Here is a 56,180-nt window from a genome sequence, read left to right on the forward strand (position 1 = left end):
AGGAAATGATCCGCTCGACTTGCATGTATTAGGCACGCCGCCAGCGTTCGTCCTGAGCCAGGATCAAACTCTCCATTAAAGAAAAGCTGACTTGCTCATTTTGAAGCATGGCAGAAACTCATTGCTGAGCTTCTATATTTAACACTCACTCGATGTTCAGTTTTCAAAGGGCAATTTCGCGACTTATTCCATTTACATTCTTTTGAAATTTTGTCGTTTGTTGTCACCTCGTTCAGCGGCGACTTTTACAATGTACCACATTCGCTTATTCAATTGCAAGCTTTTTTTGTTTTTTTATTTTTGCTTGCTGCTTGTCCAAGTTAGGAAGGCAAGCCGTTTGAAGCGGCGAAAATTAATTTAACACACACCCTTTTTATATGTCAAGCTTTTGTAAATAAAAAAAGAAGAGCTCTATAGGATCCATCCTTTAGGCTCTTCTTGATTTATTATTCGCCTAATCCTATTCGATCATTCCGATCTCAGGACTGCTGGCTGAAGCATATCGCTTTTTGGGAATGCGTCCTGCCAAAAATCCTTTTCGTCCGGCTTCTACGGCCAGTCTGAAAGCCTCCGCCATTAACGCCGGATTTTGAGCACCCGCTACAGCCGTGTTCAAAAGCACGCCATCTGCGCCGAGTTCCATGGCAAGAGCCGCGTCCGCAGGTCCTCCGATGCCTGCATCGACAATCACAGGCACCTTGGCTTCTTCAATGATAAAGCGCAGGTAGTTCGGATTCGTTATCCCCTGTCCCGAACCGATAGGAGAAGCGCCCGGCATAACGGCAGCGGCCCCGGCCTCCTGAAGCTTGCGGGCCAGAATCGGATCGTCGGATGTATAAGGAAGGACAATGAACCCTTCATCCACTAAAATTTTAGTTGCTTCCAGTGTGCCTACAGGGTCCGGAAGAAGCGTTCTCGGATCGCCTATGACTTCCACCTTGATCATGTCGCATAGTCCTGTGGCTTTGGCAAGGCGCGCGATCCGGACTGCCTCCTCTACGGAGTAAGCTCCCGCCGTATTCGGCAGAAGGGTGAACTTCTTCAAATCCAGCGTCTCCAGAAAATTAGGCGCGTCCGGGTTATCTACAGGCAAACGACGAATGGCAAAAGTCAGGACTTCCGCCCCGGAAGCCTGTACCGATTTATTCTGAACATCCAGGTCATTAAATTTACCGGTGCCAAGAAGCAATCTCGAATGAAATTCATAAGGCCCAATGATTAACGTCTCGCTCATGGTTCACTTCTCCCCTATAGTTGGTTACCTGTCAGCCGCCGCCGACAAAATGCACAATCTCGATCCGGTCTCCGTCAGTCAGCTTCGTCTCTTCATAATGACTGCGGTCGATAATCTCACGGTTCAACTCCACGACGAGAATTTTGTGCTGGAGTTTGAAAACCGCCAATAATTCCGCTACCGTCCCAGCGCCCTCCACATCTCTTGCCTCACCGTTCACAATCAAATTCACAGCTTCACCTCCTTTGATTCATAGCCGTTATAACAAAAAAAGCCAGCCCCGAGCAGGGCTGACCGAATGTCAAAATGGCGTGAACCACATGAATTGCAAGCATTCGACCACTTCCCTACGCTGGCATAATCCAGTGACGCCCTTGATTCTACAGGCGGCCGTATCAGGTTCCGAGGGTCAAAGAATCCGCTTCTTTTTCTCAGCCCCGCATTACAGAGGCTCCCCTAGTGGCTATTTGGTTGTTGCTGACATTATATCACAGGATTCAACTTTTAACATCCTTATATCGCAGCTCAAGAAGCGTCAATTCCTCATCTACCGTATAGGCTACTTCCTTGGCCAGCGATTTCTTGACGAGTTTATTCATAAGCAGCGGAAGCTCGGCGCGAATGTCCGTTAGCTTGGGCTGCTGCTGCAGCTCCTGCAGGCTCCAAGCCTCTTCGCGGCCGGACAATACTTCCAGAAGAAGCTTACAGCAGCGCTCCATCTTGGACATGATCGAAAACTCGCAGGCGAGCAGTACCAATTGAACTCTCTGCTTCAGCGTTTCCTTGCTCAGCGTTAGTTCTTCATACAATTTGTATACACCCGGATTGATATTCTTAACCTGGCGCCACACCGTCACTTCGGGATGGCTGCCCGACTCGATGATCACGATATGCGCCCAATGATGCAGGGCTTCAAGTATATTATTATAGGCATCAAGCAAATGATCCTCGAGTATGTACTCCTTACTCTGCAGGTAGCTTCTTAAGAACTTGGAGAATTCGATCAGCAGTTTATGCTCCCTGAGATCGACGGGGAATTCAAGGACTTTGTGCCGTAAACTCTCCAGATACATATCCCGATCCAATAGTATCTCCCCTTTTAGAATCCAGTAAATAATGTTCCGGTGTTCTCCATGAAGAATCAAATCGGCAAGCGTATCCGGACTGACCCACCGTTCTTGTATACGGAGGTCGTCTCTTATATAATGAATTTGTTGATGGCTGCGTTCGTTGTCACGGCAGACGATCAACAGCAGCATATCAAATCCGTCGGTGACGGCGGAAAACGAAGAAGGGTTGTCCACCGCTGATACACTGATCACCGTTTGATCTTGCCGGAATCGATGCACCCAATCTTTTTTTAGGGTTTCCATGAACGAGAAAGCCTCCTGACAATGGACACATAGTTCGATACTGAATTAGTTCTACATCAGTGCGCCGTTTCCTGCCATCGCCATATGACAATCCTTATAATCTTCTATAAATCTTGCATGAAGGTAGTGACTATACATGAGATTAAGATCAAGCAAAGTGAACGAGTTCCGCCTGTGGGGACTACTGATGACCATGGGTGGTATGGCATTGATGATTGTCGGCTTGGCCGGCATCGTGTTCGATTGGGGCATTGCGGGCCGCTGGATCGCTGCTATCAGTATGGTTGTCGGCGCCCTGGCGATGCTGGTCTCCATGGGCATCTATTTCGCGGCAGGCATGATGTCGACCAGCGCCACAGTAGTGGAATGTCCCGAATGCGGCCGTCCAACCAAAATCCTCGGTAAAACTGACCGCTGCATGTACTGCAAAACGATCCTGTCGATGGATCCGAAGCATGATCCGGCAAGCAGCAGCGGCAGCGCTCTCTAATATCATATGGCACCAAAAAGGCTTGCCATCGCGGCAAGCCTTTTTGGTGCACGTTCCTTCGTCTCCCCACGCTTCAGGGCTTTAAGGTGGATTGAATCCATTCCCATGCGGCAGGGTTCTCATACCCTCTGCGCCAGGAGGCCACTCCGGCCAGTTTGTATTTGTTCGCAAGCGCCGTCCGGGCTTTGACGGACGTTTCGTCCTCTATCCAAATGCGGTTGCGCTTGCCATCTTCCTTATACTCGATGTAGTTCTGTCCCGTCTCCTTCGAGAAGGACTGCGTCAGCTTCTTCTCCTTGATCATCCGCTGCGGCATATCCATAAAGACCGATCTGGCATCCACTTCGGTCTTGCCGTTCTTCACCGTCTCCGTCCACACCCGTGTATAGAACGGAATACCAAGAAGCAGCTTCGAGGGCGGTACCTCATCTTCCTCCAAAAGTCCCAGCAGCGACTTCTCCACCCAAGGCAGGGAAGCTACGGAGCCGGCCACAGGACTGCCGTCCCAGTGCTCGTCGTAGGCCATCAGCATCATAAAATCGAGGGTCTGTGCGAGTGCCTTCCGGTCCAAAAATTGCGACCAGTTCGCGCTGCCGGAACGGGGGGTAACGTCTATGGAAACGACAAGGCCCTGCTCATGCAGCAGAGGGGTCATTTCACGGACGAACTGGACCAGATTCTGCTTGTCCTCCACATTCACATTCTCAAAGTCTATATTGATCCCCTGAAGCTTATAGAGAGCAGCGAAGGAAACCAACTGCTTGATCATCTTCATGCGCTTGTCGTACGTAGAGAGCGCCGCGGTAGTACGCTTGGGGTCGAATCCATTGCTGAAGAGCCCCCAGATATGATATCCCCTCTCATGCGCCCAGTTGGCATACGAGGCGTCTCCCATATTCTTCAGGTTTCCTTCCCCGTCCTGGATATGAAACCAGGTCGGAGAAATTATATCAAGGCCCGGCATCGGGCCGATGGCCGAGGTATCCGGATTCTTCGTAAGCACATGCTCCCAGGTCACATGGATCGGAAGCTTCAGTGGCTTTTGCGGCTCGAACTTGGAAGCAGGCTGGGGACTCGGCAGAACTTCTGTCCCGTCCTCCTGCAGTGTCTCCTTCGGTACGTATCCTGTGAATCCGTTAGTCAACTGGATACGATACCATTCCCCTTCCTCCCCCCACACCATGACCCGCTCCCCCTGGCTGAGGTCTTTATAAATCGCCCCTTTGATCGTGGGTGTGCTCCGCATCGCAACCGTACGTTCGGGTTCCTCGGGCCGGGACACCGTCTTATACCAGCGGATTTCATCTCTTGGCTTGACCAGAATTACCGCTCCCGTTTCCTCCGACTCCCTGAGTTCGATCCCGTACAAATCCTTAAGCGGATCCATCGGCAGATATACTACTTCATCTATCTTCTCCATAGGGAAGCGGAGCTGGAACGGTTTCTCGTTGATTTTGGCCGTCAGTTGGCTCGTCCGCAGCCGGACTACTTTGTCTTCCGTCGTAATAATAGCGGAGTCGCTGGAGGATTCGTAGATTAGTAGGGCATCTATCTTTTCTTTCACCGTATCGAGTCCAAGCTTCAAGCTCTCCTTCTGTCCAGCTGCTCCCTGGTCCAATTGAACCCCTCGATAAAATACAGGCTTGTTCACACCTTGAAAATCAGGCTTCTCATGGAAAAAATTCGGCACATATTGTGTCCATGCATATACTCCCAGCACGGACCCGCACACTAATGCAAGCAGCACCAGCTTCCACGGAGTCCTGCCGCGTCTTCGTCTTGGTATATCCGCCATTCCCACCCCGGGGGTCACCCTTTCTTCACTGCATTCTCAAGTAGTAGACGATTCCACAAAAGAAAAGGACGCATACGGACCGCCCAAAAGCGGAAAACCGAATACGTCCTTGCGGTAATTGTAGAATCTTCTCTTTGCTATGCCCGACTAAGCGTTCACACCGCTGCCTGTTTGCACACAATCCGCACAAACGCCGTACAACTCGACCCGGTGGCTTTTGACATGAAAACCCGTCATCTCTCCAGCCGCCTGCTCCAATTCGTCGAGCGGTTTGTAAGCGAAATCGACCAATTTGCCGCACTTCTCGCACAGACAGTGGTAATGATCGGATAAATCGGCGTCAAACCGGCTGGATTGATCACCGTAGGTCATCTCACGGACGAGCTTCGCTTCTATAAACACTTTAAGATTATTATAAACTGTAGCCACGCTCATACTGGGAAACCGGGGAGACAAAGCCTTGTAAATCTCGTCCGCCGTAGGGTGCCCCATCGTGCTGAGCAGGAAGGAAAGAATGGCGTGTCTCTGCGGAGTCATTCGGACGCCCATGGATTTCAGGGTATTCAGCGCTTCTTCCAATCGATGGTTCATGGTGTTCACCGCCATATTTCAAGAAGGTATATCTTCTGATTGTACCCGGATGACCGCCGAATTGTCAATGAGCCTCTTCAAGAGTGAGCGATCCGTTCGTTTGAGCACGAAGCAGATACTTACCAGATCCAATCGTACCGCTGACCGTCTTGTCCCTCACGGTCAGCGGAAGAGCCGATTCGACCTTCCCCAGTTTCCCGACGCCTTCAATTCGGTAATCCCCCTGGGAAGGAAGCTTCAGACCGATTTTCCCGTTGCTGGTCTGGATGTTCCAATCCCCTCCAACCTCCGCTGTGGCGATCTGGATCGTCCCATTCGTCGTACGGGCTTTGACTCCTTGCCTAACACCGTTCGCTTCAATGGTGCCGTTGGTCGTTTCGGCCTCCAGCTCGCCCTGCACGGTATCGGCACTAAGCTTGCCGTTGGTAGTGCGAAGCACCGCATTCCCCTCATGCGCCTTAATATCTATCCGGCCGTTGGTGCTCTCCAGCGTCAGTGCGCCTACCGTCTTCTCGGCTTGAATCCGCCCGTTGGTCGTGCGCAGCTGCAGCTCCCCCTTCAATTCACTTAACGTAACGGAACCGTTAGTCGTCTCCCCCCGCATCCATTCCTTGAGGAGCAGCTGCCCGGCTTCGATGCTGCCATTCTCCAGATTCAGTTCATAATTCAACGCATGCTGTGCCGGCACAGTAAGGGTCAAGTCCATCCGGGGCTTGTTCCCGAGCCAAACCAGCCCCCCATCTTCCCCCATGCCGGCCGTCTTCAACACGAGCTCCCCGGAAGCTGCGCTGTATTTCAGTTTGGAAGCATCCGCAATACGCTGGGATTCTTCCTCGTCCTCATCCTTCACATGAACGGTGAGAAGAGCTATGACTTCATCCCCCTCGCCCGGCTGCAGTTTCACGCTGCCCAGCCTGTTATCGACCGTCAGCTTCTGGATATCCGCTGACAATGGAATCCGAACCGGTTCCTGATCGATCCGCCGCGCATCCGAATCCTCGCCGAACGACCCGCCGAGCTGAATATGATCCCAATTCCGAAAAAACTCGAACGACTGCGTTCCGGCCACGACCACTGCGGAGATCAGAATCGAAAAGATTAATCCCCCTACATCCAGGCGGATCGGTTGTTCCCCGCCCTTGCGGTTGTACACAATATATTCCATGCCGAGCAGGATAAACAAGACCGGCCACCATTCCATCAACCTCGAGGTCCAAGACCCCCCCGTCATTTTGTCGGCAATGACTGCCGTCCCCACCGAAATGAGCAGCAGTGCCGCCGTATACCGGCCGGCCTTATGCATAAGGTTCTCCCCTTACTTTCTCATGGTTTCTCTAACAAGCATATATAGGCCTGCTCCGATCAGAATCAGCGCACCGGCCGAAGAACCCAGCAATTCCATCATCCGGTTCAACCATTCCGGCTTGCCGGCCGTGAGGAATAATACCGCACCGGCCGCAATCAGCAAGAATCCGAAGCCTCTGCCTCCGGCTAAGGAGCGGCCGAACGGCGAAGGAACCGAAGCGTCTCCTGTCCCCTCCAACCCGCGGCCGCCGTAAGACAACGGTCCACCGTATCCGTTCACCCGATCCGTCTGCTGCAAGGCGTCGAATATATTGTAAAAATAGATCACCGGCACAAGGAGCGAGAACAGCACCACAAGCGGGATGTTCATCTCGGCGTTGACAGCAAAGAATACGATCGCGAAGATATTCATGATAAACAGCAGCATCATGCCCATTCCTCGCTGCATCAGACCCAGATACAGCTGCCCCGTGCCCGGTACCATGAAAGAGAGCAGTCCTGCAATCCACTTGCGCTTGACGGGCCGGGGAGGAAAAAAGGGATCGAACGGTTCTTGCCGCGGCCGGCTCTCCTCCTTGCTTGCGCTCCATCGCTCGATACGTTCTTTCAAAAAAACGTCCTCTTCGTCTTCCCTCCGCTGCTGCGGGTCTCCTGGTTGTTCTTCGAGCATACCCTGGTCTCCTCCTTAGGACAGCAATTGGTGCGAAACCGTTTGGACGGTCTGAAGCCATACGGCGGCGCCGTACCGGACGCCCTCTTGGAGCTGATCGGAATCCAGCGCCACCAGCCGGCGGACAAGCCCCGAAGAAATGAACATCAGCGTGGCCGCCATGGCGATCATCCCGTGCAGCAGCTCTTTCCTCCAATAGGTTTTCTCGGGTGGCGCGGCACGGAAGTCTCTCGTTGCGTTCGGCAAGCTCGGGACATCGCCGCGGTCTTCTCTTTTCAGCTCGGTGAGGACGCGGTCGGAGAGATCGGGCGGAGCCACCAGCATCTCCAGGCCGTCCAGCTGCTCTTCGATCTCCAGCAGGGCCCCTAGCTTTCTCCGGCATGGGGGGCAGCTTCGCAGATGGCGCCGGATGCGGCGGCTCTCCAGTTCAGGGGTTCTCTTATTTAGGTAGCGTTGCAGTTCTTGTTCGTTCGGATGCATGATGTTCATGACCCCGCACCTCCAGCCATTTTTCCTTCAGCAGCGATTTGCCGCGGTACAGCCGGGTCTCCACCGTCTTCAGACCCAGACCTGTCACTTCCGAAATTTCCTGATATGACAGCTGCTTATAGTGATACAAATACAGAATCAGCTTATACTTGTCTGGCAGTCCTGCAAGCAGGCCCTGCATCGTCTCCTGATCCTCCCGCCGAAGCAGGCGGGCCTCCGGTTCTTCCCTACGGTCGCCGAACCAGCCTTTGACTTTATCCAGCAGGGCCTCGACGGGCCGCCGCTGCCTGGATCTCCGGTAATCCGTCACCAGGTTGACCGTAAGGCGGTACAGCCAGGTCTTCAGCTGCGCGTCCCCGCGGAACCGGTCCAAATTCCGATACAGCTTGATGAACACTTCCTGTGTCAAATCCTCGGCGGTTTCCCGATGTTCGACCATACGGTAAATCAGCGTATAGATGTAATCCTTATGGCGTTCCATGAGCAATCTGTACGCATCCTCATCGTGTTGACGGACCAGGTCGACCAGCTGTTCATCCGTCATGTCATCCATCGTTTCACCGCCTTGCCTTTTCGTTATACATCTAGTTAGACGCAGTAACGTAAAAAATCCCTTCACCCGGCGCAAAAAAGTTTTGCGCTTCAACAGGCAAGGGAGATCCGGTCCATCAATCGCACGAAACCGAACGTACGCCGGACAAATGCTTCAGGTCCTCGACGGTATCGGCAATCTTCGTATGCTTGCTCATCCGAACTGTGAAGTGAATCAGGAGCTGTTCTTCTTCGTCCGTCGATACATCTTCTACGGAAAGCTTTTGGATGGTGTTGCCTTCTTTGCCAAGCAATCCCGAGATTTGGCCGATCAGACTCGGACGGTCCAAAGCCACGAGCTTGAAATGCCGCATTTTTTTGGCCCGAAAATACTTCTTCTCCACTTGGTTTAACACAAACAAACTCATCAGCGAGAGCACACAGGCAAGACCTGCCGCATAGTAGAAGCCAGCTCCGTTGGCCAATCCTATGGCTGCCACAACCCAAAGGGACGCGGCAGTGGTAAGTCCCGTAATCGACTTGCCGGTATAAAGAATGGTCCCCGCGCCCAAAAAACCGATGCCGCTGATCACCTGCGCCGCGAGGCGGGCCGGGTCCAGCCGGACATTATCGAGCTTGGCGAACTCCGAGAAGCCATACATGGAAAGAAGCATGATGAGCGTAGAGCCCAGGCAGACAAGAATATGCGTGCGCAGACCCGCCGCATGGCTGCTCTGCTCCCGCTCAAGCCCGATGATGCCGCCGAGAAGCACCGAAAAAATGAGCCTCAGGGTAATGTGCAGATAATCGATAGACCAGGGATCATACATAGCAGGCCCTCCTTCTGGATGTTGAACCCTATTGTATCATGCCGACGAACCGGCCGCAGAAGCCTGCAGCAAAAAAGCATTGACAAGCAGTCTCCGGAGATTAGACTTATAAATACAACCAATGAAACGTTTAAATTGTATATTATCCATACAATCCGTATCTATTACGACAAGAAAGCAGGACTGATCCATGCCGGTAACTACCGTCGAACAGAGAAGAAGCCAGGTGCTGCGGCTTGCCGCCAAGCAGGCGATGGAACTGCCGCTTCACTCCACCGGATTCTGGTTCCACTCCGATGTGCGTGACAACTATTATTTTGCAACACATTTGTTCGCTTATACGGCGGGAGGCGCGGAGGATTGGGTGGAGTACCGGCGCATCGAGGGCATGGAGCTTGCGGCCGGCATGCTGCAGCGTATTCTGCAACTGCAGGACCGTGATCCGTCCAGCCGGACCTATGGGCATTGGCCCCTGCATCTCGGGGAGGATCCCTCGGCGGCCAAGCCTCATCCACTGCCCGTGGAGCTTATGGGCTGTCTTCTTATTTTATTCTATGAACGATACGGCCAAAGGCTTCCTCCAATTATAAAAAAGGAGGTGGACGAAGCCCTCCTGCATCTATACCGCAGCCCGGTCTACCGACATCCCCTGCAGAACCTGACCCATCATGAAGCAAAACATACGGCGCAAAAACTGCTGCTCGGCCACCTGTTCCAAGACGCCTCCCTGCTCCGGGAGGGCCTCTCGCACACGGCCCGCATCCTCGAGCACTTGGAGCGGTTCGGCTTCAAGGAATACGGGTGCCTTCCCTGGCATTGGCACTGGATTCAAGCTTTCACCTGTGTCTGGGAGCTGGTCCAGGACGAAGAGGCGAAAAACCTGACGGAACGCATGCTGGAGAAACTATGGAAGCTTCGGGCCGAGGCTTACCTGGCCGGAGCTTGGACTGGTGCCCGCTCCCGCGTCTGGCCTCACGATGCGCCCAAGGATACCAATACGGCCCATGACTATATCCAGTTCGGAGACTTCCCGGCTCCAGCCTCCTTCCCCCGGCTGGAAGGGGCGGCCCTGTTCACCTACGAGGTGTCGGAGGCCGTCCGGAGATCGGCGGCCGCTGCCCCGCAGCCTCAGGAAATCAAGAGAAGCATCCGCTTTGCCGAAGCCGGCGGCCATACGGAATCCGAGGCTCACACCAGCTTGTACCGGACGGATGCTTATGCCCTTGGCGGGATCTGGGAACGGCGCGAGGAATACGATAACGAGCAAGTCCGGTGGGCTCTGTCGCTTCCCTTAGGGGGAGAGGCGGCCCAGGCCGGAGTGAATCAGCTCACCTTCTTCCATCCGGGGGCAGGCTATCGCCCAGGCGACACCCGCCATGCCAGCCGCTACGGCGAGGTTCTATTCCACCGAGGGATTGTAATGGAACTCTGGGATATCCCCTCCGGAGATACCGAGGCGGCGGACTTCTTGATCGGATGCCTGCCCAAGGGAGAGTGGTGCTTCACGCCGCGAAGCGGCTCGGGAGTGCTCGATTCCGGTGTCTACGTGAGCTTCCACCTGCTGCACGGGTATCGTACGGCAGAGGAGCCGGACCGCGTGTCTGTGCTGTCTCCCCTTAGCGATGGACGGGGAGGTCTCGTCTTGGAAGTGCTGCACGCCAAGGAAGCCGCCGCCCTCGGCGTGCGCCATGCGGATGAATGGGCACGGTATCTGGAGCAGCAGGCAGCTCCCTTGTGGGCTTCGGACGGCGCGGGACTCCTCTCCGTTAGTTATACCGCACAGGACGGCAGCCGGCTCTTCCTTGAGCTGGCGAACGGGCAGCTCAAGAACAGGAGCCTGGACAGCACCTCTCCCGACCTGCAAGCCTACCCTCTCTTCTGAAACTGAGTGAGGCTCACACCGGGAGCGACCAAATGAACCTGACCCGGAACATAGCCGTGCTTCTCATATAATCTGACAGCGGGCTCATTCTTCGTCCCTGTAGCGACGCGGATCCGCATCCCCGGAGGGGCGAAGGTCTCCATATGCTGAAGGAGACGGCTGGCGATCCCTTGGCGGAAGCAGTCGGGATGCACCATCATGCGGCAGATTAAGAGTTCCTTGCGGCTCTGCTTGCAGGCTCCCGCCCCCACGAGCCGTTCGCCTTCGTAATAGCCGAAAAAGCATTCTTCCGAATCCTTAAGCGTAGCAGGGGAATCCAGCAGAGGCGGTACTTCCTGCATCCCCATCAGCTCCGCTTCCAGCCGATAAGCCGTCTGCTGCAGTTCCAGTAAAGGCAATACTTCCCTCATATGGTCAAGGTCGATTTTCCGTATCATCCCGCAGCCCTCCGTTCCTTAAAGAAGACGAGACCCATTCATTGCTTAGCAAGATAAACGGCTTCGCTGTCCTTTAAAGGACGACGCGCGTTTATTAGAAATATAAGATTACAGGATCGAGCCCTAGTGAGATGTAGATTCTGATAGTTTAAAAAAGTGGTATACGCCGCCCGGACAGGTCGCCTCGACCTCTCCCACGGGTATACCACTCTTTAATGATTGTATAGTTATGCTCCGTTCAGCTTCTCCAGAATCAGTTTGTTGAGCATGCCCGGATTGGCCTTGCCTTTGGTTTCTTTCATGGCCTGACCAACCAGGAAGCCGACAGCCTTCTCCTTGCCCGCCTTATAGTCGGCGACCGACTGCGGGTTGTTCGCAATAATCGTATCGACGATCGCCCCGATGGCGCCCTCGTCGCTGATCTGTACAAGCCCTTGTTCTTCTACGATAGCCTGCGGAGCCTTACCCGTCTCCAGCATCGCTTTGAACACGGTCTTCGCAATCTTGTTCGAGATCGTGCCCTTCTCAATGAGGCCGATCATCTCGCCGAGGCCCTTGCCTGTAACCTTCACATCGGCCAGTTCCAGGTTGTTCGCATTGAGATAGCCGAGCAGTTCGCCCATAATCCAGTTCGCGACGGCCTTGGCGTCACCGGTGTACTTCAGGCTCTCCTCGAAGAAATCCGCCAGCTTCATCTGCGAAGTGATCACTTCCGCATCGTAGCTCGGAAGGCTGTACTCGCTCACATAACGCTTCTTCCGGGCATCCGGGAGTTCCGGAATCGAAGCACGCACTCGCTCCTTCCACTCATCTCCGATATGCAGGGCCACGAGGTCCGGATCCGGGAAATACCGGTAATCATGCGCCTGCTCCTTGCCGCGCATGCTGAGCGTCTTGCCCTGGGCTTCGTCCCAGCGGCGTGTCTCCTGCACCACTTGACCACCACTGTCGAGCAGGTCTGCCTGCCGCCACTCTTCATACTCCAAGCCCCGCTGAACGCCGCGGAACGAGTTCATGTTCTTGAGCTCAGCCTTCGTGCCGAACTGCTCCTGACCGTATGGACGCAGAGAGATGTTGGCGTCGCAGCGAAGCGAGCCTTCTTCCATCTTGACGTCGGACACGTCGCAGTACTGCATGATCGCACGGATCTTCTCCAGATAAGCGCGGGCTTCTTCCGGCGTACGCAGATCCGGCTCGGACACAATCTCGATGAGCGGTGTGCCGACCCGGTTGAAGTCGACGAGGGATGCATAGCCGCCATCCACGTGCGTCAGCTTGCCGGCGTCTTCTTCCAGATGGACGCGGGTAATGCCGATCCGCTTCGTCTGGCCGCCCACCTCGATGTCAATCCAGCCATGCTCGCCGACCGGCTTGTCATACTGCGAAATCTGGTACGCCTTCGGCGAATCCGGGTAAAAGTAGTTTTTGCGGTCAAACTTGCTCTCCGTGGCTACCTGGCAGTTGAGCGCCATGGATGCCTTCATCGCGTATTCCACCGCCTGTTTGTTCAACACGGGAAGAACGCCCGGGTGCCCCAGGCAAACGGGACACGTATGCGTGTTCGCCGGAGCCCCGAAGGCGGTGGAGCAGCCGCAGAAAATTTTGGACTTCGTATGCAGTTCGACGTGCACCTCAAGCCCGATGACCGTCTCGTATTTCTTGTCGGTTGCTGCTGTCACTTGGGTTGCTCCTTTCGGTTACAGCGCCGGGCGCTGCTTGTGGAAGTCGGTATTCTGTTCGAAAGCATGGGCCACACGGAGGACCGTGGACTCGTCCAGCGCCTTGCCGATGATCTGCAGGCCGACCGGCAGGCCGTCCGCAAAGCCGCAAGGTACGGAAATCGCCGGAATGCCGGCCAGGTTCACCGGAATCGTGAGAATATCGTTCAGGTACATCGTCAGCGGATCGTCCGTCTGCGAACCGAGCTTGAAGGCTGCCGTCGGAGCCGTCGGCCCGATGACGACATCGTACTTCTCGAAGACTTGGTCGAAATCGCGCTTGATCAGCGTACGCACTTGCTGCGCCTTAAGATAGTAGGCATCGTAATAGCCCGAAGAAAGCGCATAGGTGCCAAGCATGATCCGTCGCTTGACTTCATCGCCGAAGCCTTCGCTGCGGGACTTCGTGTACATATCGATCAGGTTCTTCGGATTCTCCGCACGCACGCCGTAGCGCACCCCGTCGAAACGGGCCAGGTTCGAAGAAGCTTCCGAGGAAGCGAGCAGATAATAAGTGGCTACCGCGTATTCCGAGTGCGGCAGGGATACTTCCTCCACGACCGCTCCAAGGCCTTCCAGCACCTTAAGTGCCGAGAGCACCGCATCCTTTACCTTCGGGTCGATGCCTTCGCCGAAGTACTCCTTCGGCACCGCTACCCGCAGCCCCTTCACGTCTCCCGTGAGGGCACTGACGTAGTCCGGAATGTCCGTGTTCAGCGACGTGGAGTCCTGCGGGTCGTGCCCCGCGATCGCCTGAAGCAGATAAGCGCTGTCTTCGACGTTCTTGGTCAGCGGGCCGATCTGGTCGAGCGACGAGGCGAACGCTACGAGCCCGAAGCGCGAGACGAGGCCGTACGTCGGCTTCATGCCGACGATGCCGCAGTAAGCCGCCGGCTGCCGGATCGAACCGCCCGTATCGGAGCCGAGCGAGAAGAATACTTCGCCCGCCGCCACCGCCGCGGCCGAGCCGCCGCTGGAGCCGCCCGGCACGTACTCGGCATTCCACGGATTCGTCGTCGCGTGGAAGCTCGAGTTCTCGTTCGAACCGCCCATCGCGAACTCGTCCATGTTGAGCTTGCCCACCGATACCGCATCGGCGGCCTTCAGCTTACGGACCACCGTCGCATCGTAGATCGGATTGTAGTTCTTCAAAAACTGGCTCGCGCAGGTCGTCGTGACGCCTTCGGTGACGATGTTGTCCTTGATGCCGACCGGCAGCCCGAACAGCAGTCCCCTGGTTCCGCCCGAAGCTTGTCCGTCGAGCACTCCCGCCGCTGCGCGGGCATTCTCTTCATCGAGCGTCAGGAATGCGCGCACCTGGCCATCTACCGCGGCAATACGCTTATAGGATTCGTCCACGAGGTCCGAAACCGTAATTTCTTTGGCATGAAGCTTGTTATGTATTTCCTGCAACCGTAGTGTTAACAAAGACAAGCAGACGTCCTCCCTTCCATGATCCTTCCTTTATTCAAGCACCGCCGGCACCTTGATCTGGCCGTCTTCTTCATCCGGTGCGTTCAGCAGCACTTTGCCAATCGGCAGTGACTCCCGTACAGCGTCTTCCCGCAGCACGTTCACCAGCGGCATCGCATGGCTGGTCGGCTCCACGCCTTCCGTATCGAGCCCTTCGAGCTGCCCGGCATACTTCAGAATCGCATTGAGCTGCTCCGTGAACCGCTCCTTCTCTTCCTCCGACAGCGCAAGCCTTGCCAGACCCGCAACATGTTCTACGTCCTTGATGGTGACACTCATGGTCTGCACCTCACTCTCTTCCAAATCATTCTTATTATTATAGCCCAGATGCCTAGTGAACTCAATGATCCCTCCCCCGGCGGCAGGAAGGGATTGCGGGTAACATGAACTGCCCGGTTCTCCGGTAAAAAAGCAAGGAATAACACTTTATTCCCGCCTAATTGATCCTATCCGGTACAGTTCCTGCCGGGCAGCGGGCGGGCCCGGGATACCTTCCAAGAAAAAAACCGGCCTTGCGCCGCTTCGTAAAGAAGCGGGCGCAGGCCGGTTCGTATGTGTTAAATCCAGGCTTTCAATCCGATTTGTTTGATAAAATCTTCGTTCGACTGCACTTCCGCGATCGGCTCTTCGACCCTCTCGCCGTCCCCGTTCATAATCCGGCGGAACAGTTCCTCATTCTTGGTGGCCAAGGCAAAATCAATGAGGGATTCACGCTCGAGGCGGTCTACCTCCAACTGCACCAGCACTTCTTCTACTTCCACATCGGAAGCCGGAACAAACACGTGCTTGTTCATCTTCGGTATGCGGATCACATAGTCAAATACGTTGTCCGCATTGCGGTCATACGCGATGACATATCCGTACTCGCCGATCGGCAGATGCTGCTCAAAGCTGTCTCCAACGATATAAACCTTCTGTCCCAAACGCAGCATGGACGTTCCCCCTCTTGGTTCAACCGGCCCTTGCTTCTGATTCATGAATGATATCTTATATTTAAATCATAGAGTATCCGAAGTAGAGAATGCCCATGAATCTTGCCTGCAACGTGGTAGAGCTCAGGTTGTGATTCTACTCATATTATCATTATTTGATAGGATAGGCAATGATAGAAAGCGCCTTATTCCGACATGTCTACCGGGAGGATAAAAGACCTATAAACGATTGCAGCGAAGCGGAGAGCCGCTTCTTCCGATGATGGATGAGCTGCGTGTAAAAAGGGGGCCCCGGCAGCTCGAAAGGCAGAGCCGCCAGCTTCCCGGCCGCCAGCTCTTCCCGGACGGCAATGACCGGTAAAAGGCCGACGCCCAGCCCGTGCACGAGACACTGCTTGATCGCTTCCACACTCCCAAGCTCGTAGGCAAACCGATAAGCCACCCCTTCACCGCGAAGCTCGCTTTCCAAGGCCGATCGGTAGGTACAGCTTTCCTCCGTCACGACCATGGGGTGGCCGCCCAGCTCCCTCACCGTCAAGGGGCCCGCGGACAGGAACAGCGGATGGTCCGGCGCGGCCAGCAGAACAAGCTGCTCTTCGCGCAGGGGAAGGCACACGAACTCCCGGCCCGTGTAAGCCCTGTCGAGCATCAGACCTACATCGCATTCGCCTTCGCGGACCCGCCGGATGATCTCCGCCTCCGAGCCCGGCTGAAGCGCTACCTGTACCCCTGGGTAAAGCGTACGGAAACGCTGCAGCAAGGGGGGCAGGAAAAAGGCTGCAAGCGTCTCAATCGTGCCGATCACGATGCGCCCGGAGGCTTGGGAAGAGATCGCCGCTTTGGCCTCCTCATGCAGCTGGAGCATTCCTCCCGCATATTTCAAAAGCTCTTCTCCCGCCTGCGTCAAACGGATGCCTCGGCCGAAGCGTTCGAATAGCACCGCGCCGTATTCCCGTTCCAGCCGCTTGATCTGCGCCGTGACGCTCGACTGCACATAACCGAGTTCGTCTGCCGCTTTGGTGAAACTGCGGAGCCTGGCGACCAGGCAGAAGGTATGAAGACATGTAAGATCCATAGTAGACAGGCCTCTTTCCCGGTGCAGCGGCAGGAGTCTTCGAGCTATGCCGTGCTTTAGGTCCATGTGATGTAACTCGCTTATGTATCGATAATATCGATTCGAATGATCGAAAACAATAGCTAACTTCGATGTTTAGTCCATGGTATGGTAAGAGATATCCGGCGGCCTTCCCCAAACCAGTGCCTCCATCCTAAGGAAACGGCGCGCCGCATTCGAGAACAAAGGCGGGATAACTCATGACCACTATTCAATCAAGGCAGTTTCCTATCGGCACCTTCACGGCACCAGACCAACCGGACGCAGCGCTCATCGCTTCGTGGATCGACGACATCGAACGACTGCCCTCCGAACTCCGCAGTCTCTTGAAAAATGCGGATGCGGAGCTCCTCGATACGCCGTACCGCGATGGGGGCTGGACCGTCAGGCAGGTCGTCCACCACTTGGCCGACAGCCATATGAACTCCCTCATCCGCTTCAAGCTCGCGCTGACGGAAGAGGAGCCGACGATCAAGCCGTACCGGGAGGAGCTGTGGGCCGAGCTGGGCGACACGCGGGAAGCGCCGATCGAGCTCTCCCTCTCGCTGCTCGAGGGACTGCATGCCCGCTGGGTCCTGCTTCTGCGCAGCCTGTCCGGCGAGCAGCTCTCCCGCACCTTCCGGCACCCGGACAGCGGCGTCGTCCCTCTCTTCGCGAACATCGGCATCTATGCCTGGCACGGACGCCACCATCTGGCGCACATCCGGCTCGTGACAGGATGAAGACGGTACGCAGCCGGAAGAGGCCCCGGAATAAGGAAGGGTCACTACTGTAATGACCGCCATCGGGACCGCCGCAAGAAGTAACCCGCAGGATGATGCCGGCAGACTACGGAGGGGCAGCAATGGCTCCATGCCGCACCCCGGAGAAGCCTACAAGGTGAGCAGCCCTTCCCGCGATACGGTCAGCTTCTCGAAGCCTTCTCCGGTAATCGCGTAAGAATTCTCGATGCCGACCACGCCCTGCCCCGGAAAGGTGAACTTGGGCTCGACCGCCAAGACCATGCCCGGCTCCAGCCCATAGCGGAACCCGCGGGCAAGGACGGGAAGCTCGTCGATCTCCAGCCCGATGCCGTGGCCGAGAAACTTGACCTGATCGCTGCCGAAGCCCATATAGTGCTCCGCAAGACCAGCCTCCTTCGCCCATCGGAGCGACTCCGTATAGAGCTTATCGCATGACGTGCCCGGGCGCAGCAGCTCCTCGGTCCGGCGGAGAATCTCTTCCGCTGCCCCGTAGGCTCGCTCCAGATCGACCGCCATCTTCCCGATGACAGCGGTGCGCGTCTGGTCGATGACATATCCGTCGACGCAGCAGCCGATGTCGATTAAGATCGGCTCGCCCGGACCGATCGGCCGGCGGCTGGCGCTCTGGGGACTAGCGGGGCTGAGTCCGCGTCCGCCCGCAGGACCGTCGAAGTAAGTCGGCTCCGCCGCCGCTTCCCCTGCTCCCAGCATTCCTGTGATGATCTCCTGATTGTAGCCCCTCACCCGCATAAGCCCGAGGTGCCCCCGGCGCCGGATAAAGTGCTCTACGCCGCTCATCGCTTCCAGCTCGGTCATACCGGGCTGCAGCCGGCCGAGCAGATCCTCCAGCGCTTCGTCGATCAGCTTCGCCGCTTCGCGGATCCGGCCGATCTCATACGGCGTCTTGATCATCCGCAGCTCGCGGATCAGAAGCGAGCCGTCCGCCCACTCGGCGTGGGGCAGCAGACTCTGCAGCCGGTGGAACTGCTGCACGGGCAGCACGTCGTACTCCGCTGCCAATCTTACTTTCGCTGCCGGCCCGAGCTGCGGGAAGGCCGCGGCGATCTGCTGGCCCAAGGAGCGGAACGATTCCAGCGCCTCCACGGCCGCTGCCGCCTCCACCTCTGCCCGGGCCCTGCTCCGCCGGACAAAAAAACGCGGCTCCCCGCTCGCAGGCACCACCAAGTACCCCGTCTGCATGGAACCAGTCAAATAGTACAAATCCACATTCTGCGTGACGACAAAGCCGTCGATGTCTTCCGCTTGCAGCCTCATCTGCAGCCGTTCGATACGCGCCCGATATTCGCTCATGGTTCCTGCCTCCGTCAGCGTTCTGTTCGAATCCGATTCCTTAAGATTACGCGCTGACCGCTCCAAATGCAAAAGTATTCCCCCGCCCCCGTTCGTCCCATCTCGGGACCCGGCCCCTCTCCTCACCGCATCCGGACACTCGCCACCGAAGAAATCACCGACGGCTCGCTCCGTCCGCTGCCGAGCAGCGGCCTTTGGATCTCCATCACCGCCACTACGGACGGACCGTACAGCGTCACTTCCACATTCCTTGTCGTACGTTCGGCCTCGCCCTCATGAACGGTCACCACTCTTCGCAGCACATACGGGTAGGTTGGACTCGTCACGAATTCCAGCAGATGAATCACCGGCGCCTCCGGCAGCATGCTGCCCGCCACCGGACGCAGCGTCTCATCCAGCTTGAAATTCAGCCGGAGAAAACGGTAGAATGCCTCGGTCCCCCCAGCCTGGTCCCAGGCCAGACGGCCGTGGGCCGCTTCCGCCCGATCCACCGACAAGGAGGCGGCATGGGCCGCGTGGTCAAGCAGCGACTTGCTCTTGCCGAGGCCGCCGGTCTGCATCAGCCAGTTGAACACGGTAACCCACAGCAGGACTGCAAAGATCAGGCCGAACAGCCCCATAAGCAGGATGTGAACGCCTCCGTCTTCCTTCTCCCAGGTCTGCAGCACACGGGCGAACCCTCTCCACTTACTCATAAGCCTCGCTTCTTCCGTAGAGTACGATATAGTAGAAACCTTCGGCTGCCTCATTCCCCCCCTGCCCTCCTATGGCTCTCAGCATATGGGAGAGATTCGGCGCCGGGTATTTGACCACGAGCTTCACCGTGGGGTTCGCATCGTCCCGGAGCACCTTGCTCCCTGTGCTTCCGGTATAGGAAGGGTACCCGGTGCCGTTCACCGTGACGCTCCCCAGTCCCAAGGCAGCCAGCCGCTCACCCAGCCGGGAAGCAACATCCGGCGACACGTAACCTACCGCCTCCGCCTCCTTCAGCGCATGGCTCGCAGCCGTATGGACATGGGCCCCTTTCATCGAGTAGACGAAGACGGGTACGATCGCGAAGACCAGAAACAGCAGCACCGGCATCAGGAACAGCGTCACCAGCAGATTCGATACACCCCGTTCTTCCTTCCAAAAAGCAGCCATTGTGCCAAATAGGTCAGGCCTCTCAGTCCGTAACATAGTCGAATCCTCTAAGGCTCCCGGTAACGGTCTCATGACCGTCCCGGATCTCTTCCGTCAGCCCGCTGCCGCCCTGGGGACGGAAGATGTAGGTGCATACGCCGAAAATCAGCACGACCGTCAGACACAGCGTAATGAGCTTTGCCATCGCCGCTTATGGTGCCGTTGCCGTTACGGTCCCGCTCGTCTGGTTGACCGTTGCGGTAGAGATACTGGTATTGAGGTTACCGGCCTTCGTTCCTACGGCAGGGCCTACTTTCGAACCGGCCAAGAACATGGCCGCCCCTCCGAGCAGTACCGTCATTAAGCAAGCAATTACTAATTTTCCCATGATGTGATTCCATCCTCTCAAGATTGTCGGTTTATTTAAAATGATGGTGTATGCAATTAAGCATGATGTGTTATTGAAAAGCGTCCACGATATTCGAACGGGTCGTCGCTCCGGCGGTACCGACGGCCGGCACCAGCTGGCCTCCGACCACATAAAGCGTTGATCCTCCGAGCAGCACCGCCATCAGCACGGCGATGATAAGTTTGGACATGATTATCGCGCTCCTTTCTCCCCCGCCCGGCAGCTGTCCTCAGCCCTGAAAGGAGGTCATGAGCTGCGCCGAGATCGTAATGACCCACGGATACAGGAACAGCAGCACAATCACCGCGAAGGGAATCATAATGTAGAAAGAGATCCAGACGGGCGCATTCTCGAGCTTGCGGGTGACCTCGGACGATAGAGCAGCTTCAATCCCCGCCGTCTGTTCCTTAAGCACCTGCGCCACTTCCTTGGCTTCGGCGAGCGAAATGGCCTCCAGCGCGTTGACCAGCGGGTAGACCTCCGAGATGCCTACGGCGTCGCGGAACCGTGCGATCGCTTCATGCCGGTCCTTCGCCCACAGTACCGTCAGTTCCTGCAAATGCGGCTGCAGCAGCTTCAGCGGCCGGCCGGCCCGTACGAGCAGATCGCGCAGGTCCGCCTTGTCGCTGACACAGACGGAGAGGCGGTGCGACAGCTTGGCTATCTCGAGGAGCAGCTGCGTCCGCTTATGTCCGGCAGCCGCCAGCACCAGCAGCATGGGAATCCACCAGCCGGCCGAGAGGCAGGAGCCATACAGCAGAACCTGTCCCATCCAGGTGCCCCCGCTCCACTCGGAGAGAGGAACGGATGCAGGCGGCTGTGCTGCGAAGGCCAGCATCGCCAAGGAAGCGGCCATTCCTCCGCGAAGCAGACTGAAGCGCAGGTAGGTGCATTCCCGGGGCAGCCCCGCCAAGGAGGCCTTCTCCTGGAATTGCCGCTCCGCCAGTGAGACGCTGCGCTCTTCCCCCCGGACAAACTTCCGGCGTTCCCCCGCCTGCTTCGCCCTCTCCAGCAGAAGCGCCAGACGGCTGCCCCTGCCCATCCGCAGCCGGCCGAGCAGAGGAATCCACAGCAGCGCGCTGCCCGCAGCAAACGCAAGAAGAAAGGCTGCGTCCCACACCGCGAGTGCGGCAACTCCAGTTAACATGATGGACATTCCCTCCTTTAAAAAGCTTTGCGGCCCGAGCGGACCACCATGACCATGGAGACGAACATGACGGCGAAAGAAATCAGCAGCAGCATCCGGCCTGCCGGGTCTACAAAATAGTGGCGGTAGTTGGCCCCGTCTGCGTAAATATTGAAGCCTACGACGAAGAACGCGAAGCCAGCCATAAACGTCGTGCCGAGCCGGTAGACCGTGATCATAGCCAGCCGGTTCTCCTCGAGGCGCCTTGCGGTCTGCATCCGCAGCGTAAGGTGGTGCAGCGCCTCTGTCACATCCGTACCGTAGTGGGAACCGATCAGCAGCAGATCCGCCAGGTCGTCCCCCCACTCATTGTCCACCCGCCGGGCGAACTCGTAGAGCGCCTCCTGCGTGCCCTTCATATGGAGGGCGAGCTCCAGCCGGCGCCACTCGCTCCTCACCTCGTAAGGCATAGAGTCCGAGGACTTGACGATGACTTCGGCCAGCGTCAGACGGGGACGGTAATGGCCGATCAGATTCTGCACGACGGCAATCATCCGGAGGGCGATCCGCTGTCGCTTGCGCTGCACCCGGAAGCGAATCCAGAAGTACGGCAGGGAAGCCAGGAATAAGGCGGCGCCGCTGCTGAGCAGCCAGGCATGGACCGAAATCTGCCGGTCGGCGCCGACCGCGAACTTCTCCTGCAGCAGCCTCACCGCCCCCTCGGACCCGAACCAGCCGGCGAAAGCCAAGAGGAGCATCAGCGCCGCCACGGGCTCCACCCCGCCCCGGAGCTCGGCGATCTCCATCTCCTCGCCAAGATGCTTCAGCGGCCCCAGCGAAACCAGCGTCCTGCGGGCGCCTCTCCCCCCTGCCGTGGCAGAGGTGCCCGCATTCAAGGATTGAAGACGGCGGTAACGGACAGCCTGCCGCTTCACCATCCGGAGGATCGGCAGCAGAAGCAGCAGCGAGCCGCCGGCCCAGGCGCCGAGGAAAATCCCCTCCAGCAGATGCTGCAGCCAGTAAGGTCCCGCGCTCATGAGCCCCACACCCCGAGCTGTCCGAATTCACGGGGATCGGCGCCGCCCGCAATGAGATGCTCGCGAAGCGGACGGGAGAACGTATGCCCCGTGAACCGCCAAGATCCTGCTCCGTAGTCCCATTCGACAAGCGGAGAGATCCGGACGGATCCCCCCTCGTCGACCGACAGCTCCGTAATCTCGGTAGCGATGCGCACCGCTCTTCCTCCGATCCGTACCATCCTCAAAAAGATGATGAGATTGAACGCGCGGGCCACCCGGCGCACCGTATCGGCGGAATCGTGCTGGCGTCCGTCCTGTTTGATCATATCGACCACATCGCTGATGAACGATTCGCGGTATTTCGTGTGCATCGTTCCCATCATGTCGTGTCCCCTCAAAGCCCCCTGCACCATCTGGGACACTTCGGAGCCCTTCGCTTCCCCGACGATGACCCAGTGCGGGCTCATCACGAGCAGCGGCTTGAACGATTCTTCCATCGACAAACCGATGTCCTCCACCTCGCGGACAGCCAATATATTGCGGCTGCCCCGAAGCCGTTCGCGAAGCGAGACTTCGAACTCCTTCTCCAGTGTACGGATCCGCTCGTTCTCCGGAATCTCCTGGGCCAGGGCGAACAGAAACGTCGTCTTGCCCGTGGCCGTCCCGCCGCCGATAAGGATGCTCGCGTGGTACCTTACGAGCAGCGCCAGCAGCCGGGCCATCTTCGCATCGATGGTGCCGAGCTCCGTCAGTACCTCGAGCGTCACATCCTTCACAATAAAGTTGCGGATATGAATGCTCGGCACGTCCGAATACGGCGAACGGGTCATCACCAGCCGCGACCGGTTCCACATGTACGACTGAACGAACGGCTGGCGCTCGTTGATCGGCTTCTTGCCACAGAGGGAGAGCCGGTCCTGCAGCAGCACCACATCCGAAAGCGACGCAAACCGTCTCGGATGGCGGACCATCTCCCCTTGCCGCAGCAGATAGATGTCGCAGCCAATGACCTGAACCTCTTCGACATCCGGCTGGCGGTACAAGTCTTCGATCAGGCTGGCCCCGCACGTCTCGGCAAAGACGCAATCCGTGGCGCTCAGCGGGGAAATCAGCGTGCGCGGGTCGACCTCGATGCGATACTCGAGCAGCAGCGTGTCGATGACCGCCTTCATCCTCGCCTGGGCCATCGGCTCGCCGAGTCCCGCCTGCAGCAGATCATGATACAGCTCCTGATCGTTCTGAGAGCGCTCCGTCAGGTGTTCGTATACGACGCCGACCGCTTCAGAGAGCGGCATACGCCGAAGGCTCCGGCTCCCCGCCTCCGGGAACCCCAGGGACAACCCGGCCCCCGGAAGCGGCTGCTGGGCCTGCATCAAATCCTTCACATACCGGCTGGCATCGAAACGGATCCTCGGCGACATCCGCGGAGGGAATGGTTGTCTAACATTCATCGCTTCCCTTCCCTCCTATCCGAACAAGGCCGTAAACCGCGCCGCCCAGCGTGCCATCCTTGGCACGGAAGGCGCCTTCGCGGATATGTCCGCTGCGGCAGCTGCCGCATCCGGGGCCAGCGAAGCTGCCAGCAGGCCCATCGCCTCCGAGAAGCCCTCCGCCTTCGGACGGAGATAGAGCGGCACGCCTTCGTGCACGGACTGCAGCCCGAGCCCGCAGCCCACGTTCGGAACTGCTGCCGCCAGCGTCATGCCGAGCATGCCTGCGATCCGCTCCGGTTTGTCGCCCACGGCACAGCGGTTCACGACCAGCGAGATGTCCGACGGCAGCAGGCCGCAGTACCGCCAGTAGCAGTTATACCACTCGTTCCAGCTCGTCTGGTAGGAGGCGTAATTATTCTGCGTTACGAGCCAGCGGACGTCTGCCTCCCTCACCGTGCAGACCGTGGCCGCATTGTCGGGGAAGGCATTCACATCGACAATCGTAATATCGAAGGTCTGCCGGGCGGTCTCGAGCAGTCCGCCCATCATATCCGGCGTGAGGTCCTGCGCCGTATCCCGGCGGGGCGAGCCGGTCAGGATGTGCAGACCCGGCATTTTGCGGTAAGAGGTGCAGCCCTCGAGCAGATCTTCGGCCTGCAGGGTCTGCGTCTGCATCTTGGGCCTCAGCTTGAACTGGCTATGCCCGCGGTCCATCAGGTTCAGATGCGGCCGGATCTCCGGGTTGCGGAGATTCCCGTCGATGAGACCGACACGGAGCCGGCCCGTCGATGCCAGCGCCAGCGCCGTGTTGATCGCGATCGTCGTCGCGCCGTCCTTGCTGGCCGAAGACCAGACGGCCGCAATGCGCCCGCGGCTTCCCTCTGCACGGGAGGGACGGATGCCCTCCCGATCCCGGCCTTCGACGAAACAGGCGAGATCACTAAGCATCTCTACTTCCCGGCTTCCGGCCGGGACCGTGACAAAGTCGAGAGAAATAGCCAGACGGCCCACCGCCTCGAGGGCGAACGAGTCATAGACTCCGTCGTCCAGCACGACCGCCACCTTCGCCTCCGGCTGGGTCCGCCGAATCTCCTCCATCCATTCCCACGGATAGCGGTCATAGAAGAGACCCGTATGCACGACCACCTGATCATAAGAGTCCTGCAGCCTCGCCAGGAAGCCTTCCGCCCCGTAAGAAGCCACTACTTCCCTATCCGTCCTGCTTCCCAGCATCCCTTTCCATCTCTCAGTGAGTTCCATCGTAGGGAGTCCTGCCAATATCCGTATCATCGTGTCGTAACCTCCGTTGCTATAGGGGCCTCGGGAGCCGGTGCAGGTTCCGCAGTAGAACCTCCATTCGCACTGCCGCTTGCCGCCCCGCTGATTTGCTTCGAATCGAGCTCTCCATTCAACCGGACCTGGGGCTTGGTTTTTGTAAAAGCGTCCGCTTCCTTCAACTGCCGGAACAGCGGGGTGACTGCGCCCGAAGGTCCTGTAGGCGCGGTCAAATCGGGAAGCGCCAGTTTGATCTTCCCGCCCAGACCTCCGAGGGAGTAAGCCTCGAACACCTCGTCGCTCATGATATAGGTATTGAGCTCCGGCTTGCCGGCTGCCTTCGACCGGGCCTGCCCATACTGGGACCGGGCCGGTTCCACGACCGTCTCCAGCCCGCCGGCATCCGCGATCTCCTGCCCTTCGGGCGTCTTCACGCCCGTCACGGGCAGCCCTTCAATAATCTTCACCGCGCCCACCGTGAACAAAGTGCCGCTGGCGTCCGTGACTCCCTTCGGCTGGTCGAATTCGACCCAGACGTCGACCCGGTCTCCGCGCCGCACCATATTATTCACGTTCGCCGCCGCATCCGTCCGGAAGCTGAAATACCGTTCCCCTTCTCCCGGCACCATCTTGCGATCGTCAAGCTTCCATGCGACAAGCTCCTCGCTGCTAGCCAGAGGGACAAGCACCGTCTTCCCGAGCAGATCCTCCATCTGGGTCACCGCCTCCGCTTGATGGGCGGCTGCCGGGATGATCTCCTTGCGCAGCAGGGACGCCTGCACGACTTCGCCGCTGTGGAGCATGCGGACAGGCTTGACGGTCTCCATCGTCTGTACGCGAAACTCCGTATGTTTCATAAACTGCCAATAGCCTGCCACCGAGCCGCCCATAAGCAGGCAGCCGATCGTGCCGGCGATCCATGCCTTCTGCACGTCATTCACTCCTTTCATCTAAGAAACCAAATCATCCGTATCTTGAGGATGAAGTAAGGCGAGATCTCACGCTTGTTCTCAATAAAGAACATCCACCTAGAAAAAGAGCTTCTGCAGCCAGCCGCCGCCGAAGCGGGCCTGCGGATGCCATAGCCCGCGACCCGTGGGAGCCGTAAGCCCCTCCGGCAGCCACGAGCTCAGCCAAGGCGTCATCGCCCGGCGGAGCGCTGTCCGCACGGCCGGCGCCTCGTGAGGCAGCTGGCCGCGCCAAGCGGCGCCCGCGACGGCTGCGAAGTCCACGACCGGCAGACGGCACACCGGCTTCAGCGGCAGCACGCGGAGCCACTCCTCGCTGCCCTCGGGGCAGCGGTTCGCGAAGCCGTGCACCCGCCGGCCGGGCGATGCCCAGTCGTCCAGCTGCCGCAGGCACCGCCGGGCGGCGGGCAGCTCGAGCTTGTACACGAGCGGGTCCGCCGTGCAGACGACATCGGTTGCGGTCTCGAGCAGCTCCCGCACCGCGGGATGCTCCCACTGCGATCCGATGTCGGCGATGAGCACCGGCCGCCGCACCGCGTGGAAGAGCTTCAGCCAGGCGGCGGCGTCGAACGCCTCGCCGGCCGGGTTCGGTGCGCCGCCGGCCGGCGCCGGGTCCTCGGCGGGCAGCCACAGCGTGTGGCCGTCCGTCCAAGGCCGCTCGTGGGGCCGGAAGCCTCCCTCGCCCGGCGCGTTGTAGCACCGGTACGCGGCAGGCGCATTCTTCTCCGCGAAGAGGAGCGCCTGCAGCTCCGTGCGCGGGGTCGGCGGTTCGATCAGGGCGTGCGGGACGCCGAGATCGTGGAGCAGCCGCGCGATGGCCAGCGCGGCGAAGGTAGCGCCGGCGCCCGGGTACAGGGCGCCGACCGCCACGACGAGCGGCGGCGCCCAGGCGGCCGCTCCCTGCGGCGCAGCCGCTGCGGCCGGCAGGGCCGGACGCCGCTCGGCGAGCCAGCGGTGCAGCGCCGCACCGGCCTCGCGGGCGGAGGCGAAGCGCTCCGCCGGGCGGGCCCGCAGCAGCGCCAGCACGAGCGGGGCCAGGCCCGCCGGCAGGGCCGCCTCGGCCTCAGGGCCGGGCCGGTAATAGCGGCCGCCGCTGAGCAGGTAGTACATCAGCGCGCCGAGACCGTAGAGGTCGGTGTGCGCATCGCTCTGGCGGCCCTCAAGCTGCTCCGGCGCCGCAAAGCCAATCGTACCGAGGCAGACCGTATCTGCGGACTGCTGGGGCTTAAAGCTACGCGCCGTACCGAAGTCGATCAGCCGGAGGCGTCCGTTGCCGTCGATCATCAGATTCGACGGCTTCAGATCCCGGTGGATGAGCGGCTCGGGCCGCAGCGAATGCAGATAATCCAGCAGCCCGCACAGCTGCCGCGCCCATTCCGCCACCTCCTCCTCGCCGACACGGCGCCCCTGCCGCTCAAAGCGCTGCTGGAGCGTATCGCCTTCGATGTAATCCATAACCAGATACAAGAACCCCCGCTCGTCGGGAGCCATCGCATCCACAATATCCGGAAGATTCGGATGGCTGAGCCGGCTCATGATGGCCGCCTCGGCCTTCACGATGCGGCGGCGCATGACTTCTTCCGCGGGAATCTCCCCGGCTTCTCCGGGCCATCCGGCCCAGCTCTCCTTAATAGCCCAATACTTTCCTTGCAGCTTGAGATCCTCGGCCAGCAGCACGGCGCTCATCCCTCCGCTGCCCAGTCCCCGGATCACCCGGTAGCGTCCGCCCAGCACATCGCCCGGCGCCAATCCCTGCGGATATCCATTCATGGCTTTCAGCCCAGCCTTCTTTATCAGCATACAAAAATCCGCCTTACCGAACACTCCTCTCAGGAGCATTCAATAAGGCGGTTCTTCCGCACGCGATTGGTTATGTGTTATAAATTATCATATATTTTCCAAAGTGGCAAGAGGGAATTTTAGCGATTTTGTAAACCGCCCCGCACCCTATACAAATTCTTCACTTCTTTTTAACCCCCGGATAACAAGCGGACTTTATACTGAGCAAGTCCTACAACCGTCCGAAAGGGGAGTCCCCATGTCTACTGTGCCAGATCATCTCCATCCCCATCCCAAAACGAGCGGGCGCAGCAGCACGCACGTCCGCGCCGGACGCCGCACCCTGCGCAGCGCAGCTCTGAAGGAGCATCTGCTGGCCTACAGCTTCCTCGCTCCCTCCCTAGTGCTGTTCGCGGTCTTCCTGTTCTATCCGCTGCTGAAATCGGTCTACCTCTCCCTCCATCTGACAGACCCCCGGGGGCGCATCGCCGCCTATGCCGGTCTCGATAACTTCACCGAGCTGTTCACCTCGGAGAAGTTCTATCAGAGCTTGAAGGTTACATTGTCCTTCACCCTGCTGACCGTCCCCACCGGCATAGCTCTGGCACTGCTGCTCGCCGCCCTGTCGCATAACAAGCTTCGCGGCATGAAGGCCTTCCAGTTTATCTTCTCGCTGCCTGTCGCCATCTCTGTAGGCACCGGCTCCGTGATCTGGATGATGCTGTTCCATCCGACGCTCGGTACCTTGAACTACGCGCTGAGCCTCATCGGATGGGCCCCCGTCCACTGGCTCACCGACCCGGACTGGGCCCTCTATGCCGTAGCTCTGATGACGGTGTGGATGAACCTCGGATTCACCTATATCGTCCTGCTCAGCGGGCTGCAGGGTATCTCGGAAGAGATCTATGACAGTGCCAAGATCGACGGCTCCGGACCCATCCGTACGTTCGTCCTTCTTACGCTGCCGCTCCTCTCTCCCACCTTGTTCTTCAGCGGAATCGTATCGGTCATCGGGGCCTTCCAGTCGTTCGGACAATTCCATATTCTGTATCCCCGCGGAGGGCCGCTCGGCAGTACGGATGTCGTAGTGGTGAACATATACCAAGAAGCGTTCGTGAACTATCGCTTCGGTACCGGCAGCGCACAGGCGTTGATCCTGTTCGCCATCATTCTGGTCCTGACTTTCATCCAATTCCGCGTAGTGGAAAAGAAGGTGCATTATCAATGACACTCCTCCAAAAAACCGCAGTCTACTCACTGCTGTTCTTGGGTGCTGCCGCTGTGCTGTACCCGCTGTTCTACGCGCTGTCCGTCTCGTTCATGACGGCCGGGGAAGCGATCAGTTATCCTCCCAAGGCGCTGCCGGGCTCCCTCTATCTCGATAATTTCAGAGGCGTGCTCGATTTGATTCCGGTGGGCCGTTTTATCGTCAACAGCTTCACGGTTTCCCTGGCGATCATGCTCGGGCAGCTGGTCACAGGCAGCATGGCGGCTTATGCGTTCTCCTACCTCCATTTTGCCGGAAAAAGCCTGCTGTTCGGCCTCTTCCTCTCTACCATGATGATCCCGTGGGAAGTGACTGTCATCCCCAATTACTTGACGGTGAAGAGCTGGGATTGGCTCGATTCCTACCAGGCGCTGATCGTCCCGTTCCTGGCGTCCGCCTTCGGCGTGTTCCTCCTCCGCCAGTTCTTCCTGCAGCTGCCCCGCGAGCTCTTCGAGGCGGCCCGGATCGACGGGTGCGGACACGGCTACATTTTCCTGAGGATCGTCCTGCCGCTCTCGAAGCCTGCCTTGGCCACACTTGGCGTATACTCGTTCCTCAATCACTGGAATATGTATCTCTGGCCTCTGCTTGTCACCAACGATGAGAAGCTGCGCACCGTGCAGATTGGCATCTCCATGCTGCAGTTCGAGGAAATGACCTCATGGAACCTCGTGCTGGCCGGCGTCGTGCTGGTACTCCTGCCTTCGCTTCTTCTGCTCCTGCTTGGTCTCAAACAGCTCGTCCGCGGCATGACGGCCGGCGCCGTCAAAGGCTAAGCCAGCCGCGGCGGACCCGGATCCTCCAGCCTACCGGCATAGCGTGAGTGCCTCCAAGGCCTCGCTATACATACAAAAAAACCTAAATTAAAAAGGGAGCGATCACCCCCATGCTTCAAAGCAAATCCAAAAAGCACCTGTCGATTATTCTGCCTCTAGCTCTCACCATGACCTTCACGGCAGCCTGCGGAGGAAACGGCAGCGGCGGTACGGCGGCAGGAGACAGCAAGCCGGCGGCCAGCGGTACCGCGGAGAGCGGCAAAGAAGCCCCAAAAAAAGAAGGTCCGGTTAAAGTCGTCTACTGGCATGCCATGGGCGGGGAGCTCGGCAAAGCGGTGGACAAGCTCGTGGCGGACTTCAACGCCTCCCAGAAGGACGTTGAAGTCGAAGCCGTATTCCAGGGCACGTATGACGAGAGCCTGAACAAACTGAAAGCGTCCATGGACTCCAAGAGCGGCCCTACGCTGATTCAAGTCTATGAGATCGGCTCCCGCTTCATGATCGACTCCAAGGCGATCACGCCGATGCAGCAGTTCATCGATGCGGACAAGTACGATGTCTCGCAGCTCGAAGAGAACATCCTGAACTACTACAAGGTCGACGGCAAGCTGTACTCCATGCCGTTCAATACATCCAATCCGATACTCTACTACAACAAGGATCTGTTCAAAGCCGCAGGCCTCGATCCCGAAAAGCCGCCGGCTACGTATGAGGAAGTCGCCGATGCCGCCAAAAAGCTGACAAAGGGCAGCAATGCCGGCGCCTCGTTCGCCATCTACGGCTGGTTCATGGAGCAGTTCTTCGCCAATCAAGGCGCCGAGCTGCTCAACAACGGCAACGGACGCACCAGCCCGGCGACCGAATCGCTGCTTGCCAGCGACGCCGGGGTGAAGACGCTGACGTGGTGGAAGGGCATGATCGACGACAAGTCGATGATCAACCTCGGCCGCAAGACCGACGACACGAAGAAAGCTTTTTCCGCCGGCCAAATCGCCATGACACTCGATTCCACCGCCTCCCTCCGGGGGATCGTATCGGCAGCCGAAGGCAAATTCCAAGTCGGTACCGGCTTCCTGCCGAAGCCACCCGGTGCTAAAGACGGAGGCGTCATCGTAGGCGGCGCATCCAACTACATTATGAACAACAAGTCGGAAGCCGAGCAGAAGGGCGCCTGGGCGTTCATCAAGTTCCTCGCCGATCCGAAGCAGCAGGCCTACTGGCACGTGAACACGGGCTACTTCCCGATCACGAAGAAAGCCTATGACGAGCAGCTCGTGAAGGATAACCTCACGAAATATCCTCAGTTCCAAACCGCTGTAGACCAGCTGCACCAAACCAAAGCCAACCTGGCCACCCAAGGGGCCGTGATGGGGATCTTCCCGCAGGCCCGCCAGCTGACCGAAGGAGCGATCGAAGAAGTGCTGGCCGGCAAAAAAGCGCCGAAGGAAGCGCTCGACGCAGCGGCCAAAGAAATCTCGTCCAAAATCGCCGAGTATAACAAAACCACAGCGAAATAATACCGCTCTCTATATAAGGGCTGCCTTGTCCCCTCCTTCCGGGGGGCTTGGCGGCCTCTTTCTCTTATTCACACCGTGCAGCCTCGCTCTTCGCCTTACGAGCGTATCCAACCCGGTTCCATATGCAGCTCCTTGATGATTCTCGCGGGCACGCCCCCTACGACCACATTCTCCGGCACATCCCGGGTCACCGTGCTTCCTGCCGCGACGACCGAATTACGGCCGATGCTTACACCCGGCAGGATGAGACAGCCGGTGCCGATCCACACGTTGTCACCGATCCGGACGGGCCTGCACATATCCCCGGTATCTCTGCTGTCCAGCGGATGATACTGGCTGTCGAAGATACTGGTTCGCGGACCGATCTTCACATGGTTCCCAATCGACACCTCCAAATTGGAAGCGATTCCAACTCCAGCGTTAATAAGTACATTGTCACCGATTGTAAGCTTTGCCCCTTTCACTACCGTCAACTGCACAGCCCAAGGCTTGGCAATAATGGAGAGCCCCTTCCCGATACGCAGTTCTCCGGTGCGATTGACATATACCTTGCCTCGAATCCGGGGCATCTCAGCCAATCCCCCGTGGCCTCCACCAAACGACAAATACCCTTTCGTCCTTGCTGCGACCTTACGGATGATGGACATACTGCAGATTTCCTCCCTGCGTTAGAATAACGTACCTCCTTACTTTCGACTCCCCCCCTCCCATTCCCTTCCATTCCCAGCCTGGCTTCCCCCCTAATTTTGGTCGATGAACCGGTGGAATGGAGTACGCCCTCCGGGAGTTAGTTCAAGCAAAAACCTCCGTCCCTGGAGGGACGGAGGTTTCGGATGATTGGCGTATGACCGTGAATGATAGCTTAAGGATTGAGACCGTTTTTCACAAGCGTTTGGAGCGTTTTGTTACGGTCCTGCGTTACTTCCCAAGACATGGCGCCGCCAAGACCTTTGCTCTTGATGTAGTTGACTTTCTCGGTCATGGATTGTGCATCGTCGTAGGAGATGAAGATGCCGCCGGACGGGTTGTAGAGGTAAGGCGTCTTCGTCACGTTATTCCAGTAGCGGGTGTAGCCGTTCTTGTTGATGTAGTTCGCTTCGAGATCATAGAAGTCGAACGAGCCGTTCTCCCATGTTCCTTTGGCCGCTACGCCGGAGCAAGCCTGGTACAGGCCGCCGTTCACGTTAGCGCAGCCCTGCATGCCGCGACCATAGTATGGCAGACCCATTACGAGCTTCGATGGAGCGACGCCGGCATTCAAATGGTTGGCAATCGCTTTATCCACGTTGAAGTTGACCGGATCTACGCTAGGATCAGCCGGATCGAAGTACAGCGGAGCGTTCTGGCCGGCTTTTGGATCCCAACCGCCATGGAAGTCGTACGTCATGATGTTGATCCAGTCCAGCGTCTGGGAGATCTTGCCGAGTTCCGTGTTGGCTACATACGTAGGACCTGCACCCGAAGCGATCGTCAGAAGATACGTCTTGCCGTCAGCTGCGCCGGCTTTGTCCAGCTCGGCACGGATCGTTTGGAGCAGCAGCGTATAGTTCTGCTTGTCGGCAGGACGTACCGAGTTGCCCGCCAGACCGCCGCCTACAGGGTATTCCCAGTCCAGATCCACGCCGTCGAATTGATACTTGCGCAGGAAGTCTACAGCCGATTTGGCAAAGGTAGTGCGGGTTGCCGGATCTGCTGCCACGTCGGAGAAGCGGTTCGACCAGGACCAGCCGCCAACGGAGATAATCGTTTTGAGGTGCGGGTTGGCTTGCTTCAGCTTGATGAGCTGCTTAAAGCTGCCTTTGATTTTCTCGTCCCACGTGTCGCCAGGGTAGGACATGCCCGTGTCGGCCCAAGGATCGCCTTGTACGATCGTACCGTTCGGCACGTTGATGTTGCCTGTTTCGTCGGCACAAGCCCATGTCTGCGGGTTCGGGCTGGAAGGATCCGGATTGCCGTGCTTGCCGTTCCAGCAGATATCGGCGAATGCATAGTTGATATGCGTAATCTTGCTTGCATCGATATCCGGCACTTTGAAGTTACGTGCGTATACCGCCCAAGCCGGGTAGTACGTTACGATTTTGTAGCTGCCGTTGTTGCCGCCGCCTGTGGAAGGCAATGTCGTAGCGGATACAGCGCTGCTGGCTGCGGAAACGTTGCCGGCTGCATCTTTCGCTTTGACGGTGAAGGAGTAGGCCGTACCGGCAGTCAGGCCGCTGGCCGTGAACGTCGTACCCGTTGCGGTACCGGCCAAGGCCGTGCCACGGTAGACGTCATAACCGGTTACGCCCACATTGTCCGTCGAAGCCGTCCAGGACAGCGAGACGGAATTGTTCGTGATGTTGGAGGCCTTGAGACCTGCAGGCACGCTTGGCGCCTGGGTGTCCGGCGTAGTAGAAGCGGGGCTTGTCGTAACCGACAGCACATTGCTTGCCGGAGACACGTTGCCGGCCGCGTCTTTGGCTTTGACGGTGAACGAGTAGGCCGTATTGGCCGTCAGGCCGCTGACCGTGAAGCTCGTGCCTGTCGCCGTACCCGCCAGCGTCGTGCCGCGATACACATCGTAGCCGGTTACGCCTACGTTGTCTGTCGAAGCCGACCAAGTCAGGGAAACGGAAGTGGAGGTCTTGGAAGGCGATGCCAGGCTGGCCGGTGTGCTTGGCGCCTGGGTATCGGTTGTTCCGCCGCCGCCGTCTACTTTCTTCCAGAGGGCAGGTACGTTGGCAGGCTCCCAGCCTACTTGGGCGGTATGAGGCTGTAGCACTTGATACGTTGCGCCTGCATAGTCTGCCAGGTCGCCGGTTTTATAAGAGGTACCCGGAGTCCAAGCAGCGGCACCGAAAGCGGCTGCAGGAACAAGCGAGGCCAGAAGGGCCGTAGTGAGAACCATGTTCCATGTTTTTCTTTTCATCTTCAAATTACACACTCCTCTGTTCGGATGGATGGTACGGGTCGATGCGGGCCGTTCAGGCTGAGTGACAACCTACCTTCGTTTTCAATTCACCCCATTTCTAGCGGCCTCCCGAAGGAGTGTGCCTGTCTCTTCCTTGGTTCCATTATCAGGGAACGGACTTCAAAATGTAACGGATAACATCCTCCAATGCGGGGACAAATTTTAACAAAATTTTAGAAAACGGTCCCCGTAGAGAATCACATTAAATAGAAATAAATCCCATATGTGTGCCATTACTCGTTATTCTGACATTTCCCGGCATCCATGATTATCGGTGATTCGTCCCTTCCGCCCCCTATCTCTCCAAACCGAGATCCCTGCACAACATAACAATGGTCAATTATTTTTCTCCCTATGAAATATGTCGTCCTTCCCCCTCTAAAGCAAAAGAAGAGCCGGTCCCGGGGGGGAGCGACTCCATTCTTGGGCCGAAGGCATAGTAGAATCTTCGTTACCTGGCCCATGCCGATGCCATTGTCGCTGCCATACTGCCGGGCCGCCCTCTCTCAGGCTTTTGATTGAAATTAAACTGCCGGGCCGTCCAGCAGCATCTTGAGCGGAACCATGCTTTCGCTTGGCACATAATATTTGAACGGATTCTCGTCGATGGCGCCCAGGAGCTGGCGGCGGAACGGTGAAGCGCCTTCGAGCAGCCGGGGAGACGCCGCGTGGTAATCGATCGGACGCATCCAGATCGGGCTGTAGCCGAGAAAGAGCTGCCGGCGTGTATGCTCGGACCGGTTCGGTGCCCCTGCATGCCACAGGTTCTGCGCGAAGATGAATACGTCGCCGGGCTCGCCGCAAATTTGCACCTCTCCCGGCACCACCCCATCCGCATTCTGATGTTCGGGCTCGAACGGACGGTTATGCGATCCCGGAATAATCTTGGTGTTCCCCCGGTCCGGTGCCGACATGTCGCTGAGGATGTAGCAGGTTTTGATATAGTACGTGGATGTGACTCCGTCCTTCTTCGGGAACTGGGGGTGCGGTCCGTCCTGATGCCAATTGATGAAGCTGTGCGAATCCGTCTGGAGATCCTGCGGATTCGGCCGGCGGATCGTCAGGTGCGAAATATGGAGCTGGATGTTGAATCCGAGCAGATTCACGATCAGCGGCAGCACCGTCTCCTCGTCGATCAGCGAGGCGATCTCGTCATGGCGTTCCACGCTGTTGTAGAGGTTATAAGCCAGCGCCTCCGGCTCCCCGGCGAGGATCTCGTCCACCGCCGCGTTCAGGGCCCCTACCTTCTCCGGCGTCAGAACGCCCTTCAGCAGGAGATAGCCCTCTTCTTCAAACTGCCGCTGCAAAGCTGGAATATCAAGCTTCTTGGGTGCCATACCCTTCATGCCTCCTTCGAAAGGATAGAATGCTCTCTCCTCCTTACTTCAAATACCCGAGCTCCCGGAGGCGCTTCTCCGATTCCGTGAGGAATGCCTTGTAATTCATGGAGCCCTCCAGCGTCTTCAGGAACGCATCGTACTCCTCCAGCGGCCGTTTGCCGTAAATGAACTTCGACAGCTCCTCCTCGATGTACCGGTCGGCGTCTGCAGCATTGTAGCCCGCTGGATAGTTGATGAAACCATTATATGCATCGATTCTCGGCTGCTTCGAGGCAAATTCCATATACGGCGCCTGCTTCTCGAACTTTACTCTGAGGTACTCGAGCTCCGGACGGCCGGTGAACTGATACAGCCAGAAGTAGCCGCCTTCCTTGGCCATGAGCTCGGTCGGGACGACCTTCTCCCCGTCGAGGTTATAATGCTTGCCCTTCACGCCGTACTGCACGAGATAGGAGCCTTCCTTCGAAGAGACATAGTTGAGAAGGTCGAACACCTTCTGAAGCTTCTCCGGGTTCTTCTCCAGCGCCTTCGGAATCGCGTACAGCCCGGCCGTCTTGCCGGTATCCCAGCCGCTTGCATAGGCTCCGCCCGGCCCCTTCAGCGCGCCGACCTGCACCCAGTTCACATTCGCCGACACGGCCTTCATCTGCTCCACGAACTGGTCCTTGGTCATATTCGGCCAGTCGATGTAGATGATACCGGCCTCGCCTTTGATCGCCTTCTGGCGGTGCTGCAGGCCGGAGTTCGCGAGGAGCTCCGGATCGACCGAGCCCGTGGCCACCAGCCCCCGGATAAAAGCGAGCGCATCCTTCATCTTCCCGTCATACAGGGCATTGACCATCTTGCCGTCCTTCACGTAGATACTCGGAGACGTGCTTTCGAAGCCGATGCCGTAAGCGCCGAAGAGGGTACTGAAGGCGCCCAGCTTGCTCCCCGTCAGCCCGAACGTATCCGCCTTGCCGTTGCCGTCCGGATCCTTCTCCTTGAACGCCTTCGATAACTCGAGCAGCTCTTCCGGTGTAGAAGGCACCTTCAAGCCCAGCTTGTCGAGCCAGTCCTTGCGCACCCAATAGGTGTCATAGGGAACCTGGGGCGACTTCGCGATCGCATACAGCTTGCCGCCCAGCGTCCCCTTCTTCACCGACTCCTCGCCGATGAAGTCCAGCGCCCCCTTGAGCTTATCCTTGTGAGCCGCCAGATCAAGCAGCAGGCCCTGCTCGGAGAACTGCTTCAGCTGCTGCTTGTCGACCAGGAAGAGATCCGGATAATTGGATGAGGCCATCCGCACGTTCAGCTGATTCTTGTAATCGTCCATCGACGCATACACCGTGAGATTGATCTCCGTCTTCAGCGCTTGGTCAAGCTCGCTCTTGATGATATCCTGGTCGGGTGTCGGCAGACCGCTGCCCGTCTCGATGATATCCAGCTTGACGGGCTTGCCGTCCCCTGCGGACGCGCCCCCTCCCGGCGCCTTCGCCGCATCCTCGCTGCCGCAGCCCGCAAGCACTGCTCCCGCCGTCAGCACAGCCGCCAATACCGCCGCAAGCCTTGCCCTCTGTTGCTTCGCCATCGTACCCCCTGCTTTCTTCGTAGATTCACCAAAGCCCATCCCATGGTGCCCTTCTATAGGAACATGAAGCGTCAACCCTTCACGGAGCCCAGGAGCATGCCTTTTGTAAAATGCTTCTGGATAAACGGATACACGAGAATGATCGGCAGGCTGGCCGTAATGACCGAGGCCATCTGCATGGTCTCGGTCGGCAGCAGATTCTCCGCATTCTCGAGCGGCTGCTGGGTCATCATGAGGATCTCCCGGATGATGACCTGCAGCGGGAAGAGGGAGCGGTCCGTCACATACATTACCGCCTGGAAGAACTCGTTCCAGTGCCCGACCATATAGAACAAGCCGACGGTGAGCATCGAGGGCACCGAGAGCGGCAGCACCAGCTGCAGCAGAATGCGGAACTCCTTCGCCCCGTCCATCCGGGCCGACTCGAATAACTCTTCGGGCAGGTTCTCATAGAAGCTTTTCATAATCAGGACATTGAAGCTCCACACCGCATTAGGCAGAATCATCGACCAGACGGAATCCACCAGCCCCAGCGCCTTGACGATCAGGTAGGTCGGGATGATCCCGCCGCTGAACAGCATCGTGAAGACGACCATGAGAAGAAAGAAGCTGCGGCCAGGCAGCCCCTTGCGGCTGAGCGGGTAGGCCATCAAGGCGGTAAGCACGAGATTGACCAGCGTCCCCACGACGGTGATGAACACCGTGACTGCAAACGCCCGAGGAATCGCCGTCTCGGTGAACAGCTGCTTGTAGGCGCTGAACGTGACGCTGCGGGGCACGAGAATGAACCCTCCGTTCTTCAGCACCTCGGAGAACGGCGTGACGGAGACGGAGACGACGTACATCAGCGGAAACACGGCGGCGGCGGCCGCAAGCCCGAGGATCAGCAGCACGGCGGCGTTCATCAGGCGGTCTTCGAGGCTTTTTACCATATGCCCTCCCCCCACTTCTTCGACAGATGATTGGAGCCCAGTACGAGCACGAGGCCGATCAGCGACTTGAACAGCCCGACGGCCGCGCCGAGACTGAAGTTGAGCTGCTGCAGACCGGTGCGGAACACCCAGGTATCGAGAATATCCGCCACCTGGTACACCTGGATGTTGTACAGGATATAGATCTGGTCGAAGCCCGCATCCATGATGTGGCCGAGCTTCAGAATGAGCAGCAGGATGATCACGCTCCGGATTCCCGGCAGTGTGATGTGCCAGATCATGCGCAGCCGGCCCGCCCCGTCCACCTTCGCCGCTTCATACAGCGTCGGATCGATCGACGTCATCGCCGCCAGGTAGATGATCGCCCCCCAGCCGAGGTCCTTCCAGATCTCCGAGCCGACCAGGATGCCCCGGAAGTAGTCGACCGACGTCAGGAAGCCGATGGAGCTAACCCCAAGGTCCTCGAGCCACCGGTTCACAAGTCCCGAGCTCTGGGAGAAGAAGGCGATGAGGATGCCATAGATAATGACCCAGGACAGAAAATGCGGCATGTACGCCAGCGTTTGTACAAGAGCCTTAAACCACTTCACCCGGCATTCGTTCAGGAGAAGCGCCATGAGGATCGGCGGCACGGTACCGAACGCCAGCTTGTAGACGGAGATGAGCAGGGTATTCACCATCAGCTGGGAGAAGTAAGGCGACTGGAAGAACGCGGTAAAATGCTTGTGCCAGGGGTCCGCCCAGCCGCTGCCCACGATGCCTTCGAGCATGTTGAAGTCCTTGAAGGCAATGACCACCCCGTACATCGGGAGATAGCGGAAAATGAGATAGTACAGGACGCCGGGCAGCAGCATGAGATAGAAGGCCCGGTAGCTCCAGACGCGCCTGCCGAGCTGCCGGGACACGCTCTGGCGGGCCAGGGGGAGAGCGCTCCCCTCGATCGGCCGTTCCATATGGGAGATCACCTCTTCCGGATTCGTTGTTTGCGCTTTCAATCTGTTGGTTTCAGTATAGCAAGCGCTTACCGTAAGGCGTTATGCATGGATTCCCCAAAAATGTACGGATTCTTGTGAGGATGCCCATGCCGGGTAGGGACGGGCTGTAGTAAAGGATTGCAGCGGCGATGGGATCCCTCTGGAGGCCCGCCTATGGAGCACCGGACGCCGTCGGTGCGGGCAGCGGCGGCGCCTCGGCGGGAAGCTCCATCCGGATCAGCGTCCCCAGCCCCGGCCTGCTGAACACGTGCAGGCCGTATGCCGGTCCGTAATGCAGCCGTATGCGCTCCTGCACATTCATGACGCCGATGCCGGTGAAGCGGTGCCTGCTCGGTGCCTGATGCCGCTGCGCAAAGAGGCCTTGCAGCTGTTCCGGGTCCATCCCGGCCCCGTCATCGCGCAGTAGGATCACGAGCCGCCCCCGCACCTTCTTCGTGCGCAGCGAGATGCGCCCCTTCCGCTTCAGGGGCGCTAGTCCATGGAAGATCGCATTCTCCACGAGCGGCTGCAGCGTCAGCTTCAGCATGCCGCAGGCCAATGTCTCCGGGAGCGCCTCGGTCTCCAGCGTGAATTTGTCCCCATACCGTACCTGCTGGATGTAGGCGTACATACGCAGCCCTTCGAGCTCTTCTTCCAGTGTGACGAACTCGGTGCTCTTGTCGAACGAGAAGGAGAGCAGGCCCACCAGGGCCTTGACGGTTTCGCGCACCTCCTCGGCCTTCTGCTGCTTCGCGAGCGACGAGATGCACGCAAGCGTGTTGTACAGGAAATGTGGGGCGATCTGGCTCTGCAGCATCTTCAGCGTAAGCTGCCGCTTGGCTCTCTCCGCCTCCTTGATCTCGAGTACGAGCGCGTGGATCCGTTCCATCATGGCGTTATAGCTTCGGGCCAGCCGCCCGATCTCGTCCTCCCGCGTGGCGGCGATGCTGGGCAGCACCTCCATGTCGCGCACCCGGTCCATTTTGGCGACGAGAGTACGCAGAGGATTCGTAATGTAGCGGCTGAGAAAGAGGGAGCTGAGGAAGAGCAGCACGAACCATACGGCGGCTGCGGCCTTGTAGTTGTCGTAGAGGGAGAGGATGTTCTGGTAGAAATAGCTCGTCTCGTAGAAAGCGATAAAATGCCAGCCGAGCCGGTTCATCCCCGACTTCACGGCCACCAGGCGTCCTGCCGGGCCGTCCAGCTCCGCCGTGCCGACGGGGAGCTCTGTAACCTTGCCCAGGAAGTCCGCCGGAAGCTGCGGCGGGAAGACCCCCGTATCGTAGGGAAGCAGCCGGTAAGAGCTGATCGGCAGTCCGGCATCGAAGGCATGCACCGGGGCGCCCTTGCCCGTAATGATGGCGAACGTCTGGTTCCTCGAATTCATGACGGAAGCGAGGGAGGAGGTAAGCTTCACGAGGTCGGTCTCGACGACGGCCGTCCCCAGGAAGACGCCGTCCAGGCCCGCCAGAGGCAGCACGAAGGCCGCCGTCCGCCCAGACAGCGGCGAATCGTAAGGCTCGCTGATGAACAGCCCGTAAGAGGTGCGGGCTTTCTCCGCCAGTGGCTGCAGGTACGGGTTGCCGATGATGTCATAGTTCAGCTGTGCGTTCGTCAGCACCTGTCCGTCGGCCCGGACCAGATACATGGTTTTGTACAGGGAGCCGTTCTTCTCGGCGTATTGGCGGAGCACCTTCACGGCCTCCTCCTCCGCCCCCTCCGCCAGCAGATCCTGCCGGGTGGAGAGCAGCAGCAGGATATTCTGCACGCTGTCGAGGTACACGTCCATATACAGATTGGTCCGCTCGATGATGATCTGGGCATCTCCCAGCACCTGCCTCCGGAACAAGTTCTCGGCATCCCGCAGATTCGTCCAGGCCAGGATGCCGAAGAGCATGGAAGTGCTTGTAAATAGAAAAAAAAAGTGCTTGAGCGCCATGCTCCACCGGCTGAATTCCCTGATTCTCCGCCGCATTCCGTTCACCCCCTCTTGTATTCGGTCGGCGAAACGCCGGTGCGGCTGCGGAACAGAAGGGAGAAATACCGGTAGCTCGGGATGCCTACCTGCTCAGCGACCTCGTAGACTTTGAGGGGCGCAGTCTGCAGCAGCTCCACCGCCCGCTCGATCCGCACCTTCGTGACGTACTCGTTGAACGGCTCGCCGGCTTCCTCACGGAACAACCGGCTGAGGTAGGACGGGCTCAAGCCCACATCCCGGGCAATTGAGCCGAGTGTGATCGGCTCTGCCAGCCCCCGGCGGATAAGCTCCATGGCCCGCTGCACTTCCCTGCGGATCTTCGGTCTGCTTCCGGCAGCTTCCTCCGCGCTGCGGATCAGCAGGTCCAGCAGATCGGTAAGGCACGCGCAGGCGCCCAGCCGCCTCAGGATTCCCTCCTTCCCGGCCGGCTCCATGTCCGGAGGCGCCGTCTCTTCCCAGCGCCGGATCACCCAGCGCTTCAGCTCCTCCGGCTCCAGCGCCAGCTTCCTCGCCCAAGGATGCCAAGTCTCGCGGAGGAACAATGGCAGCTTGCCCGGAACTCCTGCCGCTTCGCGCCATCCAGCCTCCATGGTACGCAGATCCGCCGCAGCCTGCGGCAAGCGGCCGCCGGGCCGGGGAAGCGCCGCTTCCGCATGCACCACACCATCGCCCTCCCCGTAGAAGAAGTGCAGGGCGATCGGCGCCGTCTCCCGCAGAGCGGCCAGAAGCTCCCGCGCCGAGGCCGCCGGCCCCCTCAGCATCGCGAAGAAGCGGACACCGCTCCCCGGCTGCGGGAGCTCCCGTTCGATTCGCGCCTCGAGCCGGGCGATCAGCTCCCGGAGCCAGGCGGCAGCCTCGCCATGCGGCGGCAGGCCGGGCCCCGGACTGCCGAGGAACAGCAGCAGCTCCGACTCGCCATGCGGCACCCAATCGAAGAGCCAGCCCTCCTCGCCCGTACGCTGTGCAGCCTGCTCCAAGGCTTCACGCACCTCATGCAGCACATGGATCCGGTCGCCGGCTTCGGGCAAGCACAGCAGCCGGGCGGCATACAGCGGATAGCCGACGGGGCTCGGGTCTCCGGCCAAGGAGAGCTCCGCGCCGGAGGACGGCTCCTTCAGCGCACGGGCCAGGATGCGCGACAATCCGGCTCTTCGCTGCTCAGCCTCGCTGCGAAGCCGGGCCCGCTCCAGCCGGATCGCTTCGCGGGCCCGCCCCAGCGCCTGGCCGAGATCCGCTTCGTCCAGGGACACCTTGACGAGGTATTCGAGCGCCCCGAGCTTCAGCGCCTCCCGCGCATAACCGAATTCGCTGTGGCAGGTGAGCAGGATCACCTGGGTATGGAATCCGCCTGCCCGGACACGCCGGGACAGCTCCAAGCCGTCCATCAGCGGCATCGTAATGTCGGTGACGATCACATCCGGACGAATCCGGGCGCAGAGCGCCAAAGCCTCCTCGCCGTTCTCGGCCTCCCCCGCCAGCTCGGCGCCATAATGCAGCCAGGGGAACGACCGCAGTTCCTGACGGAGCGGTTCTTCGTCGTCGGCAATCAGGACGGTCAGCAGTTCCTTTTCCATCTGGTGTACTCCCTCCAGCTTAATGTAATCGCTTACAATTCTAACTTCATCTCATCCCCTCACCATACCACAACAGCCGCCATGCTCTCCGGCCTGCTCTCCCGGCATTCCGCCGTTCGGGAAGGACGGCCGGACGAGCACCCTTCCCTCCCCCGGCCGACCTCCTCTTCGGTGATGTACCTGCTCCGGCGCCCCGGTCCGGATTACAACGGCAGCCAGTTCAATACCGTCTGTATCTTGCGGTCCCAGTAGCCCCATTCGTGCGCCCCAGGCTCCTCTTCGTATGTGAGCGCGATGCCCTGAGCCCGGCAGTGATCCCTGAACCGCAGGTTGCTCTCGTACAGAAAATCCTCCGTGCCGCAGCACAGGTACAGCTGCGGCCGGGGTCCGCCGGATGCCGCCAAGCGGTCCGCGAGATGGAACAAGTCGCTGCCGCTGCCGGGGATGGCATCCGCGGAACCGAAGATCTTCGCCGTCTCTTCCGGCTCCAGCAGCGTCCGGGCGCAGTCCTCCACATCGAGCGCCCCCGACAGGCTCGCTGCCGCCCCGAAGCGGTCCGGATGGGCCAGCGCCAGCTTCATGGCGCCGTAACCGCCCATGGACAGCCCGGCCACGAACGTCCGCTCCGCCTCTTCCGCCAGCGGAAAGAAGGAACGGGCCAGCGCCGGAAGCTCTTCGCTGACGAATGTGAAGTACCGCCCGCCCTGGGCCATATCCGTGTAGAAGCTGCGGTGTACGCTGGGCATCACCACGGCGATGCCCAGAGAGGCCGCATACCGCTCGATGGAAGTGCGGCGCATCCAGATCGTGTGGTCGTCCGACAGCCCGTGCAGCAGGAACAGCACCGGATGGCGCCCGTCCCTGCGGACCGCATCCATCCCGATCTGGCCTTGAGCCGCTTGGGGAAGGATCACATACATGGAAGAGGACAGACCCAGGGTGTCCGAGAAAAAGTGACAATCGATAAAAGCCAAAAGTGCCAGCTCCTTTTATCCGCCGGATTAGGGAGAGGGCTACCATGCCCGCCTCGGGCCTGCCCTTCCCCGCTACAAGTATAGCCCGCCCGGAAAACGCTGCCAATAGGGACCCGGTCCCTTTCCCCCTCCCGGCCCGCCGTACGGGGCTTGTCCCTTGAGCCGAGGGAGCCTCGCGGCCCTCTCCCGTCTCCAGGCCGTCCGCAGCCGGTTCCATGCCCGGCGCAGCCGCATCCTTCCCGCGCCGGTACCGGAGGGAGCCCGGCATGCGGGACCTCCTGCTTGCACAGGCCCTGCCGGATGCCGCCCGGGCCCGCGCACCCCCGAAGACGGAGCCTACGGACGGCGGGTCAATCCCGTCCGGCGTTCCTGCGGCCTCGGCGCCTTCTCCGCTTGCCCGGCGTCCGCTTCGCTTCATGCAGCCCTACCGGCTTGCCGGCGGCGGCTTTGGCTTCCGCCACCAGCTTCGCCAGCTGCCGTACGGCCGGGGACATGTGCTCCGCCGACTGGCAGATCGTGTTCACCTTCTCGATCGCCACCATCAGCTCATCGAGGCTCTCGTTGACACTGCGCATGAATAGAGGTAATTTGCTCACAGGCTTTCTCTCCCCTCGCCTAGGTTCTTCTCCTCTATCCTATGCAGGTTAGCGCCCGGATGGTGTAGGCAGGCGCCCTTCCCTTGCCCTGCCCCCTTCTAGTTTCTCGGTCTATGTAATGGAGCAGCGCTCTCTACCCTTCGAAAAGGGCTCCCTGCCGGCAGCTGCGGGCGGTGCTGCGGCCCGGCTTCGGCTCCGCACGGCAAAAGGCCTGCGAACAGCCGGGCGGTGAATTCAGGGCAGCATGATCTGCGGCCCTTCGGCAGGGAGCCTGGTGCAGGACTTCGGGAGCTGCTCGGCTGTATCGGCCGGAGGCAGCGGCCTGCACCTTCGGGGGATCAACAGGACTTGTGGCATTTGCCGCTGCGCAGGATGATGACGAGCAGAATATACAGCACCAGGATATAGCCTGCGGAGCTCCACACGCCTTGAACAGGATAATGAGGCTTCGGCGGGGCATAAATATTGATTTCTTCGAACTTCGCATTCACGTTGACCGGCGCGTAGTGGACCGGCTTCGGCATGGAGATCGGTGCCGTAGCCGTCGGCATCATATTCGGCATCGGAGCGGGCATCTTCATGCTCGGCATCGGGGCTGGCATTGGGGCGGGCATCGGGGTCGGCATCGGAGCCGGCATGGCGATCGGTTGATATTTTTCCATAGGACACCTCCGGGAATAAGGCGCGGGCCTGCATGGGCGGGTCATTCCCGCTGCAGCCGTACCGTGCTGCGCTTGATATCGAGGAGGCACTCCCCCTCTAGCACACCATCAGTCTATGGGAGTTCACCCACCCGGAACACGGTATTCACCCATCCTGCCGCAAAATAGACAGATGCCCTCCCGCCGGTGTGCCCCCGGAAAATGAATGGGCAAAGAGCCGTCCCTGCCGGGACGGCTCTTCCTGCGGTATGCGGTTATACGTAAGGATTGTGCTCTTTCTCGTAACCGATCGTCGTCTTGGGGCCATGCCCCGGGTACACGACGGTCTCATCCGGCAGCTTGAACAGCTTGCTGTGGATCGAGTGAAGGAGCTCGTTCTCGCTGCCGCCGGTCAGGTCGGTCCGGCCGACCGACAGCTTGAAGAGCACGTCCCCTCCGAACAGCCGGTTCCCGTGAAGGAATGAGACGCTGCCGGGCGAGTGTCCGGGCGTATGCAACACCTGGAAGGGGAGACCGAGCAGTTCGAGCTTCATGCCTTCCGCCAGGGCGTACTCGGCGGGCTCTGTCGTGATCGGCCCGCCGAGCTCCGGCCAGTTCACGGAACCGTTGCGCTTCGGATTCGTCAGCCATTCCGCCTCGGCATCATGCAGGTAGACAGGACAGCCCTTCAGCTTGCGCAGTTCATCCACTCCGCCGATATGGTCGAAGTGCGCGTGGGTGAGCAGGATCGCTTCAATCTCCAGATTCGCCGTACGCTTCAGCAGCGGCTGAGGATTCATGCCGGGATCGATCACGATCCCTTTATTCTCGCCGGGCACCGTAAGCAGGTAGGCGTTCGTCTGCAGGGGTCCGAGCGAGAACGATTCGATGTGTAGTTCCTTCGTCTGCATCATGGATTAGAACGAGGAGAGCAGATCGCGCAGCTCACGGACGATCACGGTCTGGTAGCCGGCGCCCTCTCCATACTGGCGGCCCATCTCTTCGCGTGCGACCTTGATCTTGTCTTGGTAATCCGCCGCCTCGCGGTCCGGGTTCTCCGCCTTGAACTTCGTCATGACGGCCTGCACGTGAGCCGGGCGCGGGCCCCAGTGCCCGAGCACATGACCGCTGAAGTCCGTGAAGATCACGATCGGAATCGCTTCCCCGCCTCCGGTCAAGAACTGGGCCATCACGTCCGGATGCTCTTCCTTGATGAGCACTTCCGTCGGAATGCCCGAGATCTCGAGCGCGCGGAACACGGCCGGCACGTTGCGGACCACATCCCCGCACCAGTCGGCGCACAGGATCAGGCAGCGAAGGTCATCGCGGTTGTTCAGGGACTCGAAGAATTCTTTATCCTCTTCGGTTGCCCAGGAGAAGACATCATACCATTCTTTGAATTTCTCTTCGTTCTTCGTCATGCCGTCCATGAACTGCTGCGGGGACAAGCCTTGGCGCAGTTTGCTGCTCAGGTTCGTGCTCATCTTCTTCATCCTCCTTAGGAACTCGGTATACTATGGTTTATTGTACCAAAATCTTTCTTAGCATGCTATCGCTCCAAGATGCGGTTTGTTTCCGGGCAGCGGAAACTTGAAGCCTGAAGAAGAGAAAATCCGAAAATTATAGAAACAGGTCGTACTGGTGCATCCAAGGGACTTACCGTACATTGAGACCGCGGCGTCCACTATGCCAGCAAAGCCTACCCAATAGCTTCCTCTGCAGCTCAAGGCGTTCACAAGAGCAAAACACTTCACTCGAATGGGCCATTGTGCATACATTGAGCTTAGGAAAACTATCTCAACAAGGAGGGCTCATTATGTTTATGGTATATCCCTATTGGAATAGAGCGGTATTTCTTCCTATATGGTCAACTTCTACTCAACAAGCACTGGAACTAATCAGGCAATCCGTTCAAGGGGAGCGGAATGACGAGCTGTTCTATGATCAACTTATTAAAATGGCGCCCGATCGTGAGCAGGCCGAAGTAATTCGTTCTATTCGGAATAACGAGCGAGGACATAATCAGATGTTCCGACAGATCTACCAGAACTTAACTGGCCATGTAGTAACCGGGATCAGCAATGAAATCCCCGAGCATGTAAATTCTTATACCGATGGCTTGCAAAAGGCATTTGAGGGGGAATTGTCAGCTGTTGAGAAATACAGGATGATTTGGTTTGGACTCCCCAATGGAATATATAAAGACACTGTGCTTGGGATAATTCTTGATGAGCAAAAGCATGCGCAAAAATATAATAACTTGTTGATTAGGAACTTAGGCAACCATCGGGGTTTACAGGAGTAACCCTTGGCGACTTTGGGTTTTGCCATGTACAGGTGACTCATCCGGCGAATTGGCCTCGTGCATTTGCCTCCAGCTTCCTTCAATTTCCACCTCGCGGCGGACATCTTTGCTCTTGGCTAACGGCAGGCGTTCGCCAGCCCCCGATCGGGACTTTCAGCCTAGACGCCCATGCACGCCGTACAGCAAAAAAGGCACCGGCTCCAACAGGAACCGCCGCCTTCCGGATTGCGGGATCATCAGCCCTCCGGCATCCTGCCGGGGACCGGCAGCCTCGTCCGGATACCACATCCGGGCCGGCTGCTTCTATGTAGGATTAACCTCAGATTCGAAGGTCCTTCTTGCGCGTGCTTTTGCGCTTGAGGAGCTTCCAGAGCACGTACAGCACGGTGATGACGACGACGCCAACTAAGATCGGCTTCGTGAACGGACCGGCCACCTCTTCGATCTTCTCCCAATTGTCGCCGAGCGAACGGCCCAGCACTACGAAGAGAACCGCCCAAGGGATCGTGCCCAGCATCGTGTAGAACAAAAACTTCCACAAGGGCATGCGCGCCATACCGGCCGGAATCGAAATCGCCTGCCGCAGCACCGGCACGAACCTAGCCAGGAATACCATGCCGGGGCCGTACTTGTTGAACCAGCCCTCCGCGATATCCAGGTGCTTCGGCTTCAGATGCAGGTATTTGCCGAACTTCTCGACCACCGGACGGCCTCCATACCGGCCAATCCAGTACAGGATGATCTGCTGGAACAGACAGCCAATCGTGCCGAACACGATCGCCCCGATCAAGGACACTTCTCCCCGGTATACGAGATATCCCCCGAAAGCCAGTACGATTTCGCTCGGGATGACCTCCAGCATCAGACCGATCAGGATGCCCCAGACGCCAAGCTGCTCGATAAAATGAAGCGCCGATTGAACCAATTCATGCAGCAACTCACCCATGATTTCCCAGCCTCTTCCTCTCCACTCGAATATTCGAAGTCTTGTCTCTATGTCTAACTTATTCTAACATATCCGCCCTCATACCGCACCTGAAGAACCCCCGTGCCGCAAGGGCCGGGGGTTCTTCAGGTGCGGTATGCACTCAGCTCGGCGGGAAGCATTCGAGCAGGAACGAGCGGAGCCTCTCTCCTGCCCGGGTCAGCTCCCGCTGGCGGGAGGAGATCAGCCCATGGGTCAAAGTCCGGGTACCGAGACCCGCCGCCACAGCCAGCTCCCCCCGCTCCAGCTCGGCCTCGATGGTGCTGCGAGGCATATAAGCCGTCCCCCACCCGCTGCGCAGCGCCTCCCGAATCATCTCGAGGGAACCGAACTCCGCCCGGGCCCTCACGGACGTGCCATGCCCAGCCAGCAGGGCGTCGGCCTCTGCCGTATAGAGGCAGCGCGGTCCGAAGCCGACCACCCGGCAGCCGGCCAAGCCCTCGTAGCCGCGGTCGTCCAGTAGAGCAGCGAGGGGAGGCGAGGCGGCCCAGACCAGTTCGTCACGGCGAAGCGGATCGAAGCGCAGGTCGGCCCGCCCGGGATCGCGGGGCACAATGCCGAGCTCCGCTTCGCGCGAACGGACCGCTTCGACCGTCTCCTCTTGGAATCCGGTCTCCACCCGCAGATCTATGCCGGGGCAGCGTTCCATGAACCTGCGCAGGGGAATCCAGAGGTAGCCGGCAGCAAACGATTCCAGCACCCGCAGGCATACAGTGCCCTTCGGCTCCCCCTCCTCCTGCAGTTCGGCCGCCAGCTCTTCGCCGAGCTCCAGGAATCGCCGGGCATAGAGCGCCAGCTTCCGGCCGCTCTCCGTAGGTTCCACACCCCGGGGAAGCCGGTCGAACAGCCTCCGGCCAGCCGATTCTTCCAGCTGGCGCACTTGCGTCGTGACAGTGGACTGCACGTAACCCAGCCGCTCTGCCGCACGGCTGAAGTTCCCTTCTTCCACCACCGCCAAGAAAGTACGGAGAGCCCTCCCCTCAAGCCGTTCCCACATGGCTGTCTCCTCGCTTATCCATCGAAATTTGGAATACCAGACATCAATACCATTCGTTATTCAAATCGATAAGTTCATGGTAGCATACAATCACCGGCAGGGCTACCCAGTCCCGTGCCCCCATCACAGCTCTCTGAAAGGAAATCCGTGCCATGACATTCCACTCCGCCTCTTCATCTGCTGCCGCCTCTCCGCCTGCCTCTTCACCCCCCTCGTCTCCCGCTGCCGCCAGCCTGCAGACTTCACCGGCTGCGTCAGCTGCTCCCAGCCCGGCTCCGGCTCCGGTTCCGCCCTCCTCCCGGCCTGCCGTCCTGAGACTCGCATGGCAGGCGGGAGGCGCCTTCCTCGCCGTGCTCGCCTCCCTGCTGCTCGGCGGCTGGAGCGGTCTCCCGCTCCTCATGGCGCCATTCGGCGCTTCCTGCGTCCTCGCCTTCGCACTGCCGGAGAGCCCGCTCGCCCAGCCCCGCAGCATCGTGGGAGGCCATCTGCTCTCCACCGCTATCGGCCTCCTGCTGCTGCAGACGGCAGGGGCGCATCCCTGGACCGCAGCGCTCGGCGTAGCCTTGGCGATCTTCCTTATGGGGCTGACGCGAACCCTGCACCCCCCCGCTGGGGCCGATCCGCTTGTCGTGCTGCTCGGCGGCGCCTCGTGGAGCTTCCTCTGGACCCCCGCTCTGCTCGGCGCCGTCTGGATCACTGCCGCAGCCTGGGCGTTCCACCGCGCGTCGGGAAGGCGTTACCCGCAGCGCTGGTGGTAATCCCCGGGGGCTCCCGCCACTCTCCATGACGGCGGCTCCAGGACCGTGCGCCGGCCCCCCTCCCCTTTATCCTCACACGTGGAGTAAATTTTGGAGATCCCGGTAAAACTATGCTGAGCTGAACCCTGTTTTCCAAGCCGTGTTTATTCGAGGAGGTGGAGACTTTGACGCATGGGAAGACCGGGCAGCATAGTGCTCCATCCTCATCTTCGGCAGGGCGCAGCCCTCTGGCTCCGGAGCTCGAAGGGAGCCTCAAGCAAATCCGAAGCCAGTTCGCCGGAAGCCAGGACATCATCATCCGGGAGATCTTCCTCGGCAGCCTGCAGTCCGTCCGGACCGCCGTGCTCTATACGGACGGCCTGGCCGACAAACAGATCATTCACGAGTCGATTCTTCCTTCCCTGATGACCATCTCTGCCGCACATCCCGCCGATCCGCATCTCCCCGAGACGCCGGAGGCGCTGCTCGCCCGGATCCAGAGCACGGTTCTCCAGGTAGGCGAGCTTAAGGAAATCCGGGACCTTCTATCCGTGTACCGCGAGATGCTCTCCGGGAATACGGTAGTGCTCGTCGACGGACTCAGCACGGCATTGTCCGTGGGTACGCCCGGATGGAAAGACCGGGCGATCGCCGAGCCCGCCTCCCAGAATGTGATCCGGGGACCGCGCGAGAGCTTCACCGAAACGCTTCGGACGAATACGGCGCTCATCCGCCGAAGAATCCGGGACGAGCGCCTGCGGTGCGAGCAGCAGGCTATCGGCACCGTGACCCATACGGATATTGCGCTCATGTACATCGACGGTCTTGCGGACAAGGCCGTCGTCCAGGAGGTCCGGGCCCGGCTCGGGCGGATCCGCACGGACGCCATCCTGGAAGGCGGATATATCGAGGAGTTTATCCAGGACAAAACCTCGACCCCCTTCCCGACGCTGTTCAACTCCGAACGTCCGGACGTGATCTCAGCAGGCATACTTGAAGGCCGGGTGGCTATTATAGTGGACGGCACGCCGTTCGTTCTGCTCGTGCCCGCCTTGTTCGACCATTTCTTCCAATCGGCGGAGGATTATTACCAGCGGTACGATATCGCCATCTTCCTGCGCGTGCTGCGGTACCTGAGCTTTTTTATCGCGCTGCTCGGCCCATCCTTGTATATTTCGGTGACCACCTTCCATCAAGACCTGCTGCCCACCCAGCTCCTGATCTCCCTGGCTTCCCAACGGGAGGGCCTCCCATTCCCCGCTTTCGTGGAGGCAATGATGATGGAGATTGCCTTCGAGATTCTCCGGGAAGCCGGCATACGGATGCCGAAGGCCATCGGACAGGCTGTATCGATCGTAGGGGCCCTCGTCATCGGGCAGGCCGCCGTAGAAGCTGGGATCGTCTCGGCGGCAATGGTCATCGTCGTCTCCCTGACCGCGATCTCCAACTTCGTCTTCCCATCGTTCAACATGGCGATCTCGGTCCGTCTCTTGCGCTTCGGCATGATGCTGCTCGCGGCGACCTTCGGCTTCTTCGGCGTCACGATCGGGCTGCTCGCGCTCGTCATCCATCTGTGTTCGCTGCGGTCGTTCGGTGTGCCCTACATGTCCCCGTTCGGCCCGTTCAACGCCCAGGATCAGGAGGACAGTATCCTGAGACTGCCGCACCGGATGCTGAATCATCGGCCCGGCATCGTAGGCGCGCAGGATACCGTCCGCGACCGTACGCCGGACATGGAGCCCGAGAACTAGCCGCCGCCGGTGCACGGCAGCCGATAAGGCGGCTTCCCGCTCGCGCTTCGCCGCATGCATAACCTAAGGCAACTTTCGATCGGAGGGGTGAAGGTGTTCCAACTTATACTGCGGGCCGTCCTCTGCCTTCTCCTCCTGCTCGCATTATCCGGCTGCTGGAACCGGCGCGAGCTGAACGATATCGCCATTGCGGTGGGCCTCGCGATCGACTGGGACGAGAGCGGCCAGTATCTGGTCACCGCCCAAATCGTCGACCCCGGTGAGGTAGCTCCCCGCAAGGGCGGGGGCACCGGTACCACAGTATCGACCTACGAAGCGAAGAACAAGTCCGTCGCGGAAGCGCTGCGCAAGATGACCACCGTCCTGCCGAGGAAGATTTACCTGTCCCACCTGCAGATCCTGGTGCTCGGGGAGACGCTCGCTAAGGATGGCATCGCCGAATCCCTCGAATACCTGTCCCGCAACCACGAGGTGCGCTCGGACTTTTTCGTTGTGCTATCGAAGAATGCCAAGGCAGGCGAAATCCTGAACTATCTAACCCCCTTGGAGAAAATCCCTTCCCAGAAGCTGCGCAAATCGCTCGAAACCTCCGAGAAGATCTGGGCGCCTACCCACACCGTCCAGCTCGACGAGCTCATCACGGACATGGTCGAACCCGGCCACAGCGCCGTGCTGACCGGCGTCATGATCGAGGGGGACAAGTCGAAGGGCAAATCCAAAGAAGGGCTGTCCACCATTACCCCCGGATCCCTGCTGCAGTATGCCAATCTGGCGGTGCTCCGCAAGGACCGGCTGGCCGGCTGGCTGAACGAACCGGAGAGCAAGGGCTTCAATTATATTAAGGGAAATGTCCAGAATACGGTGGGAACTATCGGCTGCGGGGGCAAAGGCCACGTGTCCGTCGAGCTGTTCAACAGCGAGTCGAAAGTCAAGGCGGTGGAAGAGAACGGATCTCCCGTCATCGAGGTCCACTTGTTCACGGAGAGCAATGTGACGGAAGTCCATTGCGATATCGACCTCGGCAAGCAGGAATCCGTACTCCTGCTTGAGCAAGAGGCCGCGAAACGGACGAAAGACATCATGGAGGCTTCCGTAAAAAAGGCAAAGAAGCTGAAAGCGGATATCTTCGGATTCGGCGAAACCATCCATCAAGCGAACCCGAAGCTGTGGGCCGGACTGAAGGAGGATTGGGAAGCCCAGTTCGCGAAGCTTCCGGTCCGCATCGAAGTGGAGGCAAAGATCCGCCGGACCGGCACGACCAACAAGTCGTATCTCGACAAGTTGAAAGGAGGCTCGTGATCATGGGCATCAGCGCGGGACTCTTCCTCTTGTCCGCCTTCATTGCATACCGCGAGATCCCCCGTATGCGCCGGGAGCGCCGGCACCGGGATCTCTTCGCATTCACGGTGCTCCTGCTGGCTGCTACAACCCTCGGCATCCTGCATGCCTCCCGGGTGCCTCTGCCGAACCCGCTGGATTGGATGCTCGCAATCTATCAGCCCGTGACCCGCGGGCTGAATATCCTGATCGGATGGAAGGAGCTTCAGGGATGAACGAAGAGCGTATCTCCATATCGCAGCTGTCGGCGCTGATGTGCATGTTCACCATCTCCTCCTCCACCCTGCTCATACCGACCTTCCTGACGACGCAAGCCAAGCAGGATGCCTGGATCGCCGTGACGGCGGGCACTCTCGTCTCCTTCCTGTTCATCCCCTTGTACACCAAGCTGGGAAACAGCCATCCGAGGCAGACGCTTGTCGAGTACAGCGAGGCTATCCTGGGCAGAATGCCGGGCAAAGCCGTAAGCCTGCTGTTCCTGGGCTACGTGCTCATCTTGACCTCCGGGCTGCTGAGACAGCTCGGCGAGATGATCACCACGCTGACGCTGTCCCAAACGCCGATCCAGGCCGTGCATGCCGTCATGCTGCTGCTTGTGGTCTTCTCCGTGCGCCGGGGGCTGGAGTCCATTGCGCGGGCTTCCGAGATTTTTCTCCCCTGGGTCCTGACCTTCATTCTGTTCTTCCTGCTCTTCCTGGCGCCCAAGATTCATTATCACTATCTGCTGCCTGTATACGAACACGGACTTCCGCCCATAGTCAAAGGAGCGATCACCGTGATCGGCATTCCCTACTTGGATCTCGTCGTGTTCCTTATGATTCTCCCCCACCTCCGCCGGACTGAGAATGCCGGTAAAGCGTTCCGGTTCTCCCTGGTCACCGGCGGGACGATCGTCCTGCTCTTCACCCTCTTCTCGATCCTCGTCCTGGGGGCCCAAGCGACCGAGAGATCGGTGTATCCGCTCTTCCAGATGGCGCAGAAGGTCGATATCGGGAACTTCATCCAACGGATCGAGGTGCTGGTCGGCGGCGTCTGGTTTATCTCCTTATTCTTTAAACTCACGGTATGCTTCTACGCCGCGGTGCTCGGTCTCTGCCAGGTATTCGGGCTGAAGAGCTACCGGGAGATTACATTTCCGATCGGTCTGCTGGTGGGGGTGCTCGCCATGATTATGGCCCCAAGTTCCGTATATTTCTTGAATACCATTAGAGAAATCTGGGCGGTCGGCGTCCTGCCGTACGGTCTCCTCCTGCCGCTGCTTCTGCTTCTCGTACATACCCTGAAACGGCGTTCGACGCGCAGCCCGCGCCCATAACCGAAGGAGGCCCGTCATGGCAGCAACCTCATACATGAATGGCAAGCAGCTGTTCTGCCTCGTCTACCTCTTCGAGCTCGGCAGCGCCGTCATTGTCGGCCTGGGGATGCAGGCCGAGCGGGACGCCTGGCTGGCCATACTTATCGGTATGGGCGCAGGCCTCCTGCTTGCAGCCGTGTTCCTGTACCTGTACCGCCAGCACGAAGGCCTCTCCTTCGTCGCGATCCTCGAATACCGGCTCGGCAGGACTGCGGGCCGATTGATCGGCGGAGTGTACGTAGCCTACTTCCTGTACATTGCCGCCCGGGTGCTGCGGGACTTCGGGGAAGTACTCGTCACCACCCTCCTCGACCAGACGCCGCTGTTCTCGGTGAATGCGCTGATGATCGCCGTCGTCTGCTGGTCCCTTACGATGGGAATGGAGGTTATCGGACGGGCGGCCGAGATCATTCTGCGTCTGGTGGGCCTCATGGCGCTGGCTACGATCCCCGCCATACTCGCCTCGGGCATCGTAGAACCCCAGCGCTTCCTGCCCGTGCTGGAGAAAGGGCTCTCTCCCGTCCTGCAGACGGCCTTCCCGCTGACGTTCACCTTCCCCTTCGGCGAGACCGTCGCCTTCACCATGGTGCTGCCGCATCTCTGCAGCGGCAGGGCCGCGGCCAAGCCGCTCCTGATGGCCATGCTCGGGGCAGGCCTTACGCTGACGGCCGTCGTCTCCCTCGACATAGCCGTCCTCGGTGCGGGCCGCGCGGCAAGCGAGCAGTTCCCCCTGCTTGCCGTCCTCGGCAAAATCCAAGTCGGCGAAGTCGTCCAGCGCCTCGATCCCGTCGCGCTCAGCACCCTGATCATCGGAGGCTATTTTAAGATCGCCGTCTTTACTTATGCGGGGGTGCGCGGCTTGTCGGAGCTCACAGGAACCACACAGCCCAAAGCCAAACTCGCCCAGCTCGCAGCGGTCGGCTTCCTCCTGCTCGCCGCATCCGTCGGCATGAGCTCCAGCTTCTCCGAGCACATTGAAACCGGGCTCAAGAAAGTGCCTTATCAGATGCACCTTCCCCTGCAGGCCGGCGTCCCGCTGCTTCTTGCCCTGCTCATCAAGGTATTCCCGCGGAGGCGCCTGCCGCGCCGCACCGCCCCGTAGTTATCGGGCGGAAGCGCAGGGAGCAGGGACAAGGTCTACACGGGAGACTCTCTGCCCTCCCCAGGGCAGCCCCCGTGTACGCTTCCGGCAGCGGCCCCGCCCTTCCCTGTACCCACACGGCCCATACGCGCATATGATGCCTTATGGGAAGGAGAGTGGGGACCCTTGAATCCGGGCAACAAAATGAAGCACAGCCAGCCGCTGCCCTCTGCACGTCAGATCCGCCGCACCTGCAGCCGCGAGCTCTACCGTGCGCGGAAGAAACTCGGCGGGTGGATCCCGCCCGAGCAGGTCAGCCGGGCCGAGGAGCTGTACTATAAGAAGGTATTGCTGAATCTGCCTTATATCGCCGAGAATGGCAGCAACCGCAAGCTGCTTGCGGACTGGTTCGATGAGAATGTCTGCGGGGAAATCGCCGAATTATGGAGCGTGGAATCCGAGGCGCTCGGACGTGCCTTCCGCGAATCGTTCGG

58 protein-coding genes, 1 rRNA gene and 1 riboswitch (1 of these 60 running past the window's edge) are annotated in these 56,180 nt (G+C 59.1%); of the genes, 14 read left to right on the forward strand and 45 right to left on the reverse strand.

Translation table 11 applies throughout. From position 1 onward, the window contains the following. The 4 genes from O9H32_RS28960 to O9H32_RS28975 all read right to left on the reverse strand — a co-directional run. A 16S ribosomal RNA gene (locus O9H32_RS28960) occupies positions 1–79 on the reverse strand; the annotation flags it as partial. A 381-nt stretch (positions 80–460) separates the two neighbouring features. Then, positions 461–1,234, reverse strand: a complete 774-nt coding sequence (locus tag O9H32_RS28965; RefSeq protein WP_269869587.1) for a thiazole synthase — start codon at positions 1,232–1,234, stop codon at positions 461–463. A gap of 31 nt (positions 1,235–1,265) precedes the next feature. Then, positions 1,266–1,466, reverse strand: coding sequence for a sulfur carrier protein ThiS (gene thiS / locus O9H32_RS28970; protein ID WP_269869588.1), 201 nt, complete (start codon positions 1,464–1,466; stop codon positions 1,266–1,268). 95 nt (positions 1,467–1,561) lie between these two features. Continuing rightward, positions 1,562–1,702, reverse strand: a riboswitch (TPP riboswitch). A 29-nt stretch (positions 1,703–1,731) separates the two neighbouring features. Further along, positions 1,732–2,607, reverse strand: coding sequence for a nucleotidyltransferase-like protein (locus O9H32_RS28975; protein ID WP_269869589.1), 876 nt, complete (start codon positions 2,605–2,607; stop codon positions 1,732–1,734). 136 nt (positions 2,608–2,743) lie between these two features. Between O9H32_RS28975 and O9H32_RS28980 the strand changes: the two genes are divergently transcribed. Beyond that, on the forward strand, positions 2,744–3,097 hold the full coding sequence (locus tag O9H32_RS28980) for a DUF2614 family zinc ribbon-containing protein (RefSeq protein ID WP_269869590.1): 354 nt from the start codon (positions 2,744–2,746) through the stop codon (positions 3,095–3,097). Positions 3,098–3,170: 73 nt separating this feature from the next. Here O9H32_RS28980 and O9H32_RS28985 read toward each other — a convergent pair whose 3' ends face one another. The 7 genes from O9H32_RS28985 to O9H32_RS29015 all read right to left on the reverse strand — a co-directional run bounded on the left by O9H32_RS28985 (position 3,171) and on the right by O9H32_RS29015 (position 9,308). After that, a complete protein-coding gene (locus O9H32_RS28985; protein ID WP_406627408.1) occupies positions 3,171–4,892 on the reverse strand; it encodes a glycosyl hydrolase family 18 protein in 1,722 nt (573 codons plus the stop codon). Between the two features lie 147 nt (positions 4,893–5,039). After that, positions 5,040–5,483 (reverse strand): peroxide-responsive transcriptional repressor PerR, encoded by a 444-nt coding sequence (gene perR, locus O9H32_RS28990; protein ID WP_269869592.1) that lies wholly within the window; start codon positions 5,481–5,483, stop codon positions 5,040–5,042. Between the two features lie 64 nt (positions 5,484–5,547). Further along, positions 5,548–6,786, reverse strand: a complete 1,239-nt coding sequence (locus O9H32_RS28995; RefSeq protein ID WP_269869593.1) for a DUF4097 family beta strand repeat-containing protein — start codon at positions 6,784–6,786, stop codon at positions 5,548–5,550. A gap of 12 nt (positions 6,787–6,798) precedes the next feature. Next, on the reverse strand, positions 6,799–7,458 hold the full coding sequence (locus tag O9H32_RS29000) for a hypothetical protein (RefSeq protein ID WP_269869594.1): 660 nt from the start codon (positions 7,456–7,458) through the stop codon (positions 6,799–6,801). A gap of 15 nt (positions 7,459–7,473) precedes the next feature. Further along, entirely contained in the window at positions 7,474–7,947 is a 474-nt protein-coding gene (locus tag O9H32_RS29005; protein WP_269869595.1) for an anti-sigma factor, read from the reverse strand. Continuing rightward, positions 7,898–8,500: an RNA polymerase sigma factor gene (locus O9H32_RS29010; protein WP_269869596.1), complete on the reverse strand. Its 603-nt coding sequence runs from the start codon at positions 8,498–8,500 to the stop codon at positions 7,898–7,900. The genes O9H32_RS29005 and O9H32_RS29010 overlap by 50 nt, the downstream gene beginning before the upstream one ends. Positions 8,501–8,615: 115 nt before the next feature. Next, complete coding sequence (locus tag O9H32_RS29015) at positions 8,616–9,308, reverse strand: MgtC/SapB family protein (RefSeq protein ID WP_269869597.1); 693 nt, start codon at positions 9,306–9,308, stop codon at positions 8,616–8,618. 190 nt (positions 9,309–9,498) lie between these two features. Between O9H32_RS29015 and O9H32_RS29020 the strand changes: the two genes are divergently transcribed. Next, positions 9,499–11,190 (forward strand): hypothetical protein, encoded by a 1,692-nt coding sequence (locus O9H32_RS29020; RefSeq protein WP_269869598.1) that lies wholly within the window; start codon positions 9,499–9,501, stop codon positions 11,188–11,190. Here the strand turns inward: O9H32_RS29020 and O9H32_RS29025 are convergent. The 6 genes from O9H32_RS29025 to O9H32_RS29050 all read right to left on the reverse strand — a co-directional run bounded on the left by O9H32_RS29025 (position 11,175) and on the right by O9H32_RS29050 (position 16,825). Next, positions 11,175–11,627 carry a GNAT family N-acetyltransferase gene (locus tag O9H32_RS29025; RefSeq protein ID WP_269869599.1) on the reverse strand — a complete coding sequence of 151 codons (453 nt, stop codon included), beginning with the start codon at positions 11,625–11,627 and terminating at the stop codon, positions 11,175–11,177. The genes O9H32_RS29020 and O9H32_RS29025 overlap by 16 nt on opposite strands. 227 nt (positions 11,628–11,854) lie before the next feature. Next, complete coding sequence (gene gatB / locus O9H32_RS29030) at positions 11,855–13,306, reverse strand: Asp-tRNA(Asn)/Glu-tRNA(Gln) amidotransferase subunit GatB (RefSeq protein ID WP_269869600.1); 1,452 nt, start codon at positions 13,304–13,306, stop codon at positions 11,855–11,857. A gap of 18 nt (positions 13,307–13,324) precedes the next feature. Beyond that, the gene (gatA, locus tag O9H32_RS29035; RefSeq protein WP_269869601.1) at positions 13,325–14,779 is read right to left on the reverse strand and encodes an Asp-tRNA(Asn)/Glu-tRNA(Gln) amidotransferase subunit GatA; all 1,455 of its coding nucleotides are present in this window, start codon (positions 14,777–14,779) and stop codon (positions 13,325–13,327) included. 30 nt (positions 14,780–14,809) lie between these two features. After that, the gene (gene gatC, locus O9H32_RS29040; RefSeq protein ID WP_269869602.1) at positions 14,810–15,097 is read right to left on the reverse strand and encodes an Asp-tRNA(Asn)/Glu-tRNA(Gln) amidotransferase subunit GatC; all 288 of its coding nucleotides are present in this window, start codon (positions 15,095–15,097) and stop codon (positions 14,810–14,812) included. Positions 15,098–15,375: 278 nt separating this feature from the next. Then, complete coding sequence (locus O9H32_RS29045) at positions 15,376–15,750, reverse strand: ATPase (RefSeq protein ID WP_269869603.1); 375 nt, start codon at positions 15,748–15,750, stop codon at positions 15,376–15,378. Positions 15,751–15,949: 199 nt separating this feature from the next. Further along, positions 15,950–16,825, reverse strand: a complete 876-nt coding sequence (locus O9H32_RS29050; protein ID WP_269869604.1) for a LysR family transcriptional regulator — start codon at positions 16,823–16,825, stop codon at positions 15,950–15,952. A 248-nt stretch (positions 16,826–17,073) separates the two neighbouring features. On the opposite strand from O9H32_RS29050, the gene O9H32_RS29055 reads away from it, so the two are divergent. Then, the gene (locus O9H32_RS29055; protein ID WP_406627414.1) at positions 17,074–17,586 is read left to right on the forward strand and encodes a YfiT family bacillithiol transferase; all 513 of its coding nucleotides are present in this window, start codon (positions 17,074–17,076) and stop codon (positions 17,584–17,586) included. A 150-nt stretch (positions 17,587–17,736) separates the two neighbouring features. Here O9H32_RS29055 and O9H32_RS29060 read toward each other — a convergent pair whose 3' ends face one another. The 12 genes from O9H32_RS29060 to O9H32_RS29115 all read right to left on the reverse strand — a co-directional run bounded on the left by O9H32_RS29060 (position 17,737) and on the right by O9H32_RS29115 (position 28,070). After that, positions 17,737–18,918, reverse strand: a complete 1,182-nt coding sequence (locus O9H32_RS29060) for a M24 family metallopeptidase (protein WP_269869606.1) — start codon at positions 18,916–18,918, stop codon at positions 17,737–17,739. Positions 18,919–19,040: 122 nt separating this feature from the next. Continuing rightward, a complete protein-coding gene (locus O9H32_RS29065; RefSeq protein WP_269869607.1) occupies positions 19,041–19,613 on the reverse strand; it encodes a hypothetical protein in 573 nt (190 codons plus the stop codon). Next, positions 19,606–20,061 (reverse strand): hypothetical protein, encoded by a 456-nt coding sequence (locus O9H32_RS29070; protein WP_269869608.1) that lies wholly within the window; start codon positions 20,059–20,061, stop codon positions 19,606–19,608. The genes O9H32_RS29065 and O9H32_RS29070 overlap by 8 nt, the downstream gene beginning before the upstream one ends. 22 nt (positions 20,062–20,083) lie before the next feature. After that, on the reverse strand, positions 20,084–20,245 hold the full coding sequence (locus O9H32_RS29075) for a hypothetical protein (protein ID WP_269869609.1): 162 nt from the start codon (positions 20,243–20,245) through the stop codon (positions 20,084–20,086). Positions 20,246–20,251: 6 nt separating this feature from the next. Next, complete coding sequence (locus O9H32_RS29080) at positions 20,252–20,428, reverse strand: hypothetical protein (RefSeq protein WP_013914768.1); 177 nt, start codon at positions 20,426–20,428, stop codon at positions 20,252–20,254. Between the two features lie 70 nt (positions 20,429–20,498). Then, on the reverse strand, positions 20,499–20,639 hold the full coding sequence (locus tag O9H32_RS29085; RefSeq protein WP_269869610.1) for a hypothetical protein: 141 nt from the start codon (positions 20,637–20,639) through the stop codon (positions 20,499–20,501). Between the two features lie 39 nt (positions 20,640–20,678). Further along, positions 20,679–21,596, reverse strand: a complete 918-nt coding sequence (locus tag O9H32_RS29090; protein WP_269869611.1) for a hypothetical protein — start codon at positions 21,594–21,596, stop codon at positions 20,679–20,681. A 17-nt stretch (positions 21,597–21,613) separates the two neighbouring features. Next, the gene (locus tag O9H32_RS29095; protein WP_269869612.1) at positions 21,614–22,612 is read right to left on the reverse strand and encodes a type II secretion system F family protein; all 999 of its coding nucleotides are present in this window, start codon (positions 22,610–22,612) and stop codon (positions 21,614–21,616) included. After that, entirely contained in the window at positions 22,609–24,045 is a 1,437-nt protein-coding gene (locus tag O9H32_RS29100; RefSeq protein ID WP_269869613.1) for an ATPase, T2SS/T4P/T4SS family, read from the reverse strand. The genes O9H32_RS29095 and O9H32_RS29100 overlap by 4 nt, the downstream gene beginning before the upstream one ends. Before the next feature lie 15 nt (positions 24,046–24,060). Then, the gene (locus O9H32_RS29105) at positions 24,061–25,317 is read right to left on the reverse strand and encodes an AAA family ATPase (RefSeq protein WP_269869614.1); all 1,257 of its coding nucleotides are present in this window, start codon (positions 25,315–25,317) and stop codon (positions 24,061–24,063) included. Further along, positions 25,314–26,252: a CpaB family protein gene (locus tag O9H32_RS29110; RefSeq protein WP_269869615.1), complete on the reverse strand. Its 939-nt coding sequence runs from the start codon at positions 26,250–26,252 to the stop codon at positions 25,314–25,316. The genes O9H32_RS29105 and O9H32_RS29110 overlap by 4 nt, the downstream gene beginning before the upstream one ends. Before the next feature lie 78 nt (positions 26,253–26,330). After that, entirely contained in the window at positions 26,331–28,070 is a 1,740-nt protein-coding gene (locus O9H32_RS29115; protein ID WP_269869616.1) for a serine/threonine protein kinase, read from the reverse strand. Between the two features lie 238 nt (positions 28,071–28,308). On the opposite strand from O9H32_RS29115, the gene O9H32_RS29120 reads away from it, so the two are divergent. The 3 genes from O9H32_RS29120 to O9H32_RS29130 all read left to right on the forward strand — a co-directional run bounded on the left by O9H32_RS29120 (position 28,309) and on the right by O9H32_RS29130 (position 31,609). Beyond that, complete coding sequence (locus O9H32_RS29120; protein WP_269869617.1) at positions 28,309–29,277, forward strand: carbohydrate ABC transporter permease; 969 nt, start codon at positions 28,309–28,311, stop codon at positions 29,275–29,277. Next, entirely contained in the window at positions 29,274–30,092 is an 819-nt protein-coding gene (locus O9H32_RS29125; protein WP_269869618.1) for a carbohydrate ABC transporter permease, read from the forward strand. Before O9H32_RS29120 ends, O9H32_RS29125 begins: the two co-directional genes overlap by 4 nt. Before the next feature lie 110 nt (positions 30,093–30,202). Further along, positions 30,203–31,609: an ABC transporter substrate-binding protein gene (locus tag O9H32_RS29130; protein WP_269869619.1), complete on the forward strand. Its 1,407-nt coding sequence runs from the start codon at positions 30,203–30,205 to the stop codon at positions 31,607–31,609. 95 nt (positions 31,610–31,704) lie between these two features. Here the strand turns inward: O9H32_RS29130 and O9H32_RS29135 are convergent, their stop codons facing one another. From O9H32_RS29135 to O9H32_RS29195, 13 genes are all read right to left on the reverse strand, one after another. Beyond that, positions 31,705–32,256 (reverse strand): DapH/DapD/GlmU-related protein, encoded by a 552-nt coding sequence (locus O9H32_RS29135; RefSeq protein WP_269869620.1) that lies wholly within the window; start codon positions 32,254–32,256, stop codon positions 31,705–31,707. A 215-nt stretch (positions 32,257–32,471) separates the two neighbouring features. Then, entirely contained in the window at positions 32,472–34,517 is a 2,046-nt protein-coding gene (locus tag O9H32_RS29140) for a glycosyl hydrolase family 18 protein (protein WP_269869621.1), read from the reverse strand. A 566-nt stretch (positions 34,518–35,083) separates the two neighbouring features. Next, on the reverse strand, positions 35,084–35,896 hold the full coding sequence (locus tag O9H32_RS29145) for a phytanoyl-CoA dioxygenase family protein (protein ID WP_269869622.1): 813 nt from the start codon (positions 35,894–35,896) through the stop codon (positions 35,084–35,086). Between the two features lie 43 nt (positions 35,897–35,939). Further along, positions 35,940–37,469, reverse strand: coding sequence for a type 2 periplasmic-binding domain-containing protein (locus O9H32_RS29150; RefSeq protein ID WP_269869623.1), 1,530 nt, complete (start codon positions 37,467–37,469; stop codon positions 35,940–35,942). 71 nt (positions 37,470–37,540) lie between these two features. Then, positions 37,541–38,401, reverse strand: coding sequence for a carbohydrate ABC transporter permease (locus O9H32_RS29155; RefSeq protein ID WP_269869624.1), 861 nt, complete (start codon positions 38,399–38,401; stop codon positions 37,541–37,543). Further along, positions 38,395–39,354 (reverse strand): ABC transporter permease, encoded by a 960-nt coding sequence (locus O9H32_RS29160; RefSeq protein WP_269869666.1) that lies wholly within the window; start codon positions 39,352–39,354, stop codon positions 38,395–38,397. Before O9H32_RS29160 ends, O9H32_RS29155 begins: the two co-directional genes overlap by 7 nt. Before the next feature lie 193 nt (positions 39,355–39,547). Next, positions 39,548–41,350: a cache domain-containing sensor histidine kinase gene (locus O9H32_RS29165; RefSeq protein ID WP_269869625.1), complete on the reverse strand. Its 1,803-nt coding sequence runs from the start codon at positions 41,348–41,350 to the stop codon at positions 39,548–39,550. Between the two features lie 5 nt (positions 41,351–41,355). Further along, positions 41,356–42,927 carry a response regulator gene (locus O9H32_RS29170; RefSeq protein WP_269869626.1) on the reverse strand — a complete coding sequence of 524 codons (1,572 nt, stop codon included), beginning with the start codon at positions 42,925–42,927 and terminating at the stop codon, positions 41,356–41,358. A gap of 203 nt (positions 42,928–43,130) precedes the next feature. Then, a complete protein-coding gene (locus tag O9H32_RS29175) occupies positions 43,131–43,901 on the reverse strand; it encodes an alpha/beta hydrolase (protein WP_269869627.1) in 771 nt (256 codons plus the stop codon). Between the two features lie 350 nt (positions 43,902–44,251). Then, positions 44,252–44,497: a hypothetical protein gene (locus tag O9H32_RS29180; protein WP_269869628.1), complete on the reverse strand. Its 246-nt coding sequence runs from the start codon at positions 44,495–44,497 to the stop codon at positions 44,252–44,254. 338 nt (positions 44,498–44,835) lie between these two features. Continuing rightward, the gene (locus O9H32_RS29185) at positions 44,836–45,159 is read right to left on the reverse strand and encodes a hypothetical protein (protein WP_269869629.1); all 324 of its coding nucleotides are present in this window, start codon (positions 45,157–45,159) and stop codon (positions 44,836–44,838) included. Positions 45,160–45,413: 254 nt separating this feature from the next. After that, positions 45,414–46,049, reverse strand: coding sequence for an MBL fold metallo-hydrolase (locus O9H32_RS29190; protein ID WP_269869667.1), 636 nt, complete (start codon positions 46,047–46,049; stop codon positions 45,414–45,416). A gap of 6 nt (positions 46,050–46,055) precedes the next feature. Beyond that, positions 46,056–46,622 carry a thioredoxin family protein gene (locus tag O9H32_RS29195; RefSeq protein WP_269869630.1) on the reverse strand — a complete coding sequence of 189 codons (567 nt, stop codon included), beginning with the start codon at positions 46,620–46,622 and terminating at the stop codon, positions 46,056–46,058. Between the two features lie 332 nt (positions 46,623–46,954). On the opposite strand from O9H32_RS29195, the gene O9H32_RS29200 reads away from it, so the two are divergent. Then, complete coding sequence (locus O9H32_RS29200; protein ID WP_269869631.1) at positions 46,955–47,443, forward strand: ferritin-like domain-containing protein; 489 nt, start codon at positions 46,955–46,957, stop codon at positions 47,441–47,443. 319 nt (positions 47,444–47,762) lie between these two features. On the opposite strand, the gene O9H32_RS29205 is transcribed toward O9H32_RS29200, so the two are convergent. The 3 genes from O9H32_RS29205 to O9H32_RS29215 form a co-directional block, all read right to left on the reverse strand. Beyond that, the gene (locus tag O9H32_RS29205; protein WP_269869632.1) at positions 47,763–48,389 is read right to left on the reverse strand and encodes a DedA family protein; all 627 of its coding nucleotides are present in this window, start codon (positions 48,387–48,389) and stop codon (positions 47,763–47,765) included. A gap of 142 nt (positions 48,390–48,531) precedes the next feature. Then, entirely contained in the window at positions 48,532–49,425 is an 894-nt protein-coding gene (locus O9H32_RS29210) for a LysR family transcriptional regulator (RefSeq protein ID WP_269869633.1), read from the reverse strand. A gap of 43 nt (positions 49,426–49,468) precedes the next feature. Then, a complete protein-coding gene (locus O9H32_RS29215; RefSeq protein ID WP_269869669.1) occupies positions 49,469–49,825 on the reverse strand; it encodes a hypothetical protein in 357 nt (118 codons plus the stop codon). Between O9H32_RS29215 and O9H32_RS29220 the strand changes: the two genes are divergently transcribed. The 7 genes from O9H32_RS29220 to O9H32_RS29250 all read left to right on the forward strand — a co-directional run. After that, the gene (locus O9H32_RS29220; protein ID WP_269869668.1) at positions 49,776–50,183 is read left to right on the forward strand and encodes an HPP family protein; all 408 of its coding nucleotides are present in this window, start codon (positions 49,776–49,778) and stop codon (positions 50,181–50,183) included. The genes O9H32_RS29215 and O9H32_RS29220 overlap by 50 nt on opposite strands. Positions 50,184–50,338: 155 nt before the next feature. Next, positions 50,339–51,913 (forward strand): spore germination protein, encoded by a 1,575-nt coding sequence (locus O9H32_RS29225; protein ID WP_406627412.1) that lies wholly within the window; start codon positions 50,339–50,341, stop codon positions 51,911–51,913. A 93-nt stretch (positions 51,914–52,006) separates the two neighbouring features. Beyond that, positions 52,007–53,212 (forward strand): Ger(x)C family spore germination protein, encoded by a 1,206-nt coding sequence (locus O9H32_RS29230; RefSeq protein ID WP_269869635.1) that lies wholly within the window; start codon positions 52,007–52,009, stop codon positions 53,210–53,212. A 2-nt stretch (positions 53,213–53,214) separates the two neighbouring features. Continuing rightward, positions 53,215–53,466: a hypothetical protein gene (locus O9H32_RS29235; protein WP_269869636.1), complete on the forward strand. Its 252-nt coding sequence runs from the start codon at positions 53,215–53,217 to the stop codon at positions 53,464–53,466. After that, a complete protein-coding gene (locus O9H32_RS29240) occupies positions 53,463–54,566 on the forward strand; it encodes a GerAB/ArcD/ProY family transporter (protein WP_269869637.1) in 1,104 nt (367 codons plus the stop codon). The genes O9H32_RS29235 and O9H32_RS29240 overlap by 4 nt, the downstream gene beginning before the upstream one ends. A 16-nt stretch (positions 54,567–54,582) precedes the next feature. Continuing rightward, a complete protein-coding gene (locus tag O9H32_RS29245) occupies positions 54,583–55,707 on the forward strand; it encodes a GerAB/ArcD/ProY family transporter (protein ID WP_269869638.1) in 1,125 nt (374 codons plus the stop codon). Between the two features lie 165 nt (positions 55,708–55,872). Then, positions 55,873–56,180 carry the 5' portion of a dehydrogenase gene (locus O9H32_RS29250; RefSeq protein WP_269869639.1) on the forward strand. It continues 7 nt past the right edge of the window, so 308 of the gene's 315 nt are visible here — the first part of the coding sequence; its start codon is at positions 55,873–55,875; its stop codon lies off the right edge, out of view.

The sequence above is a fragment of the Paenibacillus caseinilyticus genome, assembly GCF_027533645.1.
Lineage (GTDB): Bacteria > Bacillota > Bacilli > Paenibacillales > NBRC-103111 > Paenibacillus_G > Paenibacillus_G caseinilyticus.

Coding starts and splice junctions, on each gene's coding strand:
- O9H32_RS29100 (WP_269869613.1), bottom strand. CDS start 24,045: ATGAATGTTAGACAACCATTCCCTCCGCGGATGTCGCCGAGGATCCGT.
- O9H32_RS29145 (WP_269869622.1), bottom strand. CDS start 35,896: ATGGCACCCAAGAAGCTTGATATTCCAGCTTTGCAGCGGCAGTTTGAA.
- O9H32_RS29160 (WP_269869666.1), bottom strand. CDS start 39,354: ATGGAACGGCCGATCGAGGGGAGCGCTCTCCCCCTGGCCCGCCAGAGC.
- O9H32_RS29075 (WP_269869609.1), bottom strand. CDS start 20,245: ATGGCAAAGCTCATTACGCTGTGTCTGACGGTCGTGCTGATTTTCGGC.
- O9H32_RS29130 (WP_269869619.1), top strand. CDS start 30,203: ATGCTTCAAAGCAAATCCAAAAAGCACCTGTCGATTATTCTGCCTCTA.
- O9H32_RS28995 (WP_269869593.1), bottom strand. CDS start 6,786: ATGCATAAGGCCGGCCGGTATACGGCGGCACTGCTGCTCATTTCGGTG.
- O9H32_RS29005 (WP_269869595.1), bottom strand. CDS start 7,947: ATGAACATCATGCATCCGAACGAACAAGAACTGCAACGCTACCTAAAT.
- O9H32_RS29085 (WP_269869610.1), bottom strand. CDS start 20,639: ATGTCCAAACTTATCATCGCCGTGCTGATGGCGGTGCTGCTCGGAGGA.
- O9H32_RS29135 (WP_269869620.1), bottom strand. CDS start 32,256: ATGTCCATCATCCGTAAGGTCGCAGCAAGGACGAAAGGGTATTTGTCG.
- O9H32_RS29080 (WP_013914768.1), bottom strand. CDS start 20,428: ATGGGAAAATTAGTAATTGCTTGCTTAATGACGGTACTGCTCGGAGGG.
- O9H32_RS29010 (WP_269869596.1), bottom strand. CDS start 8,500: ATGGATGACATGACGGATGAACAGCTGGTCGACCTGGTCCGTCAACAC.
- O9H32_RS29190 (WP_269869667.1), bottom strand. CDS start 46,049: ATGCAGACGAAGGAACTACACATCGAATCGTTCTCGCTCGGACCCCTG.
- O9H32_RS29025 (WP_269869599.1), bottom strand. CDS start 11,627: ATGATACGGAAAATCGACCTTGACCATATGAGGGAAGTATTGCCTTTA.
- O9H32_RS29245 (WP_269869638.1), top strand. CDS start 54,583: ATGGCAGCAACCTCATACATGAATGGCAAGCAGCTGTTCTGCCTCGTC.
- O9H32_RS29115 (WP_269869616.1), bottom strand. CDS start 28,070: ATGCTGATAAAGAAGGCTGGGCTGAAAGCCATGAATGGATATCCGCAG.
- O9H32_RS29095 (WP_269869612.1), bottom strand. CDS start 22,612: ATGAGCGCGGGACCTTACTGGCTGCAGCATCTGCTGGAGGGGATTTTC.
- O9H32_RS29155 (WP_269869624.1), bottom strand. CDS start 38,401: ATGGTAAAAAGCCTCGAAGACCGCCTGATGAACGCCGCCGTGCTGCTG.
- O9H32_RS29150 (WP_269869623.1), bottom strand. CDS start 37,469: ATGGCGAAGCAACAGAGGGCAAGGCTTGCGGCGGTATTGGCGGCTGTG.
- O9H32_RS29105 (WP_269869614.1), bottom strand. CDS start 25,317: ATGATACGGATATTGGCAGGACTCCCTACGATGGAACTCACTGAGAGA.
- O9H32_RS29060 (WP_269869606.1), bottom strand. CDS start 18,918: ATGAGCGAATATCGGGCGCGTATCGAACGGCTGCAGATGAGGCTGCAA.
- O9H32_RS29065 (WP_269869607.1), bottom strand. CDS start 19,613: ATGAGTAAGTGGAGAGGGTTCGCCCGTGTGCTGCAGACCTGGGAGAAG.
- O9H32_RS29205 (WP_269869632.1), bottom strand. CDS start 48,389: ATGGGTGAGTTGCTGCATGAATTGGTTCAATCGGCGCTTCATTTTATC.
- O9H32_RS29240 (WP_269869637.1), top strand. CDS start 53,463: ATGAACGAAGAGCGTATCTCCATATCGCAGCTGTCGGCGCTGATGTGC.
- perR (WP_269869592.1), bottom strand. CDS start 5,483: ATGAACCATCGATTGGAAGAAGCGCTGAATACCCTGAAATCCATGGGC.
- O9H32_RS29050 (WP_269869604.1), bottom strand. CDS start 16,825: ATGGATCTTACATGTCTTCATACCTTCTGCCTGGTCGCCAGGCTCCGC.
- O9H32_RS28975 (WP_269869589.1), bottom strand. CDS start 2,607: ATGGAAACCCTAAAAAAAGATTGGGTGCATCGATTCCGGCAAGATCAA.
- O9H32_RS29195 (WP_269869630.1), bottom strand. CDS start 46,622: ATGAGCACGAACCTGAGCAGCAAACTGCGCCAAGGCTTGTCCCCGCAG.
- O9H32_RS28980 (WP_269869590.1), top strand. CDS start 2,744: ATGAGATTAAGATCAAGCAAAGTGAACGAGTTCCGCCTGTGGGGACTA.
- O9H32_RS29045 (WP_269869603.1), bottom strand. CDS start 15,750: ATGCTGCGTTTGGGACAGAAGGTTTATATCGTTGGAGACAGCTTTGAG.
- O9H32_RS29165 (WP_269869625.1), bottom strand. CDS start 41,350: ATGCGGCGGAGAATCAGGGAATTCAGCCGGTGGAGCATGGCGCTCAAG.
- O9H32_RS29125 (WP_269869618.1), top strand. CDS start 29,274: ATGACACTCCTCCAAAAAACCGCAGTCTACTCACTGCTGTTCTTGGGT.
- O9H32_RS29215 (WP_269869669.1), bottom strand. CDS start 49,825: ATGAGGAGCGGGAGACCGCTCCAGCCGCCGAGCAGCAGGGAGGCGAGC.
- O9H32_RS29020 (WP_269869598.1), top strand. CDS start 9,499: ATGCCGGTAACTACCGTCGAACAGAGAAGAAGCCAGGTGCTGCGGCTT.
- O9H32_RS29235 (WP_269869636.1), top strand. CDS start 53,215: ATGGGCATCAGCGCGGGACTCTTCCTCTTGTCCGCCTTCATTGCATAC.
- O9H32_RS29200 (WP_269869631.1), top strand. CDS start 46,955: ATGTTTATGGTATATCCCTATTGGAATAGAGCGGTATTTCTTCCTATA.
- O9H32_RS29185 (WP_269869629.1), bottom strand. CDS start 45,159: ATGGAAAAATATCAACCGATCGCCATGCCGGCTCCGATGCCGACCCCG.
- O9H32_RS29120 (WP_269869617.1), top strand. CDS start 28,309: ATGTCTACTGTGCCAGATCATCTCCATCCCCATCCCAAAACGAGCGGG.
- O9H32_RS29110 (WP_269869615.1), bottom strand. CDS start 26,252: ATGAAAGGAGTGAATGACGTGCAGAAGGCATGGATCGCCGGCACGATC.
- O9H32_RS29140 (WP_269869621.1), bottom strand. CDS start 34,517: ATGAAAAGAAAAACATGGAACATGGTTCTCACTACGGCCCTTCTGGCC.
- O9H32_RS29210 (WP_269869633.1), bottom strand. CDS start 49,425: ATGTGGGAACGGCTTGAGGGGAGGGCTCTCCGTACTTTCTTGGCGGTG.
- gatC (WP_269869602.1), bottom strand. CDS start 15,097: ATGAGTGTCACCATCAAGGACGTAGAACATGTTGCGGGTCTGGCAAGG.
- O9H32_RS29090 (WP_269869611.1), bottom strand. CDS start 21,596: ATGTTAACTGGAGTTGCCGCACTCGCGGTGTGGGACGCAGCCTTTCTT.
- O9H32_RS29000 (WP_269869594.1), bottom strand. CDS start 7,458: ATGCTCGAAGAACAACCAGGAGACCCGCAGCAGCGGAGGGAAGACGAA.
- O9H32_RS29015 (WP_269869597.1), bottom strand. CDS start 9,308: ATGTATGATCCCTGGTCTATCGATTATCTGCACATTACCCTGAGGCTC.
- O9H32_RS28965 (WP_269869587.1), bottom strand. CDS start 1,234: ATGAGCGAGACGTTAATCATTGGGCCTTATGAATTTCATTCGAGATTG.
- O9H32_RS29070 (WP_269869608.1), bottom strand. CDS start 20,061: ATGGCTGCTTTTTGGAAGGAAGAACGGGGTGTATCGAATCTGCTGGTG.
- O9H32_RS28985 (WP_406627408.1), bottom strand. CDS start 4,892: ATGGCGGATATACCAAGACGAAGACGCGGCAGGACTCCGTGGAAGCTG.
- O9H32_RS29170 (WP_269869626.1), bottom strand. CDS start 42,927: ATGGAAAAGGAACTGCTGACCGTCCTGATTGCCGACGACGAAGAACCG.